General features: G+C 33.9%; 43 protein-coding genes (2 of these 43 running past the window's edge). 5 read left to right on the top strand and 38 right to left on the bottom strand.

The features are described 5' to 3' along the window. The 23 genes from QLS31_RS06160 to QLS31_RS06270 all read right to left on the bottom strand — a co-directional run. Window positions 1–318, bottom strand: the 5' end (the start) of a protein-coding gene (locus tag QLS31_RS06160) for an AAA family ATPase (RefSeq protein ID WP_282743126.1). Its footprint begins 1,935 nt before the window's first position; the window shows 318 of its 2,253 coding nt (coding positions 1–318); the start codon lies at window positions 316–318; its stop codon lies beyond the left edge, outside the window. An 87-nt stretch (window positions 319–405) separates the two neighbouring features. Next, on the bottom strand, window positions 406–2,118 hold the full coding sequence (locus QLS31_RS06165) for a hypothetical protein (RefSeq protein ID WP_282743127.1): 1,713 nt from the start codon (window positions 2,116–2,118) through the stop codon (window positions 406–408). 84 nt (window positions 2,119–2,202) lie between these two features. Then, window positions 2,203–2,493, bottom strand: coding sequence for a hypothetical protein (locus QLS31_RS06170; protein ID WP_282743128.1), 291 nt, complete (start codon window positions 2,491–2,493; stop codon window positions 2,203–2,205). 23 nt (window positions 2,494–2,516) lie between these two features. Beyond that, a complete protein-coding gene (locus QLS31_RS06175) occupies window positions 2,517–3,380 on the bottom strand; it encodes a hypothetical protein (protein WP_282743129.1) in 864 nt (287 codons plus the stop codon). 50 nt (window positions 3,381–3,430) lie between these two features. Further along, window positions 3,431–4,261: a hypothetical protein gene (locus tag QLS31_RS06180; RefSeq protein ID WP_282743130.1), complete on the bottom strand. Its 831-nt coding sequence runs from the start codon at window positions 4,259–4,261 to the stop codon at window positions 3,431–3,433. Between the two features lie 165 nt (window positions 4,262–4,426). Continuing rightward, entirely contained in the window at window positions 4,427–7,615 is a 3,189-nt protein-coding gene (locus QLS31_RS06185; RefSeq protein ID WP_282743131.1) for a type I restriction endonuclease subunit R, read from the bottom strand. 10 nt (window positions 7,616–7,625) lie between these two features. Beyond that, window positions 7,626–8,615 (bottom strand): nucleotidyl transferase AbiEii/AbiGii toxin family protein, encoded by a 990-nt coding sequence (locus QLS31_RS06190; RefSeq protein ID WP_282743132.1) that lies wholly within the window; start codon window positions 8,613–8,615, stop codon window positions 7,626–7,628. Then, window positions 8,612–9,337: a DUF6088 family protein gene (locus QLS31_RS06195; RefSeq protein ID WP_282743133.1), complete on the bottom strand. Its 726-nt coding sequence runs from the start codon at window positions 9,335–9,337 to the stop codon at window positions 8,612–8,614. The genes QLS31_RS06190 and QLS31_RS06195 overlap by 4 nt, the downstream gene beginning before the upstream one ends. Window positions 9,338–9,558: 221 nt before the next feature. After that, a complete protein-coding gene (locus QLS31_RS06200; RefSeq protein WP_282743134.1) occupies window positions 9,559–12,201 on the bottom strand; it encodes a DUF4062 domain-containing protein in 2,643 nt (880 codons plus the stop codon). Between the two features lie 20 nt (window positions 12,202–12,221). Beyond that, window positions 12,222–13,424 (bottom strand): restriction endonuclease subunit S, encoded by a 1,203-nt coding sequence (locus tag QLS31_RS06205; protein ID WP_282743135.1) that lies wholly within the window; start codon window positions 13,422–13,424, stop codon window positions 12,222–12,224. Next, window positions 13,408–14,991 (bottom strand): class I SAM-dependent DNA methyltransferase, encoded by a 1,584-nt coding sequence (locus tag QLS31_RS06210; RefSeq protein WP_282743136.1) that lies wholly within the window; start codon window positions 14,989–14,991, stop codon window positions 13,408–13,410. The genes QLS31_RS06205 and QLS31_RS06210 overlap by 17 nt, the downstream gene beginning before the upstream one ends. Window positions 14,992–15,690: 699 nt before the next feature. Continuing rightward, window positions 15,691–16,887 carry a primase-helicase family protein gene (locus tag QLS31_RS06215; RefSeq protein WP_282743137.1) on the bottom strand — a complete coding sequence of 399 codons (1,197 nt, stop codon included), beginning with the start codon at window positions 16,885–16,887 and terminating at the stop codon, window positions 15,691–15,693. Next, window positions 16,884–17,204 carry a hypothetical protein gene (locus QLS31_RS06220; RefSeq protein WP_282743138.1) on the bottom strand — a complete coding sequence of 107 codons (321 nt, stop codon included), beginning with the start codon at window positions 17,202–17,204 and terminating at the stop codon, window positions 16,884–16,886. Before QLS31_RS06220 ends, QLS31_RS06215 begins: the two co-directional genes overlap by 4 nt. Window positions 17,205–17,223: 19 nt before the next feature. Next, a complete protein-coding gene (locus QLS31_RS06225) occupies window positions 17,224–17,508 on the bottom strand; it encodes a helix-turn-helix domain-containing protein (RefSeq protein ID WP_282743139.1) in 285 nt (94 codons plus the stop codon). A gap of 57 nt (window positions 17,509–17,565) precedes the next feature. After that, window positions 17,566–18,561, bottom strand: coding sequence for a hypothetical protein (locus QLS31_RS06230; RefSeq protein ID WP_282743140.1), 996 nt, complete (start codon window positions 18,559–18,561; stop codon window positions 17,566–17,568). Then, entirely contained in the window at window positions 18,562–19,887 is a 1,326-nt protein-coding gene (locus QLS31_RS06235) for a phage integrase SAM-like domain-containing protein (RefSeq protein WP_282743141.1), read from the bottom strand. A 253-nt stretch (window positions 19,888–20,140) separates the two neighbouring features. Continuing rightward, window positions 20,141–21,904 (bottom strand): DUF885 domain-containing protein, encoded by a 1,764-nt coding sequence (locus tag QLS31_RS06240; RefSeq protein WP_282713205.1) that lies wholly within the window; start codon window positions 21,902–21,904, stop codon window positions 20,141–20,143. A gap of 208 nt (window positions 21,905–22,112) precedes the next feature. Beyond that, entirely contained in the window at window positions 22,113–22,475 is a 363-nt protein-coding gene (locus tag QLS31_RS06245) for a nuclear transport factor 2 family protein (protein ID WP_099713694.1), read from the bottom strand. Window positions 22,476–22,560: 85 nt separating this feature from the next. Further along, the gene (locus QLS31_RS06250) at window positions 22,561–23,469 is read right to left on the bottom strand and encodes a pseudouridine synthase (RefSeq protein ID WP_282713203.1); all 909 of its coding nucleotides are present in this window, start codon (window positions 23,467–23,469) and stop codon (window positions 22,561–22,563) included. Window positions 23,470–23,753: 284 nt separating this feature from the next. Then, entirely contained in the window at window positions 23,754–24,710 is a 957-nt protein-coding gene (locus QLS31_RS06255) for a geranylgeranylglycerol-phosphate geranylgeranyltransferase (RefSeq protein ID WP_282743142.1), read from the bottom strand. 48 nt (window positions 24,711–24,758) lie between these two features. Beyond that, window positions 24,759–25,697, bottom strand: a complete 939-nt coding sequence (locus QLS31_RS06260) for a mevalonate kinase (protein WP_099713688.1) — start codon at window positions 25,695–25,697, stop codon at window positions 24,759–24,761. Window positions 25,698–25,754: 57 nt separating this feature from the next. Further along, window positions 25,755–25,949, bottom strand: coding sequence for a hypothetical protein (locus QLS31_RS06265; protein ID WP_282743143.1), 195 nt, complete (start codon window positions 25,947–25,949; stop codon window positions 25,755–25,757). Window positions 25,950–25,990: 41 nt separating this feature from the next. Beyond that, a complete protein-coding gene (locus tag QLS31_RS06270) occupies window positions 25,991–27,073 on the bottom strand; it encodes a diphosphomevalonate decarboxylase (RefSeq protein WP_282743144.1) in 1,083 nt (360 codons plus the stop codon). Window positions 27,074–27,360: 287 nt separating this feature from the next. Here QLS31_RS06270 and QLS31_RS06275 point away from each other — a divergent pair, with 287 nt between their 5' ends. Continuing rightward, window positions 27,361–27,837: a TspO/MBR family protein gene (locus tag QLS31_RS06275; RefSeq protein ID WP_282713196.1), complete on the top strand. Its 477-nt coding sequence runs from the start codon at window positions 27,361–27,363 to the stop codon at window positions 27,835–27,837. An 8-nt stretch (window positions 27,838–27,845) separates the two neighbouring features. On the opposite strand, the gene QLS31_RS06280 is transcribed toward QLS31_RS06275, so the two are convergent. The 9 genes from QLS31_RS06280 to QLS31_RS06320 all read right to left on the bottom strand — a co-directional run bounded on the left by QLS31_RS06280 (window position 27,846) and on the right by QLS31_RS06320 (window position 40,299). After that, entirely contained in the window at window positions 27,846–28,583 is a 738-nt protein-coding gene (locus QLS31_RS06280; RefSeq protein WP_282743145.1) for a hypothetical protein, read from the bottom strand. 124 nt (window positions 28,584–28,707) lie between these two features. Next, entirely contained in the window at window positions 28,708–29,928 is a 1,221-nt protein-coding gene (locus QLS31_RS06285; protein WP_282743146.1) for an NAD(P)/FAD-dependent oxidoreductase, read from the bottom strand. Next, complete coding sequence (locus QLS31_RS06290; protein WP_282743147.1) at window positions 29,925–30,602, bottom strand: glycerophosphodiester phosphodiesterase family protein; 678 nt, start codon at window positions 30,600–30,602, stop codon at window positions 29,925–29,927. The genes QLS31_RS06285 and QLS31_RS06290 overlap by 4 nt, the downstream gene beginning before the upstream one ends. 80 nt (window positions 30,603–30,682) lie before the next feature. Further along, the gene (locus QLS31_RS06295; RefSeq protein ID WP_282743148.1) at window positions 30,683–32,341 is read right to left on the bottom strand and encodes an alpha-amylase family glycosyl hydrolase; all 1,659 of its coding nucleotides are present in this window, start codon (window positions 32,339–32,341) and stop codon (window positions 30,683–30,685) included. Between the two features lie 79 nt (window positions 32,342–32,420). Then, entirely contained in the window at window positions 32,421–34,226 is a 1,806-nt protein-coding gene (locus tag QLS31_RS06300) for a glycoside hydrolase family 13 protein (RefSeq protein WP_282743149.1), read from the bottom strand. A gap of 290 nt (window positions 34,227–34,516) precedes the next feature. Further along, window positions 34,517–36,820: a glycoside hydrolase family 65 protein gene (locus QLS31_RS06305; protein WP_282743150.1), complete on the bottom strand. Its 2,304-nt coding sequence runs from the start codon at window positions 36,818–36,820 to the stop codon at window positions 34,517–34,519. 93 nt (window positions 36,821–36,913) lie between these two features. After that, a complete protein-coding gene (pgmB, locus tag QLS31_RS06310) occupies window positions 36,914–37,573 on the bottom strand; it encodes a beta-phosphoglucomutase (protein ID WP_099713678.1) in 660 nt (219 codons plus the stop codon). Further along, window positions 37,566–39,086 (bottom strand): MFS transporter, encoded by a 1,521-nt coding sequence (locus tag QLS31_RS06315; protein WP_121340814.1) that lies wholly within the window; start codon window positions 39,084–39,086, stop codon window positions 37,566–37,568. The genes pgmB and QLS31_RS06315 overlap by 8 nt, the downstream gene beginning before the upstream one ends. Before the next feature lie 190 nt (window positions 39,087–39,276). Beyond that, window positions 39,277–40,299 carry a LacI family DNA-binding transcriptional regulator gene (locus QLS31_RS06320; RefSeq protein ID WP_099713676.1) on the bottom strand — a complete coding sequence of 341 codons (1,023 nt, stop codon included), beginning with the start codon at window positions 40,297–40,299 and terminating at the stop codon, window positions 39,277–39,279. A 235-nt stretch (window positions 40,300–40,534) separates the two neighbouring features. Between QLS31_RS06320 and QLS31_RS06325 the strand changes: the two genes are divergently transcribed. From QLS31_RS06325 to QLS31_RS06340, 4 genes are all read left to right on the top strand, one after another. After that, the gene (locus QLS31_RS06325; protein ID WP_282743151.1) at window positions 40,535–43,474 is read left to right on the top strand and encodes a TonB-dependent receptor; all 2,940 of its coding nucleotides are present in this window, start codon (window positions 40,535–40,537) and stop codon (window positions 43,472–43,474) included. Between the two features lie 17 nt (window positions 43,475–43,491). Further along, window positions 43,492–45,090: a RagB/SusD family nutrient uptake outer membrane protein gene (locus QLS31_RS06330; RefSeq protein ID WP_282743152.1), complete on the top strand. Its 1,599-nt coding sequence runs from the start codon at window positions 43,492–43,494 to the stop codon at window positions 45,088–45,090. A gap of 23 nt (window positions 45,091–45,113) precedes the next feature. After that, window positions 45,114–46,226, top strand: a complete 1,113-nt coding sequence (locus tag QLS31_RS06335) for a SusE domain-containing protein (protein WP_282743153.1) — start codon at window positions 45,114–45,116, stop codon at window positions 46,224–46,226. A gap of 74 nt (window positions 46,227–46,300) precedes the next feature. After that, entirely contained in the window at window positions 46,301–49,189 is a 2,889-nt protein-coding gene (locus tag QLS31_RS06340; protein ID WP_282743154.1) for an alpha-amylase family glycosyl hydrolase, read from the top strand. A 112-nt stretch (window positions 49,190–49,301) separates the two neighbouring features. On the opposite strand, the gene acs is transcribed toward QLS31_RS06340, so the two are convergent. The 6 genes from acs to QLS31_RS06375 all read right to left on the bottom strand — a co-directional run. After that, complete coding sequence (acs, locus tag QLS31_RS06345; RefSeq protein ID WP_282713183.1) at window positions 49,302–51,209, bottom strand: acetate--CoA ligase; 1,908 nt, start codon at window positions 51,207–51,209, stop codon at window positions 49,302–49,304. Between the two features lie 15 nt (window positions 51,210–51,224). After that, window positions 51,225–53,144, bottom strand: a complete 1,920-nt coding sequence (locus tag QLS31_RS06350; RefSeq protein ID WP_282743172.1) for an acetate--CoA ligase — start codon at window positions 53,142–53,144, stop codon at window positions 51,225–51,227. Beyond that, on the bottom strand, window positions 53,141–53,503 hold the full coding sequence (locus QLS31_RS06355) for a response regulator (protein ID WP_282743155.1): 363 nt from the start codon (window positions 53,501–53,503) through the stop codon (window positions 53,141–53,143). Before QLS31_RS06355 ends, QLS31_RS06350 begins: the two co-directional genes overlap by 4 nt. Before the next feature lie 2 nt (window positions 53,504–53,505). Further along, window positions 53,506–56,211 carry a sensor histidine kinase gene (locus QLS31_RS06360; protein WP_282743156.1) on the bottom strand — a complete coding sequence of 902 codons (2,706 nt, stop codon included), beginning with the start codon at window positions 56,209–56,211 and terminating at the stop codon, window positions 53,506–53,508. Between the two features lie 318 nt (window positions 56,212–56,529). Further along, complete coding sequence (locus QLS31_RS06370) at window positions 56,530–56,757, bottom strand: DUF6814 family protein (protein WP_282743158.1); 228 nt, start codon at window positions 56,755–56,757, stop codon at window positions 56,530–56,532. Between the two features lie 99 nt (window positions 56,758–56,856). Next, window positions 56,857–57,671, bottom strand: the 3' portion of a protein-coding gene (locus QLS31_RS06375) for an MFS transporter (protein WP_282743159.1). It continues 721 nt past the right edge of the window; 815 of the gene's 1,536 nt are visible here — the last part of the coding sequence; its start codon lies beyond the right edge, outside the window — the gene reads right to left on this strand; its stop codon occupies window positions 56,857–56,859.

Below are 57,671 nucleotides of genomic sequence, written 5' to 3' on the forward strand. Positions count from 1 at the left end.
TAGTAAATAGGTTTTTCCTTGTTTTTCCTTACATATTCTAGGATTAGATAAATCCATATTATATAATTGACCCTTTAAATTTAAAGATTCAATAACTATATAACTAGCTGCGTCTTCTTTCGGAATACTTCTAATTACAAAACTATAAGATTCATCATTTTTCACAAATAAAAAACCGTTCATTCCATTCCAGCCACCATTTGGACTACCATAAGTAATGTCTGTCTTTCCTCTGCATATCCAATCATTAATATTTTGGTCTTTTTGTAAGGTTGATATATAATTTAATAGTTCGTTGGCAAGTATAAGTTGGTTCATTTTTATTAATTGTTATTTGTATTTTGGAATTCTTTTTATAAATTTCAAGTTTGTAATTAGTTTTATAGAAGACTTCTCTCGGAAAAATTAATTAGAAACATACTTCCTAAATGCTTTTATTATTTGAAAAAACATTATTCCTAGAAATATTCTATGGATTAAATCTATAAAATAGATCCATCCGCTATCTACATTTTCTCCATAAGTTACTTTAACTTGTCTAATAGGATTAAATAGTTGCCAAAACAGTTTAGAATTATTAAAAACGCTATCCCAAGTATTAATTAAATCTGAACAATCTTTTGCTATTGTATATCCAATTGTATCCGAAATGGAAGGAAGTATAATTAAGTAGAAAATAAAAGTTCCTAAAAAGACAATGCCTACTGTTTTTTCCCAATTAAGTCCATAATCATTAGACTGACTTACTGACATAACAATTCTATCAGCAAATTTATATTTCTGGGAGTTTTTCAATTCATTTCTATAAGAAGACATTTCTCTTGCTTGAAAAGTTAAGCTATCAATTTGGTTTCCATTGCTTTTTAGAGCTTGTTTTATTTGACGATAGACTTCTCTTTTTCTTTTGAATTCATCTTGTTTTGATTGAGTCCCATCTCCAATTTCTAACGCTTCCTCTTTAAACCAATTACTACTTGTTGGTTTGATTTTATCTAATGTAGCATTGTTAATTCGGATTTTAATAAAAGAATCAAAAGCAAATTCATTAAATTTTGTTGAACCTAGATCACAATCAGATAAGTTTAAAGTACTATCATCATAACCATTACATTTATCGAAACTAATATCACTATAATTTGTAAAATCGTTAATCATAAAAAATCGAAATGACATACTTTTAAATAGTAGTTTCAAGTTTTGATTAATACCAGAAATATAAGTATGATCAACTTTCCATCCTACAAATTTTAAAACGCCTACAAATTCCGGCGTTATTGGGAGAGTTATTTTTTCAATTGATTTACCAAGGCCATTAAAATCAAATCCTTCCGTAAATTTCGCTTCAGTTATGTAAATTTGATGTAAATATGATTCTAAGCTATTTCCTGATAAATCCCTGTTTTCGAACTCTCCTTTTTTTTCAAAAACATCACCATGTATTGCTAGGTTTTTAATTCTTGATCCATCTACATTAAACTTATCTTTAAATGTGTTTTTATTTAAAGTAAAACTAAAATTACATTCAACATTCCAAAATTTTAACCATCCTGAAAATTCATTTGAAATTAATGTAACATTTCCATTTAGAGATTCTACCCTTAATGGCTTTAAAAAAGTTGACCTTGAGAAATTTATGTCAAATTCTGAATTTGAAATGTCAATATAATTAATAGTTGATTCTTTAATACTAAATCCTGCATTTACAATTTTAGTTAATTTTAAATCTATTTTTTCAAGTATTCTACAATTATTTTCGATAGTAATTTTTCTTGCAAAAAAACAATTAGTCTCAAATATTATTATTGAAGTTATACAATTAGAAAATAGTACACTACTGTTTTTAGAATTATATATACTACTATAATTTGTTGATGTTACTTTATGAAAAACAATACCATTTTTAAATTCACAATTGATAAAAAACAAACCGGAATTTATTTCAACATCTCTTATAACTACTCTTTCTCTGAAAATTATATCTTTTATTTCCCTGAAATGCCAATCGATTATAGAATTGTCAATAACAACTTCAAAATCGACAATAATATTTCTATCCCCTAGAGCATCTTGTTTTAAAGAATTATAGAAATCTTTTTTTTGTAGTATTATTTCTGACATTTTTTAAATATTATTAATTTCCCCCAAAACACTCCCAATTACTCAACCACTCTCATAGTCCATTTCATCAACATAAACTACAATTCAATCCCTCAATTCCCTCAAAATCTCTTTAATCTCCCATTCATCACCAACAACTCCATCCGTTATGGACTGTATATTACAACCCAAACCATCGAAAAAATAATTAAAAGCAATTTGACCGTTTACTTTCAAAACCCCATTTTGCGTATCTTCAATTAATTTTAAACGCCAAGTTCTGCGAAGTTCTGGTGAATTGAAAACTAAAAACCGCGGTAAGATTCCTGTTTCACTAAATTGAATCATTCCTCCAGATTGAATAGTCAAATTAATTTTCAGCTTTTTATTTTTCATAACTACTGTTTTTAAATAGTTTATTACAATTTCATTTTAACTAAATGCTTAGTACTATCTTTTATCCTATTATACATAAAAACATAATCATAAATTAATTTTTGATTATCCGTAACTTCTTGAGGAATGAAAATATATGATGAATAATATGTTTTATTCATTATTATCTTTCTCTCATATTGGTAATTATTGTTTTGAAAATCAATATTTTCTATAATTTCAACGATCTTATCAGAACCTTTTTGTTGAAAATTAAATCGAATTTCAAAACCTTGTCTTAGCATTAAGTCTCCAAAAGGAAAAAAATTAGCGCAATACACATAAGTAGCCTCATTATTTAGTCTTACCTGATCAGATCGTTCATTGAAAGTATTGTAGATTTTTTGCATATCAAATTCTTTGATTACTTCTGTAGTAGTATTTATGACTACCTCGTTTTTCTCAATAGAATTAATTTGCTCTCGAACCTCTTTCTTAAAAGGCTTTGATACTATTAAATACTGATTGATTAAGGTCAATAATTGATTTCTTTCTTCTTCAGTTTCGGTACTGTATCCAAAATCAATTGAATTTGAATCCGAATACTGAATCAAATTTTGTGAGGATGCAATGGCATAGCTTTCATTTAGATATATTTTGGCATGCAAGTCTTTAATTAAAATTAGATTCACATTAAAAGATCTAATAAGATCTAAATTTTGATCTGCATTTTCTCTTGCGTAAATGGTTATAATAACGCCTCTATCGACAGCTCTTTGCAAACATTTTTTAAACTTATCCCATTTGTCTATATTGATGTAAGGCGACACCAAAACCAAATTCGTTTTAGCATTGTCTATCAAAGTCATTATTCTAGTGGCAATCTCCATTGGAGGTATAAAAATCATAAAATGTATTCTGTTAAAATTATAAAATTTGTCTCTAATACTTTGTTAGCTTATTTCCCATAACGTACTTTCTCCTCCGCAACCATCCCTAACTCCTCCTCAACATTACACATAGTAACTTTTTCGATTGGTTCAATTTCCCAACCATTTCTCTTTACTTCATTTATATCGGCCAAACTTCCATCGAATAAAAAAATATCCATTAAATTATCTCCTTTTTTTATTTTTCGATTTATTAAAAATGGAGTTCCATTTTTATTTCGTTTTTCTTCAAGTGAGAGGATAATTATTTCTATAAAAGTTGTAGGATTATCAGTCCAATTATCTTTAAGCAAATGTGCATCAAAGGAACTAGAAAATTTATCAAAAATACTTTTTAGCGTTCCTTCATCTGTATTTTTTAGTAATAAAATAAATGCCCCATTCTCTTTCTCATACATCAATTTTAAAATATCTTTTGAAATACTTTTTTTTGAAGCGTTTTCGTTTTTAAATTCTATGTTTAAAAAACGATTGTACTTATTATCTGAATCTCTTTTAAAAACACACATATCTATTGATGCAGACCTTCCTGTAATATCAGGTTTAATATCTTCATTGGTTTTTCCAAACCTATATTTTTTTTCAGTTGGAGTTTCAACCGAGTAGAAAAACTCTTTGCCTGTAACTTTTATAAACTGTTCAACAAATAAAAAACGCAGTTCTTGCTCTGAAATTCTAGTATATTTTAGAAGTTCCTTTTCTGTAATTACTTTATTTTTTGCTTCTGATGGGAATTTATTTGGAAAAATTAGCCGCTCGCTTGAACTACCACCATTTCTTTCATAATCCATTTTGGTTAAACGAGTTAAAATATCTTTACTTATTTGTATAATGTCCATAACTATTCTTTTTTATATTTAAAATTCACCTCACCTTCGCAAACGCACTGAAAAAAGTTTCTATAATCCTCCTTTTGTATAAAAAATTGTCATCTTGAGATAACTTGGTAAATGATGTCATAAATATTTTTTTATTTAGAGTGTTTTTTAAAACTATTACCTTAATTACGCTCTATACTTCTTAAAATTCTCTGCCTGTTCAAAAATCTCTTTATAAACTTCATCTCGATCAACAGGAGGATAACCATTATCAGCTAACAATATAATCAAGCCTACTTTCAGTTCGGCTTTGATGTCGTCGCGTTTACTCCAATCGGTGTATTTAGCCTTGTCATCAACCACCTCTTTTACTTTTTGAGCAAGTATAATAAGTTTGTCTTCAGGATATACAAAATCATATTTTATTGCCAAGGCTTTTAAAATATCGTAAAAGGCTTTTTCTTCAATGTCAATTCCTAAATCTTTGAAGGAGTCTTTCTCTTTTTTTAAGGCAAAATACAAATCAATAATCTCATCGGTAAAATCTTCCAATACTATACTGTTTAATACATCGCTTTCTTTTCTTTCGTTGTATTTGTCAACAATAAATTGAAGTCGCTTTGTGAAATCGACCCCCATTATTTTATTGATTTTCTGTACGTCTTCAATCGCTTTGGCCAAGAGTTTTTGTAATAATTTTATTTTGGTGTTTGGGAGTTTAATCTTGTCCAATTTTGCTAAATAATCATCGGAAAATATGTCAACTTCTTTCTCACCTGTTTCTCCTAATTTAAAGATTTCTTCTATTCCTTCACTCTCAATAGCTTCCTGAATCATATTCCGAACCTTATTGTTCATTTGGGCAGTATCAGGAGCCACTCCTTTGGTTAGTTTGAATACAATGGATCTGACAGCGAGGAAGAAATGAATTTCATCTCTAACTGCGTGGGTAAAAGCTTCACTACCGGAACAAATGTCGTAAGCTGCTTTTAAACGCTTTAAGATGTACATGAAACGTTTCTCTATGTCTTGTGTTATTTGGGCAAATTCAGCGCCTTTATTTAAGGTGTTTAGTTGTTCCAGCGGTGTGCCGTTAAAATACTTACTGTTATCAAATTTATGAAAGAGTTTGTGTAATAAATCCAATTGATCTTTGACAACAATTATAGATTGCTCGATGTCTTCAAAAATGTCAGAATCCTTTTTGTTATAATGGGCTAAAGCTAAATTCATTTGCTTTTTGATACCAATATAATCCACAATCAACCCTTTGTTTTTTCCTTCGAATTTACGATTCACCCTTGAAATGGTTTGGATTAGATTGTGCCGCTGTATTGGTTTATCAATATACATCGTATCTAAAAACGGAACATCAAAACCAGTTAGCCACATATCGACAACAATAGCTATTTTGAAGTTGGATTTTTCATTTTTAAATTGGCGATCCATTTCTTTTCGGTCTTCTTTTGTGCCTAACAAATAATACATGTCTTCCGGATCATCTTTTCCCCGAGTCATGACCATTTTCATGCGCTCCATTGGTTTGATTTCCTTTCTCTCTTTATCCGTCAGGATTACACCATCATCAGCTACTTTTATTTCTCCCCATTCTGGTCTAATTTCCAAAACGTTTTTATATAATGCATAAGCAATAGGTCTGCTGCTGCAAACAAACATGGCTTTTCCTTTGATTGTAGCTCCTTCCGCTATTCGATTTTCATAATGGGTTACAAAATCCTCAGCCAAATCCTTTAATCGTTTTGGATCTCCGATGATCGCATTCATTTGCGCCATCACTTTTTTACTTTCTTCTATTTGATGCTCATTACTGCCTTCCTCTGCACAGCGATTGTAATACTCTTCGATTTCTTGAAGTTTACGGTTGTTCAATAAAACTTTGGCTGCACGTCCTTCATAAACGATGCGCACCGTGATTTCATCTGCAACAGATTCTGTCATGGTATAGGCATCAACAACTTCTCCAAATACATCAATAGTGGCATCAATGGGTGTCCCAGTGAAACCTACATAAGTTGCATTGGGTAGGGATTCATGTAAATATTTAGCAAAACCAAAAGTTTTAACCACTCCATTTTCGGTCACTTTTACTTTTTGATCTAAATTGGTTTGGCTTCGGTGCGCTTCATCCGAAATACAAATTACATTTGTTCTGTCCGTTAACAATTTTGTGTCTTCCGTAAATTTATGAATCGTTGTCAAAAAGACTCCGCCACTATTCCGGCCTTGCATTAATTCCCTCAAATTAGATCTGCTTTCAACACTGACGATAGTATCATCGCCTACAAATCCTTTAGCATTTGTAAATTGTCCGGACAATTGATCGTCCAGATCGGTTCTATCTGTAATTAGGAGAATGGTAGGACTTCCAAAATAAGTGCTTTTCATCAGCAAGCGACTTAAAAACAACATGGTGTAGCTTTTACCGCATCCCGTGGTGCCGAAATAAGTCCCCCCTTTACCATCGCCATTCGGACGTTGGTGTAATTTTATATTTTCGAAAAGTTTGGTAGCTGCATAATACTGGGGATAACGACAAACTATCTTTTCGTTTTTCTTGGAACTATCCGGTAAATAAATGAAGTTGTGAATAATGTCACGCAATCTTTTACGATTAAACATTCCTTGAATTAGGGTGTACATGGCATCAATACCATCGACTTCATTGACCATTCCTTCTATTTTACGCCAGGCATAAAAGAATTCATACGGACCAAAGAATGAACCTGCTTTGGTATTTACTCCGTCGCTAATGACACAAAACGCATTGTATTTAAACAGCTCGGGAATAGATCTTCTATAACGAACAGTTAATTGCTCATAAGCATTATATATAGTAGTAGTTTCTTGAATTGCAGTTTTAAATTCAAATACTACCAAAGGCAATCCGTTGATGTATAAGATTAAATCCGGAATGCGCATTTCAGATCCTTTGATAGCTAATTGATTGACAATTTTGTAAGTATTATTGTCTTCTTCTGAATAGTCAATAAGTTGTACATAAAAGTCTTTTTGGTTGCGGTCTTCTCTTTTTAATAAAAAACCATCAGAAACCATTTTCATGATCACTTTATTACTTTCATACAAATCTGATGAAGGCAAGCGTTCTAAATCTCTAACAATAGATTCAATTTCACTTTCCGAAATATTTACTGAAGCATAATTAGATCGCAAATAGTTTTTCAAGTCATCGGTAAGCAGTACTTTTTCACTTACTATATGGCCGTAGGTAGTTTGTGGTTCTGCCATTCCTTTGAACTCCACTTTACGGACTTCACTTCCTACAAGATAAGTCATTTCCTCTTCTTGCAATAAGCTTATAAAGGCTTGTTCTAATTGTGCTTCGGTAAATTTCATTGTATTTCGTTTATTCTTTTTTTGGAATTTCAAGATTCCATTTTATAACTTTTAATCGTTCTCTAATTTTTATAAGCGAACCTAATATTTCTTCACTTTCTGGCAACACACCATAAACAAGATTGCTAAATTCATTGGTATAGGCATTTTCTAAGAGTTTCCATGTTTCTTCCGTTTCACGAAATATTCTAGCTTCACTAGGATGATAGGCCAACCAGTCGTTGTTGTTTTTGAAACTTTCTACATCATCTTGTCCCACAAGGGAAAGCATTTCTTCGAATTCTGGACTTTCAAAAAATGCTAAGATGGCAGGGACTTTCAGTAGCTGGTGCAAATCATATGTGTGACGAATTTTATTTCGTAAATCGGTTATAGAATCATCAGTATGCGAAAAGCGAACTAGACTCATTATCTTTTCACAAATCGTTCTGTTTACATGCAATACTTGTACTTCAAAAGGCAATAGTCCATATTCTTCAGCAAGTTTTTGTTGACCTGTTGTTTCCATCATTGCAGCTACATAGGAAGAAATAATATGATTGTGATAAGGCTCATAACGTCCTAGCCAAGTTGCCTCTACAATGATATTTTCTCTTACTTGTCCATATTTTCCAGAAAAACTTTTTGGGTAACTGTAGGCAACTTTTCTAATCATCCCCACTTTATGAGTAATACCCTCTTCATCCACTTCGGTCAGTTTAGTACCAACCAGATTGGTTATTTTCTTTAATTTGCTTTTTAGTTGATTTCCTCCCTCTGCCTCTCGTCTCAAAACAACCAAATCAATGTCCTCTGAAAATCGTTCAATAAAACCAAAACATTTTGATAATGCGGTTCCTCCTTTGAATACAGTTTCTATTCCAATTGTATCATGAAAAATAAGATGAAGCACATACGTTACCCAATAATCTTTCTCCACATAAATAGGCAATATCTTCATCTGTTGCGCTGTAAAGGCAATGGACTGCCTAAAGAGGGTTTTGTTTTCGTGTAATCTCATACTAGATTCCAGTTTTGGGCAGTTTTTAAAACAGATTGTACTCCCGATAGTTTGTAATTGGTTATTGGATTCAGATTTTTCATTATTATTTCCTTGAATTGAGAAACTCCCGCTTCATCTAATAGCGCACCTAACAAAGCTCTTGTTGCAGGTGGGTATTTTTGAGCCAAGCGTACTACTGTTGCTATTTCTTTTTCCGACAAAGCTTTCAATAACGTTACAAAACGCAAACATGCTGCCGCAATACTGCTGTCAGGAATCTTCTTAATGTATTTAATGGCATCTAGCAATTGTAATAACGGAATATTCTCTTTGGTAATGGTATTCTTTTGTTTTACGAATTTGATACTATAACGATCTCTATTTAAGCTTGGGCGAATGTCATTTCTTCCAATTTGAATAGTATTGCTTATTTGAGTAGTCAATCCTAACTGGTTGTATATACTGTAGCCCGTAAGATAGCCAATTGTTTTGCCATCATCTTCCAATAAATCTTTTACCACTTGATATTGGTTGGGTTCTAAATTTCCAAAAGGAGTACTTTCAGGCTTGTAATACTTGCCCTTGGCTAGTTTTGCAATCTTGCCCGAAACTACCATACGATTCAATGCTTTTATGATCGCTTCTTTTTTATTCACGACTGTGGTAAAGTCAGCATAGGTGAAAACATATCCTTTTGGGAATCGATCGATGGTAAAAGCTATGTAATCAGTAGTTTTCATGTGATTCTATTTATTACAAATATATAAAAATGTCCAGTTTATTATATAAAAAACTGGACATTTTGTGTTTTAAATTATTTTGTCAAGTTTTTAGAGCAGGAAACTTAACATTAAAACCATTTTCCCGGCGCTAGGAAAATGGTTTTAACACCTGATTCAATTTAATATGATTTATAATATTCACTTATTTAAAGCTGTTTTATAAATTAATTTGTATAAAATCACTGTTTCTTTTCTAATTGCCTTAATCTATTAATCAAACCCATATCAGGATTATTGCTGTTTAAATAATGTTTAGCTCTGCATTTTTTCATTAATAAATCTATATTTCTTCTTTCCTCAATTTCAGTAGTCTTATAATCATATGTGAATTCAAGAGTAGTAAACAAATCTGATAAAAAATAAGAGTTTTTATCCAAGCTAACTATATAGTTGTCTATAATTTTAAACCAACCTTTAGGTCTATCCGCAACAATCAACAACATCAATTCGTGTTTTAAAAGACTATTCTTTTCATTTACTGCTTTATTACAAATTAGAGGAGCCATTTTATTTGAAAATAAATCGTCTTTAAAAATCCTAACAACATTTGTGGGTAAAGCAACTAAAACTGCTAACCTTTTTTCTACAGGATCCTTAATGTCAAACCACTCTTCATCTAAATAAAACTTTGTACCTTCGAAAGCAATTTCACCTTTATCCGCCAAAATGGGAGAAAGAACAATCAATAACTTATTAACTTCATTCCAAGCCAAGATAATCTTATCTAACATTTGCTTTTTTAATTCTGGATTTACAAAATCACTATTTCTCAATGCTCTAGAAGATGCTGAAATTTGTCGCATTAAAACCTGATAAGAAAAATCTCTTATTACAGAATTGATAACTTGATTATAAGGTCTTATTTGATCGTATTGCTTATCATCATATTTGTCTTTTACCTCATCAGGTAAACCTGAAGACATGACATTTTTACTTATTTTTTCTTCTTCTTTTTGTAAAACAGCAACATCAGGAGTCCACGAAATAGATTTAAATGGATTTATATTGTCATCTATTTTAACTTTTTCTCTAACTAATTTTATAGTCTCATCTATATCTGCTAAAAGAACCTGCAACGCATCTTCCTTATTCCTATCTATACCTGTGTAAAATTCAATTATTTCAGGAAAATCAATGTATCTTTTATTTTCATATACATTTTTAAGGAAATTTTTATCTATGTTCATCCGATGAGCCAAGAAATAAAATACCCAATACGAATTTTTGAAATAATAGTAATTCGCTCCCATTCTACTTATAATGGAATTATCGACTAAAACATTGAAAAGATAATTCAGATCTAATTCCATGTAATTTTTACCGCAAAAATCTCGGAGCGTAGATTTAAAAAACTCTTGCGTAAATTCAAAATCATTTCGAAGATTAAGAACTTCGCAAAAATATCCTAAAACAAACGTACAATCTTTAATATCTGGCTTTTTGTCTTTGTATGTAGGTATTTCATATTCTTCAAAAATGATACTTAAAATAGTATCTAATAATTTTGTCCTGTTAATTGGTGAATAATCTGTTCCTATTTTTAAAGAAGCTTTTAGAATTGAAATACAGTTCTTAGGCGTCCTATGCATATTTAAGGTTTCCAAATCTTTTGTGACTTTACTTAGCATTGACTCATCATCCTCTTCAATACATTTAAAAGTTGCATAAGACTTAACTAGTCTTCTAATTTCCGCTTGTGGTAAAGGCAATAGATATCGTGAAGTAAAAGTTCGCTTTATTTCAACTTTATCATCTTCATCCGATTTTAAAAAAAATTTATTTTCAATAGTATTGAAAATAATAAGCGGAATTTCTGTAAATGCATCACACACATTTTTAATCAACTGCATCACACCATTTTCTTCAAAACAGACAGAATCTAATAATATACAATCTACTTTCGATAAATCACTACTAAAATAATAATTAGTCAAAATGGCATGAATATCTTTTACTACCTTATGTTTTTTAGTGCTTTTGATATCAATGTATAAAAATAACTTACCCGATTTCCATGCTTGCAATTTCATGTAATGAGCAAGGCTAGTTAGTCCAAACTCAGAGGGTGCTTTAACAATATAATTATTAGGATTATTAATTATAGCATTTAAATTTACTCTAAATTCTTGATTTTTAGTAGGGTTCTTTGGTATTTCTCTCTTAGAGCTTATAATCGGTTCTATCCAAACAGGAATTGCCTCATTATAGGATTTTAAAGATCCATCTAAATCATCTTGCATTTTTTTTTTGATCAAATCAATTTCTTCGATTCTCTTTTCTGGTTGAGAAATCGTAGAATTTTCCTTAATGAACAATTCAATTTTTTTCTCTAGTAGATCTTCAAAATTTAAAACACCATCAAAATTCACATAAAGACCTTCATTACCAATTTTACTTTTAAAATCTTTTACTTGTTGATATTGTGTAGGATCAAAATTATCTGGATCTATAAGCTCTTTTCCGAAAAAAAATATTATTCTAGGTACAGAATTATTATCTATTAATTTTCTTTCCAATGCATCATTAAATTCATGTTCAGTTCCACTTCCTGCTTTTTTTGTGGCATGTCCAAATCTGTTTTTCATCACACCAATAAATATATCATATTTAGATTTTATAATATATTCGTCAATTATTTCTTGCCCATTTTTTCCCATATCTGGAAGTACATCATATTCCCACATAAAGGTTTCAAAATTAATACCTAAGTGTTTAGCTAAACCAATGTTTATTTTATCAATCACTTTTTGACATGCTTCTCTCTCAATTTGACAGTCTCCAGGAGATGAAATAAAACATTTATAAATTTTTCTTGTTTCCATATTAAATAATTTTACCTTTTTTAATTAACTTTTGTCATTTTCGCCAGTAACAACTCTTTTAATTCTTCTAATTTTTGGACCTGAAGTTCACAAATCTCAAGATGTTTGCTAATCCTAATTGATTTTTCAGAAAACTTTAATTGCAAACTGAAAGTTGGTAGGACAAATTTTAATGTATAAAATTGTTTATGTGTCAAATCTAATTGTGCAGAAGAACCAGAAGCTAATTCATTCATAATTAAATACATTTTTTTTGTCTTCAAAAACCAATATAAAACTTCTTTGTTTAAATTTTGAAAAGGATTTACTTTAAAGCAATTATTATAAACAACACCTATTTTATTTCTAAAAACCAAGCCAACTTGTCCCGTTCTTGAAACGATAATATCCTCTTTGACTGCAATAACATTTTTTTCAACTTTTTCACTAATAAATATTTCTGCTGTTTTATTAATTAAGTCTGTAATTCTTAGTAATGGAATTCCTTTTTCTACAACTAAATGATTATTTGCAGCATTCATTGCCAAACCTTGAGATAACTTTATGTACTCATTAATTAAATTTACACTCCACCCCTCCGGAATCTCTATTTCCAACTCGGCACTCCAAATCATTTTCCCTCCATTATTTTTATAAGGTTTCCCATTTTCATCAGGAAATTCAAAATCCACAAACCATTGTTTATAAATGGCTTGTGCGGTTTCTTCGAGTTTTGCAATAAGCTGGTTGTTTAAAGCGATACGGTTTTGAATAATGTTGTATTCTCTAACAATTTCCACTTGTTTTTCGATGGAAGGAATAGGTAATTCAGTATCACACATTTCGTCCCAACCAAAAATTTCTCTGGCACTTCCTTGTGATTTAAAACGTGAATAACGGTCAAATTCGGGTCGTCGGAACCACATCATTAAATATTCGGGCAACAATTTATTTTTATCAATTACTTCAAAAACGGTGTAGGCTTGTGATACAATTGCTTCATCGTAATCTTCCAATATAGCAACAGAAATTTTATCGCCATTTCTTGACGTTACTGGACCATAAGCAAACTGATTTTTTTTGATGATTTTATAGGTTGACATATCCGTTCCTATAATATTGGCGATCGAGGGTATTAGTACTTTGCGGATACTTACACCAAGTAATTTATCTACTGTTTTGTCAGTATCCCGTTTGTTTACAACTTGAATATAGTTCCCTAATTTTTTATAACTTGATTTCATAACCCAATTCTTTGAAAACGGTTAGTAAATCAGCTTTCGATTTTGATTCACTCTGTAATAATTCGCTAAACTCTGCTTGTAAAGTTTGCATCTTTTCATCAAAATCAATATTCTCGTCACGGTTAACGAACTCAACATATTTACTTGGCACCAGGGAAAAATCTTTGGCAGCTACCTCTTCTAAAGTTGCTGAACAACTAAATTCAGGAACATCGTGGTATTTAGATAAATCGGTTTGCCAATTGTGGTAGGCTTGAGTTATTTCAAGAATATTCTCTTCAGAAAACTGTTTGTATTTCTTTTCAAATGGAATGCCCTTTTCTCGTAGGTCTAAAAATAGAATTTCGTTTTGGCGGTCACGATAATTTCGGGTTTCATCAGGTAAATTAACCGTTCTTGCTTTTTTGTTTTTGTTTAAAATCCAAAGCGTAACACTAATATCAGTGGTATAAAACATACTTCTTGGCAAAATCACAATAGCTTCTACAATATCATTTTCTATCAGTTTTCTACGAATTTTATATTCTTCGCCACCGCCTGAGAGTGCCCCATTAGCCAAGATAAATCCTGCCACGCCATTTTCAGATAGTTTGCTAACCATGTTTAAAATCCAAGCATAGTTGGCATTGCTGGTAGGAGGGACATCATAGCCTCTCCAACGGGGATCATCTACCAATTCATCACTTGCTCTCCAGTCTTTTTGGTTGAACGGAGGGTTTGCCATAATATAATCGGCTTTCAAATCGGGGTGTTGGTCACGCCCAAAAGTATCTGCAGCCACATCGCCCAAGTTGGCGGCAATACCACGAATGGCGAGGTTCATTTTAGCCAGTTTATAAGTGGTAGCCGTATATTCCTGTCCATAAATAGATATTTCTTTTTTGTTTCCGTGGTGGTTTTCAATAAACTTAATACTTTGCACAAACATCCCACCGGAACCACAAGCAGGGTCATAGATCACGCCTTTGTAAGGTTCAATCATTTCGGCAATTAAGTTTACAATACTTTTTGGAGTGTAGAATTCGCCTTTTCCTTTACCTTCTGCCAACGCAAACTTGCTCAAAAAGTATTCATATACACGCCCAACAATGTCGGTTTGCTTGTCCTTGATGGTGTCAATGTTATTGATGGTATCCAACAAAGCAGCCAACTTGCTCACATCCATATTTAAACGAGAGAAGTAGTTGTCAGGTAAAGCGCCTTTCAGAGCTGGATTGTTTTTTTCAATGGTGTGTAAAGCAGTATCGATTTTTAAGGCAATGTCGTTTTGCTTAGAGTTTTCTATAACAAATGACCAACGGGATTCTTCGGGTAAAAAGAAAATATTCGACATATTGTAGAATTCCTTCATTTCCAGGTATTTCTCTTTTTCATCAGCAATTAGTTCCTTGCGACGTTCCTCGAACTTGTCACTGGCAAATTTCAGGAATATCAATCCTAAAACTACGTGCTTGTATTCGGATGATTCTACTGTTCCACGTAGTTTATTAGCTGAATCCCAAAGGGTTTCTTCAATGCTTTTTTCTTTTTTGGGCTTCGTTTGTTTTGGGGTAACTTGTTTGGCCATTATATTTGATGCTGTTTCTGTAAAAATTATATTGATTGCTAAGGTATTAAAAAATACTACTTAGAAAATGTGGGAAACCATAAAGGGGATACATATTTAGATTAATCATCTACCGCCTGATTTGTTTTTGATTGAATTAATGTAAATAAACAATGTTTTATGATATTTTACCATACCCACTTTTAGTGATATTGATTTAGATCATTTTAACGCATCACGTCCACGCATCACGTTAACGTGATTTTTTTGCCCCGTTAACGGTGTTTAACGTGATAACGGTGTGGTATTCTTACAAAAAAATACAATTTAAGTTTGCAAACAGAAATCACGTTAACGGGAATTTTTCTACCGTTAACGTGATTTTTGAAATAATACGCAACATCATGATTGCAAAAATTATACAAACAGTGTTAAAAATAGGGATGCAAAGTGTTTACCAAAAGAGACGGATACTTTTACTCAATCTTTTAATTACTAATTTTTTTGTTTAGCGTATACTAATTGCTTAATAATCGTTGATCTGTTGAAAAACGTTGCAAAGCCTTTCTATTATCAGGTTGACTTTGCAACATTTTTTCAACAAGGTTTCAACAATTAATTTATGATTTTTTGCCAATTAGATTTCGTTGAACGATTGTTGATTTATAGTTGATGTGTGATGTGTTAGTAGTGTGAGGTTTACGTTCAATTGTAAACAATTCAACAGTTAATTATAAAATTTTCTTTCTTAAAGGTATAAAATCGACCAACTTTGGTTTCAAAATAAACGGTGAAGTTTTCATTCAAAGAATTGCTATAATCCATTTTGTAAAGTTTATAACTGCTATTTTTAGATTCAAGTTTGAAATGCTCTTTTAGAATTTTAGAAATATAGCTATTATTAGCTCTGTTGTTTCTTTTATTGAGTTGCTCAACTAAATCTGAGATGGAATAATATAGTTCATCTTTTCCTAGCATACTGAACTCATCAATTAAAAATTCTTCGATTTCTTTTTCAATTGAAGTGCGGTTGCCTCTAACTAATATTTCAAGCGCTTCAGTGTAGATTTGTTCTTTTGCAAACCACATGCGACTAACTCTTTTTGAAATGATAGCTCTATCAGTCAAATAGTTTGCAAAATATGGAATTTCTTTTCTCATTTGTTCCAAAAGATCTGGATTTTCACCTGAAAAACAACTTACTTTAATAACCCAATACCGAATTTCTAAATCATCTACTTTAATAAAATTTTCTTCATTGTTAGAGCATAAAATAAACTTACCAAAAAATTCTATTTCCACTTTGTCCACTCCCTTTCCTTCACTTTTGTAATGATTAGAAGTCGACAGGTTTTTAATGCGTTCGCTATCTTCTTTTTTATCTAAAAGTACTTCATCAACAGCAACTATTAGTTTGCTAGCCCAATCGGAATTAAATCGACTTCTAAAATCCTCGTTTTTATTGATCGTCATGTTCCCTTCAAAAATTAATTTAAGTAATTTTAAAAAGGTACTCTTGCCTGTATTTCTTTCTGTACTTACAAAACAAAGAATCGGTAATATTTGCGTTGGATGTTTCCAAAGGATTGTTAGGTAATCTAAACCGATGTCATATTGTTCTCCAAACATGTGATGTAAAAACATCTCGATATTTTTCCACTCTCCTTTTTCTTGAAATTGGTAAGACAAAGGTTCATATTTATTGTAAAAATTGTTAATTTCTCTTTTGTATTCAAAATGGGATGGAAAGGTGCAAAACGTTTCGTATTTTTTTATTTTCTTTAACGAATCTTTTCCAAAATCATCAATTATGGTTTGTTTGTTCCATTTTATTAATGATTTTGAAGAATCACCACTCATCAGTGGGAAATCTACTAGCTTAAAGTATTCAGTCCCAACACGGATATACTCTTTCATGCTGGAAATTTTATGTGATTCAATTTGCCTCTATCGTAATTTTCACCAAATCGTTTCTTAATAATGAATACTAATACACCATGAGAGTTAGGGTCAGCAAAGGAATTATTTATCATATTACACAAAAGTCTGAAGTTGTAACTATCATAACTTTGAACGATAAGTTGTATGAGTTCGCAGTCTTTAAGCAAATTATCAATATGGTTCACTATTGCCCGGTCTCTATTATATGCTAATTTTAGTTTGGTTAAATTAAATTTCAAATTGTCAAGATGATAGAAGGCATCCTGCAATAAATCTTGGTTATACGGCTCCATATAAATCAGTTTTGAAGGATTAAAATTGATTTTTTTGAGTTAAAGCGTTTAATACATCACTCTTCTTGTAGCGTACTTTATTTCCAATTCTAAAGGCAGGAATTTTGTCTTTACGGGTGAGATCCCATAATGTGACTAGCGAAATGGAGAGCAGTTTTGCAGCTTCTTCTCTGGAGAGAATAATTTCACTGTTATTTTTAGAATGTTCTTCAAAATGTTTTAGTGCAGTAATTACACCATTGATGATTTCGTTTTTGAAATCATCGGCGTTGGTTGTCTCAATTTGAATTAAATTTGTCTTCATAATTACATGTTTTTAAATATTTATGAAGCAAATTTGATTCAATTGAGTTAAGTAAGTTTACTCTTCCTTACTCATAATTTGCTCAAATTTTAGTGAGTACATTTCTTGAAACAAATTCATCATTGAATTATGTTTTTTGTTTTTTAAAGATCTTGATTTTTGCATTCTACCATATTCTTTCAAAAAACCTTTTTGGATAACATAATTGGTATAAGTATTACTATGTTCATCTGCGAGTTTAAGTTTTTTAAGATTGTCTTTTAAAAAGTAATATAAGTAATTATAAAAGGCTTGTTTTTTTTCTTCTTGGTACCCAAAAACTATATAATTAAAAATTTCTTCACCGTTATCTTTAAAAATTAAAGCTGAGAGAGTATTATTACTAGGTTTGTTGATTGAGTAATTACCGGGGATATTCAGCTCTTCTGTTTTTGTATTACATGTTTCTATACAATTTTGTAAAGAGTAAGTTTTGCATAGTAGTTTAAATATGTTTGTTTTTTCAATGTTTTTGTTTAAAATATAAGTCTTTAAAAGTAATATATCTTGTTCTATCTCTGATAAGATAAATTCTTTTGTAGATTCATAACCGTATTCGCTTGGGTTTTTTAAACAGTCTATGAATTCATTGTTTTTAGATATTAATGTTGAATATTCTTCTAGATAACTATCCTTTTTATTTTTGATTAAGATCAGAGCCTCTTGGTTGTCGGAAATTAATAAAACTAGATGGTCTATCTGCTTTGAAAGTTCATCCGCAATTCGACTGGCATGCCCCAATACGCTCCAATACAGTTTAAGATACAACGTGTATATGACAGGTTGGTCAATCTCATATAGTTTGCCATCTAATTCAAATTCATATCCAATCATAAATTTCCGTGATACACAAATATGTCGAAAGGTATGCGACTTTGTGATGAATGGAAATATTTGTTGCTCCTTTGATAAAACATAAATTCCTAGTTCTACTAATTCAGCCTGTTGCTCTATTTCTGAAAGTGAATTAAAAAGATACTCATTTTCAATATATTTAAAGACTTCTTTTTCCATTTATTTGGTATGGTTAGATGCTATTAAGTTTTGTGTTTTCCAATATTCTTTTAATTTTTCCGCATTTTCTCTGGGAGTGATTTTTATATATTTCAAGAACTGAGCTTCGGTTTTATGACCGGTAATTGCCATAATGGTTGCATTAGGCAATTTACCATATAAATTAGATGCAAATGAACGCCTGCAGGTGTGTGAAGTGATAAGTTCGTGTTTGGGGTATGTGCCAAATACTTTGCGGCTTTTGTTTTTTGAAATAAGTGATATGTCGGGGAAAAATTCATCATCTGCAGTTTTGACAATCATTTTAGCACCATCAATCATTTCTTCTAATTTAACTTCTTGACAAACATCTTTTACATACTCATTAAATTTGGCATCTGATATTTGCTTAGGTAGTTCACCATTTCTTTTTGCCAAGATCTCTTTTAATTGTTGATGCATTGGTATAACAACAGGATGAGCTGTTTTCTTGGTTACGATTTCTATATAATCGCCCACAAAATTGTATTTTTCTAAGCTCATAAAGTCAGAAATTCGTAATCCTGTGCGTAATCCAAAAATGAAATTATCTCTCGTGTTATCTAAGCGTTCGGAATCACTAAAGTCATGATTATACACTTTGTTGATTTCTTCCTCCGTCAGATAAACATCTTTGGTTTCGTTAGATATTGTAGCAAATTCAGAATGTCTGTATTGTTGATTGATGGGAAAGCCTTCAATGTCTAAAATTTTACACCACTTTTTGAAATTAGTAATATATCCTCCAATCGTGTTGTTGTTTATTTTTTCTATTTTTTGACAATAGAATAAAAAATTTCTATAAAACTCAAGGTTAATATCTTGGAACCTCAGTTTAGTTTTATAAAAACTTTCATAGCCATCCAGTTTGTATTTTGTAGTTTGATAGTGCTGAATCGTTCTCTTTTTAACGGGTTCACCTTTGTAAAGCCGGGTAGGGGATTCGTCAATGTATTTTTGTATCCATTCTGTAAAATAGATTTTATGCAATTCAGTTTTATCAGCCTTGCCAAAGAAGTCTTTTATTTTGTCTTTAAGCCAGTTTTTATTGATGTATTGCTGATTAATATAATCGGTATTATACTGTTCAACGAGATAATTTTCAATTTTCCGTATGGTACTATTGATTAAATCTTTTTCAGGAGAAATATCTATACTTTTTACTTGCTCTTTGGTCGGACTCCAGTTGCTGAATTTCACCATCAATCCAGTTTTGGTTTTCTGGTCAATTCTATTACTGTCCCAAAAACGGACATGAATGCTGGTCAAATCAGTTTTCGATTTTATAACGAAGAAGCGTACTTTCATAGTTGATTTAATAGGAAATCAAATATAATATTTTTGCCGAAATATTGCCGAAAATATCTTAATTATTTTGAATTAGCCTGAATTTGGGTTAATTTACTTGTAGGAATAAAAAAATTAAAATCTTTAAAAGCCTTGTTTTTACTGGGTTTTTAAAGGTTCTAAAGATTCTTACAAATTAAGAAGTTGTAGAACTATTATCCGCACAAAAAAAGCTTCTCAATCGAGAAGCTTTTTTTATATCTATACCTGAAAATTATTTGTTTTCTATCCAAGCATTAATTTTCATCTCTAATAATGCTAATGGCATTACTCCGGATTCCAATACCTTTTCATGGAATTTTTTAATGTCAAATTTTGCACCCATTTTAGTTTCGGCTTTTTTGCGTAGCTCCATAATCTTCAGCTGGCCAATTTTATAAGACAAAGCTTGTCCTGGAATCGCCATATAACGCTCTATTTCAGGAATAATGCTCGCTTCACTTTCGGCTTCGTTTGCTAACGAATATTTAATGGCTTGTTCTCTGGTCCAGCCTTTGGAGTGTAATCCGGTGTCAACAACTAATCGAACTGCTCGATGCATTTCATTACCCAGCATTCCGAAATATTGATACGGATCTTGATACAGTCCCAGTTCTTTTCCTAAACTTTCCGTGTACAAAGCCCAACCTTCGCCGTAGGCGCCAAACCAATTGAATTTTCTGAAGTCAGGAAGACTTTGGTTTTCTTGTTGTAAGGATATTTGAAAGTGATGTCCCGGAATCGCTTCATGCAAAAACAAATCTTCATCACCATACATATTATAATTCGCTACATCAGGAATTGGAACATAAAAAATACCGGGACGCTTGCCGTCAGCAGTTCCTTGATTGTACTCAGCACTGGCGGTTTTTTCTCTAAAGGCTTCCGTTCTTCTGATTTCAAATTTTGTTTTGGGTTGCAATGCGAATAATTTGTCTACATTGGGTTTGATTCGGGTATAGATACTTTGAAAATTAGCAATCACTTCTTCAGGGTTTTTGAAAGGTTTTAATTCCTTTTTATTTCGAACCTCTTCAAAGAATGCTAATAAAGTGCCCTTGAAACCTACTTGAGTTTTTACCTTTTCCATTTCGGCATTCAATCGGGCTACTTCTTTTAATCCCAATTCATGAATTTGCTCCGGAGTCATTTCGGTTGTAGTCCATTGTTTTACATAGGTAGCGTACAAATCCTTTCCAAAAGGGAAACTTCCTATTCCACTGGTTGCTCTTGATGCAGGTAGGTATTCTTTGGTTAGGAAATCAGCCATTTTTTTATATTGCGGAATCAATTTATCATTGATAGTGGCCGTATATTTTGTGGTTAAGTCTTTTTTTATAGCTTCAGAAAAAGTAGGAGGCATCAATTTTATCGACGAGTAAAATAAATTATCTTCGATTTTTGGCGTGGCCATTTCAGCAAATTGTGGAATTAATTTTGTTGTTAATGATTTTGGCAACACAATCCCTTTTGCCATTCCTTTTTTCATATACACCATAGCCGAATCTATCCAAACAGCATATTTGTCCATCCTTTTCAGGAAATTAGTATAGTCTTTTTCTGTTTTAAAAGGCTGTGCTCCGGTTCCGCCAGCAAATTGTCCCATCGTTAGGTGTGTTCCCCAAAATTGATGTACTGGAAGTAGGTTAGTAGGTTGTTTTAATAAGTCTTTCCCAATCTCAACTTCCCATTTGATGATTTCGTAACTGTTTTTTTCTTCTTCAGATAAGCTTTCTTTATCAATAGTTTTTAAGGCAGTTTGGTATTTGTCAAAGAAAGCTTCTTGCGACTTTCTATAACTGTCCGTCATTTCAAACTGCAGCTGATCATTATACTCGTTTTGACCATTTTGCGTTGCATCCAATGGGCTCATCGCATTTTTATCGTCAAAATAATTTTCTGTCAGACTACCAAAGTCTTCTTTTTTGTCTTCAGGTTTACAGTTGACTAGCAATATAGAGGTTGTCAATGTGATGAAAAGTGCGGTTATTTTTCTCATAATGGATGATAGTTAAATAATTGTAGCTAATTTATTCAAAAAAAATTAATTATTTCCCAAATATGTTTCTATTTGTAATGCTTTAACATGGACTTTTTCTGTTTTTAGTTCTTATTCGCAAAAAAAATCCCATCCGCTTTAAAACGAATGGGATTTTAGGTTTCTATTTTTCTATATCCTTAAAAAAAGATTTGAAAAAAATCTTTTTTTATCCGTGATACACTCTGGAAGCAATTATTTTATCTTCTCTGATATCTAATACTTCCGCCACCAGTAAATCCTCTTCACCGGTAACTGTTCTTATGTATTCCATGAAAACGCGATCTCCATTTGCAGTTAGCGATTTCACCTTATAATTCAAGCTGGGCAAACGCTCAAAAGCATCTTTCCACCATTCTCTTAATGCTTCTTTTCCGGTAACAAAACCGTCGCTTTCCGGTTTGTACATTTTTAGTTTTGGACTAAAATGCACAGCATCTTCATCGTATAAAGACAATAATTTTTCTAATTCTTTATTGTTGAAAGTTTCAAACCATTTAAAAGCAATTGATTGTAGTTTTTCTGGTGTCATACTAATTTAGGATTGAATTTTTAATTAAAAAAATCCCATTCCGTGTAAACGGAAGGGATTTCATTTTTATAATTTCAAAGAAATATTAAACGTTCTTCAAATTGATAATTTCTTGTTCAGTAAGCAATCTCCAGTTTCCTCTTGGCAAATTCTTTTTGGTTAAACCAGCAAAAGAAACTCTGTCAATACGCAATACATCATAACTAAAGTGTTCAAAAATAGAACGCACCACTTTTACGTTAGCAGATCTTAGTTGCAAACCAATTTCACTTTTAGCTTCTCCGTCAATGTAACTTACATCTTCCACAAAAACGCGGTGTCCGTCAAGAGTCAAACCTTTGTTTATTTTTTCTAAATCCTCAAATTTCAAGTTTTTGTCTAATGAAACTTGGTAAATTTTAGATGATTTTTGACTTGGTAACGTAAACTTACGAATCATGTCCGTGTCATTTGTGAACAATAACAATCCAGTTGTATTTTTATCCATTCTTCCAACTGCACCAATTTTTGCAGTCGTAGAACCTTTTACCAGTTCCAATACATTACGATACTCCTGACCTTCGTCCATGGCAGTCGTAAAGTTTTTAGGTTTGTTCAGTAAAATGTATACTTTTTTCTCCGGTGTCAAAGTAGCACCATCAAAATTCACAACATCTCCAGGTTTTACCATATATCCCATTTCGGTAACAGGAATTCCGTTTACTTTCACAGTCCCGGATTGAATATAAATATCCGCATCACGACGCGAACATGCACCAGAATTAGCAATGTATTTATTCAAACGAATTTCGTCTTTTACTTTCGGTCTCTTTGGTGCTTGATTTGGTTTTTTCTCTACTTTATCAGTAGCGATATCGGCAACTTTAGTATTTACTTTAACTTTTTTCGGCCCTTGAGCGCGCTTCTGCATGGCAGGTTTTGGCTTATTCGAACTTGGTCTTGAGCTAGCTGCTCTTGGACCACTTTTCTTATTATTGCCTTCCTTGTTATTCATAATATTCCAATAATTTGTGCAAAGATACTATTTATATACTTGACAATCAATAATAGCCAATTATAAAAACGCTAACTATCTAGTTTATAAGCTAATTAATACGTTTTAGTTTCATTTTTTGGAGCTATTCCCGCTATTCATTACAATCTTTTATTTTTTTGACAGTAAAAAATATAAGGATTTCTCCCGAAGCTTCGGGACTATCGGGTCTAACCAAATAGAGGAATTTGGGGATTTTTGAGAAATGGTTTTTAACCTTTTATAATCCCGAAGCAGAAAATGTTTTAAACCGTCATCAACAATTTTTTTCCGTGCCATAAAACGCTTGGATTGATAAGCACTATGCAAAATACTCCAGCCACAATGAGGAATTTTAAAGTGTTGTGAAGCAATAAAAAATGTGCTTTTGTGTTTGATTTCCACAAGTAAGCCAAGAAAAAAATTAGTACAATCAGACAAGAATAAAAATAAACATCCATGTAACCCACATCGTAAATATCGATTAAAGCGTACACTGGAAGGATAGTCAGAATTGTCAAAACAGTAATAATTTTTTTAGCTATTTCTTCGCCGTAAACAATAGGAATCGTTTTGTAATCATTTGCCATGTCTCCTTTTAGGTTTTCTAAGTCTTTAATCATTTCCCGAATCAACAGCAATAAAAACAAAAAAGAGGCATGAGAAAAAATAACGCCAAGCTGTCTTTTATAATTTTCAATCTCTTCATATGGAATCCGAGTATAAAAATACAACAGTATGGCAAAAAAAGGTAAAACGGCAAGCAAAGCAGCAGTCAAGTTTCCTATTATTGCATATTTTTTTATTTTGTGAGAATAAAACCAGATGAAAAATATGTACCCAGAAAAAAATAAAAACACGCGCCACGAAACAAACATAGCCATTAAAGCCACTATAAAATTGAGTGTAAAATAGACGTTCAGTTTTGTTTTTTGACTCACTAATCGATCTAGCATCGACTTATTAGGACGATTGATTAAATCTTTTCGACTGTCGTAAAAATTATTGATGATATATCCGGAAGCAATTGTAAGCGAAGAAGCAAAAACAAGTATAAACAAATTGAAGTCGAGCAGAATATCCAACGCTCTTTTTTCGGGAGCCAAAATAAATATAGACGAAAGGTATTGTGCCAAAATTATTACCGGAATGTTATAGCCTCTAACCACAGAGAACAAACTTGCAATTTTCATTATGAGAAGTTTGTGCTGCCTGCTTAACATTATAAGATTTTGATTTATTTTTTTAAATTGCCCTTTAGGGATTAGGGGCTAAAACTGATAGACCACCTCTAGTTTGTAATCTTTTAAAGAAGCTTTAGCTTTTTCTAAATCTTCAGTGAAACCTAAAATGTAACCGCCACCACCAGAACCACATAATTTTAAGTAGTAATCATTGCTATCAATTCCTTGCTGCCAAATTCCGTGAAATTGTTCCGGAATCATTGGTTTGAAGTTATTCAAAACTACTTTTGATAATTTCTTGGTATTCATGAACAATGATTTCATGTCTCCGCCAAGGAAATTTTCCACACAAGCATCCGTATATTTTACAAATTGATTTTTCAACATCGCACGGAAACCTTTGTCCTTCAGGCTTTCCATGAAAATATTTACCATCGGAGCGGTTTCGCCCACAATTCCTGAATCTAATAAAAACACAGCGCCTTTTCCGTCAAAACTTTGTGTAGGAATTCCGGTTGCTTCAATATTGTCTTTAGAATTAATCAGAATCGGGATACTCAAATAACTGTTTAAAGGATCTAAACCAGAACTTTTTCCGTGGAAAAAACTCTCCATTTGAGAAAATATATTTTTTAACTGCAATAATTTTTCACGGGTCAAATTCTCCAGAACCGTGATTTTATTTTGTGCATATTTATCATAAATCGCTGCTACAAGTGCACCGCTGCTGCCTACGCCATATCCTTGTGGGATACTGGAATCAAAATACATTCCTGTCTCCACATCGTTTTTCAACGTAGTCAGGTCAAAAGTAACTAAGTCAGATTGTTCGTTTTGTAAAGTTTCTAAATACGTTACAAAACGTCTTAAGTGACCATTTGATTTGATGGCTTCTTCAGTTGGATTTTCATCTCTCTTAAGTGCACCATTGTAAAAATTATATGGGATTGAAAGCCCTTTTGAGTCACGAATAATTCCGTATTCTCCAAAGAGTAATATTTTTGAGTAAAATAAAGGTCCTTTCATATTAGATTGTAAATTGACAATTTGGGCTTGGTAATTATATTGTAACAAATGAATTTCTTATAAATCAACTTGATCTCCGCGATTAGCCTCTAGAATTTCAAGATCAATTTCTTCTTGTTGTTCAGGAGATAATTCTTTCCAGACATCTTTTTTTTGTGCTTTGAAAATGTTTTTTAAAGCCTCGATTATCGTTTTGTCATCAGTTTCTAATAACATTTTTATCAATTCTAATTTCTCTGATTGAATATCCATGATTTCAGCTCTTTAAAAAATAAAGATAGGAAAAAAACAGATTAAATCAACGAAGCTCCATTTCCAATTTCGTCACAAATGTACTGACCATTTTGACAATAGCCAACTAATTCGTTATTAATAAATTGTAAAACTGTTTCGGCCACATTTTCAGGATATAAAACATGCACATTTGCACCGGCATCCAGCGTGAAACAAACCGAAATTTTAGTCTCATTTCTAAATCTCCAAATCGCATTTATAATCTCCAAAGTGTTTGGTTTCATTAGTATAAAATAAGGCATTGAGGTCATCATCATAGCATGTAAAGTCAAGGCTTCGCTTTCTACAATTTTGATAAATTCCTCTAAATTCCCACTTTCAAAAATTGAAATAAGTTGGTCTAAGTTTTCATGTGCTTGTGCAAATCGCCTTTCGGCAAAAGGATGATTGTGCATTAAATCATGACCAATGGTACTCGAAACCTGTTTTTCACCTTTGTCAACCAGTAAAATAGTATCTTGAAAATTCTTAAAATTTGCATGAATCGCATTAGGAAATTCTACCCCAAATAAATCAGAACTTCCGGAGATATTTGCATGATTTCCCCAAACTACAACTTGTCCTTTTACACTTCTGCAAGCACTTCCGGAACCTAAACGCGCTAATAAGGACGCTTTTTGATAGAAATATTCCTCAGTCATTTCAGGATGTAACGCTTTTTCTAAACTCATCAAGTTCATCGCCAAAGCGGCCATTCCAGATGCTGACGAAGCAATTCCGGAACTGTGCGGAAAGGTATTCTCTGTGTCAATCGTAAAATGGAAGTCTTTTAAAAACGGCAAATAAATTTCTATTCGCTCCAGGAATTTTTGAATTTTTGGCTTGAAATCTTCTTTTGGTTTCCCTTCAAAAAGTAAATCAAAGGAAAATGTACCGTCGTTTTCTTTTTTGGAGAAAGCCAATTTAGTAATTGTTTTACAATTATTCAAGGTAAAACTCACCGAAGGATTCGCAGGAATTTGATTGTCCTTTTTTCCCCAATATTTTACAAGAGCAATGTTACTGGGCGCGCTCCATTGAAAATTTCCGCTTTCAATCGAATGTGTATATTTTGATGGAATAAAATCGTTTGCTGAAATCATGAATGTATAAATTTACGCAAAGATACTTTTTTTGGGTTATTTGTTTATTCGTTTAGTTGGTTAATCGTTACAAAGATTTAAGTAAATTTGGACAATAAAAATAATCATATAAGTCCATCAAGGATTTTTTAACCATTAAGGAATTAAGCTTCATTAAGTATTGGGCTTAATTTTTCTTAATTCCTTAATGGTTGGAAATATAAAGTTTACGAGATAATCAGTACACTTATTGTTTCTTAAATAGCTCATATGTTTCAAGAAAATAGTACATTTTAAAAAATATAAAAATGAATAAAATTACCCGAATATTAGCTGTTGTTGTTACGTGCCTTGCGATTGGTTATTTCTCTGGAATTGTCACCCGTTCTGCTATCACTACTTGGTATCCAACTTTAGTAAAACCAAGTTTTAATCCGCCTAATTGGGTTTTTGCACCGGTTTGGAGTATGTTGTATGTGATGATGGGTGTTGCCGCAGGATTAGTTTGGGATAGAATTGAATCAGAAAAAGAAGTTGTAAAAAAAGCGTTGGTTTTCTTTGCAATACAATTGGCACTAAATGCTTTGTGGTCGTATTTATTCTTTGGTTTACACAATCCAATGTTAGCCGGATTAGAAATTATTGTATTGTGGTTGATGATTTTTGAAACGTACGTTCAATTTGCCAAAATCAATAAAATTGCGGGCTATTTATTGCTTCCGTATTTGGCTTGGGTAAGTTTTGCCGCCGTTTTAAATGGAAGTATTTGGTGGTTGAATAGATAAGATTCTGTTTATAGTTTTTTAAATTCAATATTTTTGGCAAGCAAAAAATCCATTACACTTAATACATTGTTGCTTTCGGCTACTGTTTTTGATTTTGAGTCCGCATCACAAAATTCCAAGAACAGCTCTATTTGGTCTGGTTTTAATTTTAAAGTTTCGATATAAAACTTTTGATCACAGCTGCTTTTTGCCAATTGTTTGAATTCAATTTTCGGTTTATTTTTCAGAGCTTTCTCTTTTTCCTTTATGAACAACTTTAAAATCATGTCGGCCACCCGGAAGAAATCCACTCCGTTTTCTATGGTTCCATTGTAAACGCCCGTTTTTAAGCTTCTTGCAGACTTTTCTACGGCTAGTTTGTCAAGTTTTCCTTGTTCGTATGCTTTATCTGAACTTAATTTTATAGCTGGGATTTTCGTAATTACTACTTCTTCTAATTGTTCCGCTTTTAGGATTAGCAAAATGATGAGGTTGTTTTTGCTGATGGTTTTTTCATCCAAAACCAATTTTTTGATATCATGGTTTTTCGAAATAAAAATGAGTTCGTCACCCGCTTTTGCCAAAATAGAAAATTCCCCCGATGCATTAGTAACGGTGATTTTTTTAGAACTAAAATTAGCAACTTCAACTTTTTCCACTGGAAATTGTTCGTGTAAAACTTTTCCGTGAATTAATTTTTCGGTTTGTGAGAAACCAGATTGAAGTATAAAAAACAGTAAGAAAACAAAAAAGTAGTTTTTAATCATTCGTAATATTTTGATTACAAACATATTCAAATCATTCGGTGAAAATGAAAACAGAATAATAAATTCATGTTAATCAAAAACTAAAGTTCTCTTAATTAAAGTTTTGTAGTACAATGACTTTTGTCTAAACGGCATTAGCCACAATAAATCCGCTCGTCCATGCATTCTGAAAATTGAATCCGCCTGTAATGGCATCAATATTCACGATTTCACCAGCAAAATAAAGGTTTTCATGTAATTTGCTTTCCATTGTTTTGAAGTTAATTTCTTTTAAATCAATTCCTCCGGCAGTTACAAATTCTTCCTTAAACGTGCTTTTTCCGTTGACCTGAAAAGTCCCGTTCGTCAATTGATTGGCTAGATTTTGCAATTGTATTTTAGATAAATCGGCCCATTTTGTCTCTACTTCAATTCCGGAAGCGAGCACTAAACTTTCCCATAATCTATTAGTTAATTCGAAAGGAGATTTTTTTGAAACTGATTTTTTAGCGTGTTCTTGTTTTAAGTCTTTTAGCTTTTTCTCGACATCGGCAGTATCTTCATCATTCAACCAATTCACGAAAATGGTGAACTGATAATTTTTGTCATGCAAGATGCGGGCACCCCAAGCCGAGAGTTTTAATATTGCGGGTCCGCTCATTCCCCAATGGGTAATTAACAACGGTCCTGTTGAAGTAAGTTTAGTGTCTTTTACTTTTACGGTAACTTGTGCCGCAACTCCGGGCAATTCTTTTATTCTGGAATTTTTGATGTTGAAAGTGAATAGGGAAGGAACTGGGCTGACAACTGCGTGACCAAAATTCTGTAACATTTCCCAGACTTTAGGATTGCTCCCTGTGGCTAAAATTAGCTTTTCGGCAAGATAATTTTCAGTTTGGGTTTCAATTTTCCAAAAATTTTCTCCCGAAACTTCGGGATTGAAAATAGATTGCACACTTTGTCCCGTAAGCACTGCAATTCCTAGTTTTTGTGTTGCTTTCAGGAAACAATCAATAATCGTTTGTGAAGAATTTGAAACGGGAAACATGCGTCCGTCCGCTTCAATTTTGAGTTCTACGCCATGCTTCTCGAACCATTCAATCGTATCTCCAGAACAAAACTGATGAAAAGGACCGCGTAATTCTTTTTCGCCACGCGGATAAAACTTTACCAATTCATTCGGTTCAAAACAAGCGTGCGTTACGTTGCATCTTCCGCCACCGGAAATTCTAACTTTTTGCAATACTTCAGCTCCGCGTTCCAAAATTGCAACTTTCAGTTTTGGATTTTTCTCCACAATATTAATCGCTGTAAAAAAACCTGCTGCGCCGCCGCCTACTATTATTATATCGAAATTCTGGTTCATATTCTATTTGGGAGATCAGTGATGATTCCGTTTACGTTGAATGTTTTTATTTTTTGAATGTCTTCTAATTCATTGATGGTCCATGGGAAAACCTGTAATCCTTTTTCCTGCATTTTTGCCGTGTTTTCTTTTGTCAACAAATGAAAATGCGGATGAATGGATTTTGCCTGAATGAATTTGGCGAAAGCCAAAGCCAAGTCTAAATCGGTTTCCGTTAAAACGCCAATTGGAATTTTATCATTTAAAAACGCCACTTGTTGCAGCGCATTCCAATCAAAACTGGAAATTAAAAATCGGTCGTATTTCCATCCTTTTTTAGTGACGTATTTTTCAATAAGCGAAACTACTTTATCGGTTGCCTCATAACTTTTGAGCTCAATATTGATAAAACAATCTTGGTTTACCAAATCAAAAACCTCCTTCAGCGTTGGGATTTGCTGCTCTCCATTTATTCTAAAGGTTTTCAATTCGCGCAAAGATAATGCATTTACTAATCCTTTTCCATTGGTCGTTCGGTCAATAGATTCGTCGTGAATAACCATTATTTCGCCATCAGCACTCAAATGCACGTCGAGTTCAATGCCGTCCACCTGCATGTCTAATGCTTTTTGGAACGAAACAAAGGTGTTCTCTGGTTCATGTCCTTTTGCGCCACGATGTCCAATTTTGAGCATTGTCTTTTATTTTTTGGTAAAGGTAAACATAAAAAAAACGCCTTCATTTCTAAAGGCGTTTCTATGAAATTATTTTCGAATTATTTTTTCAATTCCAATAAAACAATATCAAATTCAGTATTGATTGTCACTTTTCCATTGGAAACGATTGCTTCTTTTCCGGAATAGGCATCTTTTAATGATGTGCCGTCTGCGAAAGTTGAATCTACAGCAAGTTCTTTTGTACCAATTACCAAATCCAATCCAACAACTACTTTATCTGTAAAATCTCCTTTAGAGAAAGTTCTGCTAAAAACATACGGTTGACCCGTAATTTGTTTGTGAATTCCTGCTCCAATCGAAGGATGATTTCTTCTAAATTGACCTAATTTTTGCCAATGCAAGAGTGTTTTTTGAGTTTCAGGATTTGATTTGATAGCTTCCCAATTCATAAACGAACGCAAGGTAGCATCACCTTTTGTTCCTTCGATCACTAAAGAACGAGCGCTTTCATCACCATAATATACTTGAGAAAGTCCAGGACTCAGTAATAATTTTGTTCCGCTTTCTATAGTTTTGGTACGATTTGCATCAAATGGTCCGCCGTCATCATGCGAAGACAAATAGTTCAAAACACTATATCCTTTTAAGTCATTGTTTAGCTTGTCAGAATATTTGGAGAATATAAATTCATAGTCTTTTTGTGCATCCCATTTGAACTCAAAATTGATCATATTGTTGAAACCATTTTTAAAATAGTTTATTTTTTTATCTCCAAAATCAAAATCTTGTCCGCCGCTGATACCATAATTGTACACTTCAGCAATGGTGTAAAAAGGATTGTTGTCTAAAACTTTTGTTGGATTATTTTTCTTCCAAGTTGCAAAAGCATAATCACATTGGGTCTTGAAATCAGCCCAAACCGTTTCATCGGTATGTTTTACCGTGTCGCCACGATAACCGTCAATTCCGTAATCCGCAATATAATCCGTCAGCCATTTGATGATGTAATATTTTGGGGCTCTTGGGTATCCCGTGCGAGCAAAAAACGCATCAAGTTCTTTCATTTCTTGTTCGTAACGCCCTTCTTTTTTCCATTTTTCGATTAAAAAAGGAGGTAACGCTACCGCTTGATTGTTTTCTGTTTTTATATCCGGAAGATTAGAAACCAGCGTACACGCAGTTGTATTTTCAAACGATTTGTAATCACAATTAGGTCCTGTTCGCACCCAGTCATTTGGCCAAACCGTATCTTCAGCAGTTACGGGTCCGGTATGATTGATTACGCCATCAAGAATGATTCGGATTCCGTGTGCGTGTGCTTTTTGAACTAATGCAGCCAAATCTTCTTTTGTTCCAAAGTTAGGATCTAAGTTCGTCCAGTCTCTCGCCCAATAGCCATGAAAGCCATAACTCAAACCAGTTCCTTCGTCAACACCATCGTGAATTTGCTCCACTATTGGTGTAAACCAAATGGCATTAATTCCTAATTTATCAAAATAACCTTCGTCAATTTTTTGAGAAATTCCTTTGATATCACCACCTTCAAAACCACGAAGTTTTCCCGTTGTTTTGGTTCTGTTGAAGTTTATATCATTTGAAGTGTCGCCATTATTAAAACGGTCTGTCATTAAGAAATAAACATTCGCTCCTTCCCAAACGAAAGGTGTTTTGTTACTCTCAGCAACTGTTTGTGTACTGGAGCAACTACTTATTATTGTCATGGTTAATAGTAAAAGTGGGATTGAATATTTTTTCATTTTTATAGCATTAAATGATTATTTTTTTTGAAACATATAAGGAATTATCAAATCGCTTAAATGCTTTACAAGGTTCAAATTACTTAAGTTCTAAAATCAAAACTGACTTAGGTTCTATTATAATTTCGTTTGTAACGTCAAAAGTAAGTTCAGAAATTACATCTTTTCCTGTTTTAAAGTCTTTGATGTTTTCTTTGAAACGATGTGTATTGACAGTTTTGGTCTCATTACTATTGTTCATTAAAACCATCACCGTTTCATCTTTGTTGTATCTAAAATAAACGTAGATGTTATTGTCCGGAATGTAATGTGTCATTTTTCCAAAATGAACCGCCGCTTTTGTTTTTCTCCAATTGAATAATTTAGAAGTAAAATTAAAATAATCGCTTTGTCCCGGAGTTCTTCCTTCTTTGATGAAAGCATTGTTCTGATCGCCTTCCCAACCGCCAGGAAAATCTTGACGAATATCAGCATCGCCTTTATTTTTATCACCGGCCATACCTATTTCACTTCCATAATACAATTGAGGAATTCCACGAACGGTAGCCATCAAAGTCATTGCCATCTTGTATTTTCTGATGTCGTTTCCGTAGGTTTGATTGAAACGATTCGTGTCGTGATTTTCGACAAAAATCAACATATTATTGATGTTTGGATACAGGAAATCATTTGTAAAATTGTCATACATTTTTACCACTCCTTTGTCCCAAGTTCCTTCGTCTTCACTGAACGCTTTGCTGGTTGCCTCATACAATGTAAAGTCCATTACACTTGGTAAATACGAGTTGTAATTTTGTATTTCAGCAATTTTACTGTCTTTTTGCCAATACGCCATTTGCGCTTGACTTTGCATCCAAACTTCCCCTACTATATTAAAATTTGGGTATTCATCGGTGATGGATTTTGTCCATTTTGCAATTCCTTTTGGGTCGGAATAATTATAAGTATCTACTCTAAACCCATCCAAATCTGCATATTCAATCCACCAAATCGCATTTTGAATCAGGTATTTTAAAGTCAAAGGATTCGTCAAATTTAAATCGGGCATCGATGGAACAAACCAACCGTCTATCGCGATTTTTTTATCAAATTTTGAAGCATTAGTGTCGTGGATAACCGTTCTTTTGTGATTGGTTTGCGTGTAGGTTTCAAATTGATTGATCCATTCTTTTGTAGGTAAGTCTTTCATCATCCAGTGTTCAATTCCCCAGTGATTCGTCACATAATCCATTACCAGTTTCATGTCTCTTTTGTGCATTTCGGCTGCTAATCGAACATAATCAGCATTGCTGCCGTAACGGGGGTCTATTTTATACACATCGGATTGACCATACGTGTGATACGAAAACTTAGCGTCGTTATCCTCACAAAGAGGCGTACTCCAAATGGTCGTTGCGCCCAGTTCTGCTATGTAATCCAAGTTTTTTATGATTCCTTCAATATCGCCACCGTGTCTTCCTCCAGGTAATTCTCTATTGTATTTTTCTTGGGTAGCATTTTCACTGTCGTTGTTTCTGTTTCCGTTGGCAAAGCGATCCGGCATCAATAAATACATCATATCCGAAGAATCAAAGCTTTTGCGTTGTGCTGAATTTTCTCTTCTTTGGCGCAAGCTGTATTTTTGTGTAAATGTTTCTTTGATGTTGTTTTTAAAAGTAAAAACAAAATCAGATGCAGCTACTTTTTTGGTGTCAATGGTAACAAAAATGTAGTTGGAGTTTTCCGTTCTTTTAACGTTAGTTATTTTTATACCATTAGAAACCGTGACTTGGTATTGAGAAATGTCTTTGCCATAAAAAAGAATTTGCAGTTCTGGATTTTGCATTCCTGCGTACCAAAAAGGCGGTTCCATTTTGTCGATTTGAGCGTTTAAAGTTAAAGACATAAAAAAAAGGAATAAGGTTATTTTTTTTAGAAAGCTCCTATTTATGAACGGAAACGAACCTGTTTTATGCATTGTGAAATATATTTTATTGACATTTAGATTTTTCGCTCACTTAAAATAAAGTCTTTTACTTTAAAATAGTCAGCCGATTTTATAAAAATTGGAATCCTCAAATAAGAATTAAGAACAGTTATCAATTAAACAATCCCAATGTTATTGGGATTGTTAGTAAGCCTAGCGAGGCTTGGGATCAAGTGATAGAATTAACTACAAGTTCTAGCAATTGTTTATTATACCGTAACTAAATTCTCAGACTTAACGACTACAGACTGACCATTTACTATGATTTTCAATTCTTTGTCGCCATCAATTGAAAAAGTTGTTTCCTTATGGTTGATTGCTACTTTCAAAATTTGATTTCTGAAATTAATTTTAAACGAGTAACCTTCCCATTCTTTTGGAATTTTTGGAGAAAAATGAAGCGTATCTTCTTTAATTCTCATTCCGCCAAAACCTTCTACGATACTCATCCAAGTTCCTGCCATCGATGTAATATGACAGCCTTCTTCCACTTCTTTATTGTAATCGTCTAAATCCAGACGTGAAGTTCTCAAATAGAACGTGTATGCCATGTCCATTTTGTCCAATAAAGCTGCTTGAATCGAATGCACGCAAGGCGAAAGTGAACTTTCATGAACGGTAAATGATTCGTAAAATTCAAAATTGTTTTTCAGTTCTTCTTTCGAAAAATGATCTTCAAAGAAATAGAAGCACTGCAAAACATCGGCTTGTTTGATGTACGGCGAACGTAAAATTCGGTCCCAAGACCATTTTTGATTGATTGGTCTTTGGCTTTTGTCCAAATCAGCTACACGAACTAATTCTTTGTCCAAGAAACCGTCTTGTTGCAAATACACGTTATGTTCTTCCGAAAAAGGGAAGTACATATTATCCGAAACTTTTTTCCAAGATTGTAATTCGGAATCCGAGATTTTTACTTTTTCTGTAATTCTTTTGTGATCTGAAGGATATTCCAGAGATACCTTTTGAATTTGTTCGTAGGTATATTCCAGACACCATTTTGCAATATAATTGGTGTAGAAATTATTGTTTACGTTGTTCTCATATTCATTTGGACCCGTAACTCCAAGAATTACATATTGGTTTAAATGAGTCGAAAAGTTGGCTCTTTGATGCCAAAAACGGGCAATCCCTATTAATACTTCCAGTCCTTTTTCAGGGATGTAACTGTAGTCGCCAGTGTATCTGTAAAAGTTATAAATGGCAAATGCAATGGCTCCGTTTCTATGAATTTCTTCAAAAGTAATTTCCCATTCGTTATGACATTCTTCACCGTTCATAGTTACCATCGGATACAAAGCAGCACCATTAGTAAATCCTAATTTAGCAGCGTTTTCAATGGCTTTATCCAATTGATTGTAGCGGTAGGTCAATAAATTTCGAGCCACTTCTTGATCTTTGGTCGCCATGTAAAACGGAATGCAATACGCTTCGGTATCCCAATAAGTCGATCCGCCGTATTTTTCTCCCGTGAAACCTTTTGGTCCAATGTTCAAACGAGAATCCTTTCCTAAATAGGTTTGGTTCAACTGGAAAATATTGAAACGAATTCCTTGTTGTGCTTTTACATCGCCATCAATTGTAATATCTGACATCTCCCAAATTTTTGCCCAAGCATCAATCTGGTCCTGCAACATTTTCTCATATCCTAACGCTAATGCGGATTGAATCACTTTCTCCGCAGCAGTAACGGTGTTTTCGTGGTTTAAAGAAACCGTGTAACCACCAATTTTTTGGATAGATGATTTTTGGCCTTGAGCCACAATTACATCGTAACTAAATTGAATTTTATCGGAAGTTGCATCAATATTAGAAGGTGAAATAGCCGTTTTTTCACCATTAGACAAAATGCTATTTTGCATGAAAGTGGTTACTTTGAAATGTGTTTTGAACGTTTGTGCCGTTACAAAAGCTTCATTTACAGATTTTTTCACCTCAAGTGGTTCCCAGAACTTTTCTTCCCAGTTGGCATCTTCATTGGTTACACCAGCATCAATATATGGTTTGTACACTATTTTTGAATCTTTGTTCAAAGGTGTGATTTCGTAATTAATAACCCCAACTTCATCCAGAACGATAGAAAGAAAACGACGAATAGTAACTGCTATTTGAGTTCCGTTTTTCAATGTAGCTTCAAAAGAGCGATTGTACCAACCTTCTTTCATGTTCAACTCACGACGAAAATTTTTGATTTCGGTACAGGTATTCAAATCCAGTTTTTCTCCGTTGATTTCGATGTCGATTCCAATCCAATTGGGAGCATTTAAAACTTTGGCAAAATATTCCGGATAACCGTTTTTCCACCAGCCCACTTTAGTTTTGTCCGGGTAATATATTCCTGCGATGTAACTTCCCTGGAATGTTTCTCCAGTATAATTTTCTTCAAAATTAGCACGTTGTCCCATTGCACCGTTCCCAATGCTGAACAAACTTTCAGATGATTTTACGCTCTCTACATCAAATCCTTCTTCTATGATTGACCAATTATCTGGTTTTATATAATCTTGATTCATTCTTTCCTTGTTGTTTAAAGTTTGAAAAATGTATGGTTTAAAGGTTCGATTTTATGGTTTTACCACAGTTTATGGAACCTCTTGTTTTCTATTCTATCTTTTTATTAAGTCTTCTATGAAGTTAGTATCAATTGCCGTGAAATCTTTAAAGATGTATTTTGCTTCATGTAATATACCAGCTTCACCGATTCCTATACTGGTCATGTTTCCAATATTGGCCGCTTGAACTCCCGCCACTGAATCTTCAAAAACAAAAGCATCTTCCGGTTTTGTTTCTAATAATTTAGCGGCAATCAGGAAAACTTCAGGATCAGGCTTTGCATTGGTTACATCATTTCCATCTACAATAACATCAAAATAAGATAGTATTCCTGTTTTCTCCAGAATGGGTCTGGCATTTTTACTTGCAGAACCCAATGCTATCGGTTGATTTTTTTCTTTTAGAAATTTTAAAATTGGATATACTCCTGGAAGAATCTCGCTTTCGTCCATGTCAACTAAATAGGATAAATACTCTTCATTTTTTTGAAGTAACCATCGGTCTTTATCTTCTTGCGAAGCTTCCACTTTTCCTAATTCTAATATAATATCCAAAGAGCGCACACGGCTTACTCCTTTTAATAATTCATTATGTTCCAGTGTAAATTCAATATTTAACTCATTTGCGATTTTTTGCCACGCTAAATAATGGTATTTTGCTGTGTCAACAATTACTCCGTCCAGGTCAAATATGAATGCTTTTCTATTATTCATGAATTTCAATTTTTGTTCTGTTGTTTACTCTAAGGGTAAGTAAACCGGCAAATATCATCGATACTCCGCCAATTAATAATGCGTAAATAGGTTCGTTTTGAAAAAATTGTTTGACAATAAAACCTAAGATTGTTGCGGCAACAATTTGAGGAATAACTACGAAAAAGTTGAAAACTCCCATGTAATAACCCATTTTTGCTGCTGGTAAAGCGCCTGATAACATCGCATAAGGCATTGATAAAATACTGGCCCATGCAATACCAACGCCTAACATTGGAATTAATAATAAATATTTGTCTCCAATAAAATAAATAGAAAGTAATCCTACACCACCAGAGCACAATGCCAGTAAATGTGTGGATCGAACCCCTACTTTTTTTGCTATTACAGGCAATAAAAAAGCAACTGCAGCGGCTACTCCATTGTAAACTGTGAAAAGAACTGATACCCAGTCAGCAGCATCATTGTATACTTTTGAAGTTGTATCCGTTGTTCCAAAAATATGTTGTGTAACGGCTTGAGTAGTGTAAATCCACATGGAAAAAAGTGCAAACCAAGAAAAGAATTGAACCCAAGCCAATTTTTTCATTGTGGTGGGCATGTTCAATAAATCGGTCATGATGATCGTGAAACCATTTTTTATTTGGACAACCCTAAGTCTGGAGGTTACCATGAATAAGATTCCAATCACAATTAAGCCGATAAATAAAATGTAGAGTTCTTTAGTAAGTTGGTTTTCGTAAATGATAAACGAAATGATGCTTCCTAACAAAGTCATTACAAGTCCTAGATTGAATTGCCTTTTGATATTCGCTTTGCTTTCAAACTCAGTTTCAATTGGAGCTATTTCTTTAGTGTCTTTGTCTTTTTGTTCAAAAGCTTCTAATTCTTCAGGAGAATATTCAGTAGATTTAAAAACGGTCCACAAAACCGCTAACAGAAAAACAACTCCTCCTATATAGAAGGACCATTTTACAGAATCTGGGATGATTCCTTCAGCTGCTGTATTGCTTACGCCAAAAACATTTGTGAAAATGTAAGGCAGTAAGGAACCGACAACGGCACCCAATCCAATGAAAAAACTTTGCATCGCAAAACCTAAAGTTCGTTGCTTTTCGGGTAGATTATCCCCAACAAAGGCGCGGAAAGGTTCCATCGAAATGTTGATTGAGGCATCCATCATCCATAAAGTTCCAGCGGCAATCCACAACGAAGGTGAATTGGGCATTATAAACAAGGCTATTGATGATAAAATAGCACCTATCAGAAAATAAGGTCTGCGTCGGCCTAATCTGGTCCAAGTTCTATCGCTAAAATAACCAATTATAGGTTGGATAATTAAACCGGTAACAGGAGCAGCAATCCATAAAATAGGGATTTCATCAACCTTTGCACCTAATGTTTCAAAAATTCTTGAAGTGTTTGCGTTTTGCAGTGCAAAACCAAATTGTATTCCTAGAAAACCGAAACTCATGTTCCAAATTTGCCAGAAACTTAATTTACGCTTTTCCATTATCGTAATTTAAAAAATTAATACGATAAGCGCTATGCTTATCAAAACTTATCTTATTTTCGAAGTAAAAGTTGAAGCTTTGAATGGGTAAATATAAAAATATATTTCAAACATTTGTTTCTCATAAAAAAATTAAAGGAAACATTTTCAACTACAAGGTTGTAGTAATGAATAAACTAACAAATAAAAATTAATTAGTTGATTCTCTTTCTATCAAATGGGTTTCAATTACTTCAGTTTTATAGTTTTCGTCCTCTTCGTCTTCTTCAGATTCGAGTCTTTCAATTAGCATTTTTGCGGCTTTATTTCCCATTTTTATTCCACTCTGACTTACGGTAGTAATAGTAGGTGTAGAATATTTGGAAATTATACCATCTGTAAAAGCAATAACCGCTAAATCATTCGGCACATTCAGTCCTATTTTATTAGCTGTTTTGATTATTGTAACTGCAAAAAGTTCATTTACAGCAAAAACGGCATCAATAGCTTTATCTTCCAATAGTTTTCCAATGGTGATTTCGCAGGTATCAATGTCTTCAATTTTGATGATTAGGTCTTCATTAAAAGGTATTCCGTTATCCAGAAGTGCTTTCGTGTACCCATCAGTCCTTAGTTTTCCTACGCTTACATAATCAACGGTGGTAACCAGAGCGATTTTTTTTCGTCCTTTATCAATTAAGCTTTGAACGGCTTCATAAGCCGCATATTTATCGTCTATAATTACTTTGTCGCAAAGGATATCATTGGTAACTCTGTCAAACATCACAACGGGCATTCCTTGATTGATGACTTCGGTAATATGATGAAAATCACCTCTGAATTGGGTTTCTTTTGAAAGCGACATGATAAAACCATCAATGCTGCCATTAGCCAGCATTTCCATATTTAAGACTTCTTTGTCAAAGGAATCGTCTGACAGACAGATGATAACGCTATATCCATTTTCATTTGCAACCTGTTCGATTCCGTTAATAACTGTTGAAAAGAAATGGTGGACTATTTCTGGAATAATGATTCCAATGGTTTTGGTTTTTCTGTTTTTTAAACTAAGTGCAATATTGTTTGGCTTGTAGTGGTAAAATTTAGCAAATGCTTGAACTTTTAGTCTGGTTTCTTCACCTATTTCGAGGCTATTTCTTAAAGATTTTGAAACGGTAGAAATGGATACATCTAATTCTTTTGCAATTTGTTTAAGCGTTATTTTCCTTTTCATGGTGAAGATATGGTAAAAAATTATTTCTTAATAAAGATAAAATTAAATTTTATAAATGGTAATTAAACTGATAAAAATTTATGTAAATCAGAAAGTTTTCAACACTATTACGTTTTCGTAAGTCAAATAAAAAAGGGCCTTGTCGAGCGTGACTAAATTTACATAAATTTAACATTCGAAGTAATAGTTAAGGTTGAAAACTCAACAAAAAATTAAATTAATTTAAACAAAAAGTATGAAAACAATTTATAAAAAGTTGTTAATTTTATTACTGCTACTCCCTTTTAGTATTCTGGCTCAGAATACTGTTGGCGGAACTGTTCTTGATAAAGTGTCAGGACAGCCAATTCCGGGGGTAAATGTAAATGTACAAGGTGCCGCTAATGGTGTTTCTACTGATTTTGATGGTAAATATCAGTTATCTAATGTTAAGAAAGGTGATAAAGTAGTATTTTCTTATATCGGATATAAAAATACTGTAGTGGATTATGTTGCCCAAAAATCATTAAACGTTTCTTTAGAAGAAGATGCAAATCAATTAAAAGAAGTTGTGATCCAAGTAGGATACGGAACAGTTAAGAAGAAAGATGCTACAGGAGCTGTAACGGTATTGACAACTAAAGATTTTAATAAAGGACCTGTAACTTCTGCGGATCAAATGATTCAAGGTAAAGTTGCTGGTTTGCAAATTATCAATGGAGGAGGTTCTCCAGGCGAGGGTGCTACAATTAGAATTAGAAGTGGGTCTTCTTTATCTGCAAATAACGATCCTTTATATGTAATTGACGGTGTGCCAGTTGCTGCTGGTGGAGTAGAGGGAAGTCGAAATCCATTGTCTACAATCAACCAAAATAACATCGAATCTATTTCGGTTTTGAAAGATGCTTCGGCGACTGCAATTTACGGTTCTCGTGCTTCTAATGGGGTAATTATCATTACTACCAAAAAAGGAAAAGCAGGGGATTTACAAATAAATTATAACGGAAATTTTCAAGTATCTGAAATCACAAATAAAGTGGATGCTTTGTCAAGTACTCAATTTAGAGATTTCGTAACGGCTAATGGTAATGCTGCACAAATAGCTTTGATGGGTGCTGCAGATACAGATTGGCAAGATGAGATTTACAGAACGGCTATCGGTACAGATCATAATATTTCATTAAGTGGTGGTTCTGATAATATAGTATACAGAGCTTCTGTAGGGTATGCTAATTTAAATGGTATTTTGAAAAGAGATAACATGGAGAGAACAACATTAGGTGTTGGTGTAACAGGTAATTTCTTGGACAATCATTTAAAAATCGAATTGAACAATAACACTTCTATTATAAACAGTAATTATAGTGACCGAGGTGCTATTGGATCCGCTATTCGTTTTGACCCAACTCAGGTTGTAAGAAATCCTGATGATACCTTTTTTCAATGGTATACTTCTGCTACTGAAATCAATCAATTGGCTGGAAGAAATCCATTGTCTTTGATTGAACAACAAAACAATTATGGTACTTCATACAGAAGTATTGGAAACATCCAAACGGAATATAAAATGCATTTTTTACCAGAGTTGAAAGCGGTTGCTAACTTTGGTTATGATGAATTAAGTGGTAGATCTTTCGGTAATACCGACGCTAATTACCTAAATGGTTTGTCAGGTTCTGGATATAACAATAGCTATGAAAGAACACAATCTCGTTCGAATAAGTTGATGGATTTATTTTTAAATTACAATAAAAAAGTAGAAGCTATTAATACTGTTTTTGATGTGACTGGAGGATATTCGTATCAAGATTTTAGAGAGTTTTATAATTCTTCAAATTTTGAATTTCAGACTAAAAACACAACTTCACCACCATCTTTTCCATCACGTATTAACTTGCAATCTTTCTTTGCAAGAACAAATATTACTATCGCTGACAAGTATTTATTGACATTGTCTTACAGACGTGATGGAACTTCAAGATTTACAGAAACTAATCGTTGGGCAAATTTCCCTGCTGTTGCTTTAGCTTGGAAATTGAATGAAGAAAACTTTTTGAAAGATGTGTCTGCTATATCTACATTAAAAATCCGTGGAGGTTGGGGTATTACCGGACAACAGGATATTGGAGTTAGTTACCCATCTATTCCATTGTATTTAGCATCTAATACAGCTGCTCAATACCAGTTTGGAAGTGATTTTTATACTACATACAGACCACAACCGTATAACAGCAACTTGAAATGGGAACAAACTACTACTGTAAATGCAGGTTTAGATTTTGGATTTGTGAATAATAGAATTACAGGTAGTGTTGATTTATACGAAAGAACTACTGAAGATTTATTATTGTACACTCAAAATCCATCATTCTTTGGATTCTCTAATTATGATAATTACAACGTAGGTACAATCGAAAATAAGGGAATTGAAATTGCTGCAGAAGTTATTCCTGTTCGTAATGACGATTTTGAATGGAGAATTGGTGGAAACATAACATTCCAAGATTCTAAAATTACTAAGTTGACGACTACACAACCTAATACTCCGGGTATTAATATTGGAGGGTATGAAGGTGCTACAGGAAACACGATTCAAAATCACCAAGTAGGATATGCGCCAAGTTCATTTTATGTATATGAGCAAGCGTATGGCGTTGATGGAAAACCTTTAGACGGTGTGTATATCGACAGAAATAAAGACGGATTGATTACACAACAAGATAAATACCGTTTTCACAAACCTGCAGCTGATGTTTTTTACGGTTTCAATACAAGTGTAACCTACAAAAACTTTGATATGGGAATGAACTGGAGAGGATCTTGGGGTAACTATAATTACAACAACGTAGATTCAAGCAAAGGTTCTTTCAATAATATTTTGATCAGAAATACAGATTTATCAAACGGTGTTGAAAACCTTTTGGAAACAGGATTTAGATCAAATGACACAAAACGTTTCGAATCTGATTACTACATCCAAGATGCTTCTTTTATTAGATTGGATAACGTAAGTGTTGGATATACTTTCAATCAAAAAGAGAATTCTACTTCATTAGTTAAATTGACATTATCAGCTCAAAATGTTTTGGTAATTACTAAATATGAAGGATTAGATCCAGAAATTTCTGGAGGTATTGATGGAAATTTATACCCACGACCAATTACTTTCACGTTAGGTTTAAACGTTAATTTCTAATACAAATAACAAGAAAAATGAAAAAGACACAAATAAAATTATTGGGTATTTCTTTGTTACTGTTGGTGATGTTATTCCCATCGTGTACAGATGATTTGAACCAAGTCCCGGATAGCGCAAATGCAATTCCAGGTGAAGAATTTTTTAGCACGCCAGAGTCGTACAAACAATATTTGGCTAAGTTATACGCAGGATTTGCTACTTCAGGTCAAACTGCAGCTGGTTCTCCTGATATCTCTGGAATTGATGAAGGAGAAAGTCAATATATCAGAGGGTATTGGTTAATGCAGGAATTAACTACAGACGAGGCTGTTATTGGTTGGAATGACGGAACAATAAAAGATCTTCACAATCAGACTTGGACTTCTTTAGACCGCTTTATCACGGCTACATTTGCTCGTTTCTCTTTTCAAATTGTAAATTGCAATGAGTTTTTAAGACAAACTACAGATGAGAAATTAGCGTCTAGAGGTCTTGATGCTGCTTTAATAGCAGAAATTAAAACCTACAGAGCAGAAGCACGTTTCTTAAGAGCATTGACATATTGGCACTTAATCGATATGTTTGGTGGTGGATCTTTAGTGACTGAAAATTCTCCAAGTACATTCTTTTACCCAGAGTATGCTACAAGAGCTGAATTGTACAAGTTTGTTGATGAGGAATTAACAGCAATTACACCTGAATTGAAAGCTGCAAAAACCAATGAAGCGTATCGTGTAGACCAAGCAGCAGCTTGGATGTTACAAGCTAAATTGTATATGAATGCTAAAGTATATATTGGTACTGATAACTACGCAGGAGCATTGCCATTAATTACTAAAGTGATAGGGTCAGGTTATGCTTTGCATACTAATTACAACCAATTATTTTTTGCTGACAATGATAGAAATGGAGCTCAAAACGAATTCATTTTTACAATTGCTTTTGATGGTCTTAAAACTCAAACTTATGGTGGAACTACTTTCTTGACGCATGCACCAGTTGGTGGTACTATGAAAGCTTCTGAGTTTGGAATCAATGGTGGTTGGGCTGGAGTCAGAACAACATCGGCATTTGTAGATAAGTTTAGTGGTAATACTACTGACACAAGAGGGCAATTCTATACGGATGGACAAACGAAAGAAATCGTTGATATTAGTTCATTTACTGATGGGTATGCTATTCAAAAATTTAGAAACGTAGATGTTAATGGTGTTTCTGGTTCAGATAAGGCAGGTAATTTTTCTGATTCCGATTTTCCAATGTTTCGTTTAGCAGATGCTTATTTAATGTATGCTGAATGTGCGGTAGTTGGTAAAGTAGGTGATCTTGGAACAGCAAGAGGCTATGTAAATGCTTTGAGAACTAGAGCAAATGCTTCAACTATAGCTACTCTTACTGCTGATGCTACAGGTGCAAACTTAATTCTTGACGAAAGAGCAAAAGAACTACACTGGGAAGGTCACAGAAGAACGGATTTAATTCGTTTTGGTAAATTTTCAGGCGGTAGTTATATATGGCCTTGGAAAGGAAATGTAGCTGGTGGAGCGCCAACACAAGCGTTTAGAAATTTATTTCCTATTCCTGCTACTGCATTATCATCAAACAGTAAATTACAACAAAACCCTGGATATTAATAATATTTAAAATAAATAGAAAAATGAAAAATATAACTAAATCAGTAATTGCTTTATTCGCGATACTTGCCTTGTCTTGTAGCGTTGAAGATGTAGAGGATAGACCAGTAATTCAAGGAGTTGATACTCCGGAATTAGTTGCGCCTGAAAACGATAAATCATATGTATTACTTGAAGAAAATGCTGATGATGTTGCAGAGCGTTTTGTTTGGACCAAAGCAACTTATGGTGGCGATGTTGAGATAGGATACAAACTTTTGATGGATGTTAAAGGTGGCGATTTTACAAAAGCAATTGAATTAGGAGGAACTTCTGGTGCAACTCAAATCGAAGTTACTGTAAAAACTTTAAATCAAGCAGTAATTGAATTAGGCGGTATACCTGATCAATTAGGGTCTTTTGATATAAAAGTAATGTCAAGTCTTGCAGGAGTTGAAAAAATGATGTCTGAAACTCCATTAACTATTTTAGTTAATGCTTACACAGGATTAATTCCTTATGGGTTTACAGATTGGTATTTTGTAGGTGATGCAACTGCTTCAGGATGGAACAATAACAATAAAAACCAACCATTATTCAGAAGCGGAACAAATCCAAATTTATATAAATTCACTGGATTCTTTAAAGCGGGTGCATTTAAATTGATTTCTACACCTGGACAATGGGCTCCAATGTATGGTAAAGGTGATGGAGATGCTATTGTGGCTAGACCAACAGAAGCTGATCCAGATCCAGCATCTTTTACAATTGCAACTGATGGATACTATTCTTTCACGATGAATACTGAAACATTAAAGTACACTTTAGTAGCTTATGATGCATCTGCTGCTGCAACTTTCTCTACAGTTGGTATCATTGGAGATAGTACTCCATTAGGATGGGATGCTTCTACAGCATTGACTCAATCAGCATTTAATTCACATGTTTGGTCATTGGATTTATTACCATTAAATGATGGAAAAGCTAAATTCAGAGCAAATAACGCCTGGGATGTAAATTGGGGAGGTAATACTGCTTTCTCTGGATTTCCAAATAATGGAGCAAGCGGAGGTGATTTGCCAGTTACAAAATCAAAATATAAAGTCTATTTCAATGATTTAGATGGTAGTTATTTAATGATTCCTAATCAAGAATAATTTATTTCTATAAAAAAAAGGGCTATCTATGGGATGGCCCTTTTTTTGTTTTCTAATTTAATTAACAATAAACCATGAAAAAAACTATACTTTTTTTATTGTTTTTCCTTTCAATTGTTGCTACAGCTCAGCAACAAGCAATCGCTTATACCATAAGCCCAGCTACTTTTGAAGAAACGACATCTGTTACCATTACCATCAATGGGAATAATGTAAATGAAGCAACTTGGGGAGTTACCGGAAACGCATTATACATGTGGACTTGGTCTTTTGACATCAATGATGCAAACAGTTTAGATTGTCCTACTAACGGTACATGGACTTCATCCAACGAAGCGAATAGATTTGCTTACAACTCCGTTACGAATACTTATACTAAAACTTTTACTCCAAATACCTTTTACAACAGAAATGGAATAGGAAAAATAGGTTTTCTTATTAAAGCTAAGGATGGAACGGGAGATAAAAAATCGCAAGATAATTATGTTGAAGTTGGTGCCTACCAAGTTACACTAACTGCTCCGGCTGAAAATAGTTCCACAATTATTGCTTCAGGCGGAAGTTTGACTATTTCAGCTACTAATACTGGTGGAAATGCAAGTTATGTATTGAAAGCAAATGGTGCAAATTTAAATACAAATGCTGCCACTTCCAGTTATTCCTATAATCATACGAATATTACAGGGAACCAAAATTACGAGCTGCAGGTTACTCAAGGAACAACAGTAATCACTAAAAAGTTCGGTGCTGTAGTCAATCCGGGTACGGTTAGTGAGTCAATGCCGACAGGTTTATTAGATGGAATTAATTATAATGCTGCTGATGCCACAAAAGTAACTTTGGTTTTAGACGCTCCGTTCAAAGATTTTGTTTATGTAGCAGGAAGTTTCAACAGCTGGCAGCCTACGGCTTCTTATGCGATGAAAAAAGATCCTGTTTCTGGTAAGTTTTGGTTAGAATTAACCGGATTAGTTTCAGGAACAAATTATACGTATCAGTATTGGGTCGTTGATGCTACACCTATTGCAGGCACTCCTTCTTTAGTGAAAACTGCCGATCCGTATTCGACTCTAGTTTTGTCTCCTAATGATGATCCTTTTATTCCAGCTTCTACTTATCCAAATCTTCCGGTTTATCCAGTAGGTCAAGACAGAGAAGTAACGGTATTACAAACAGGAAAAACTCCTTACGCTTGGAGTAGCGCTACCACTAATTTTGTTAAACCAGAAAAAGAAAAACTGGTTGTTTATGAATTGTTGGTTCGTGATTTTGATGCCAATAGAAGCTATCAAGACTTGATTAATAAAATCGATTATTTCAAAAATTTGAAAATAAATGCGATTGAATTAATGCCTGTAATGGAATTTGAAGGCAATGAAAGTTGGGGTTATAATACCTCTTTTCACATGGCTTTGGATAAATTCTACGGAACTTCTGATAAGTTGAAAGAGTTTGTGGACTTATGCCATCAAAACGGAATTGCGGTAATTCTTGATGTGGCATTGAATCATGCTTTTGGAAGAAATCCAATGCTTCGTATGTGGATGAATGATCCTGACGGAGATGGTTGGGGTTCTCCTTCAACTGAAAATCCTTATTTTAATACAACGGCAATGCACAGTTATAGTGTGGGTGAGGATTTTAACCATCAACAGCCAAGAACACAAAACTATGTACAGCGTGTCATTAAACAATGGGTGGAAGAATATAAAATTGACGGATTTCGTTGGGATTTAACCAAAGGATTTACTCAGAACTGTCCCGCTAATGTTGCTGGTGGTCAAGAAGCTTGTACCGGGGTTAAGCAACAAGATAGAGTAGATGTATTGCGAAAATATGCGGATTATTCTTGGAGTTTAGACCCAACACATTATACTATTTTTGAGCACTTGGGTAATGATGATGAAGAGCAACTTTGGGCAAATTATAGGATTAACGAAACGCCAAGTAAAGGAATTATGATGTGGGGAATAATGACCGGTCCATACAATGAATTGTCTATGGGATATTCTGGAAATATTTCTCGTATGAACAGTACGAGCAGAGGTTTCACCGCAAATAGATTGATGGGTTATGCCGAAAGCCATGATGAAGAACGATTAATGTATAAAAATTTACAATTCGGGAATAGTACCAATGCTGCCCATAATGTAAAAACATTAAATGTAGCTTTGTCTAGAATGTCAGCAATTGGAGCCGTTTCTTTATTGGTTCCTGGACCAAAGATGATTTGGCATTTTGGTGAACTAGGTTGGGAAAATTCTATTTTCGCCTGTAACAATGGAACGGTAAATACTTCGTCCGATGCTACATCTGGGGATTGTAAATTAGATACCAAACAACAGCCACAATGGGTTAATAATTGGCTTGGAGATACCAATAGAAGTAAAATTTATAACGATTGGTCCAAAATGATTACGATGAAAACTGTAGAGCCTGTTTTTTCAGGAACTGCAACCATATCGAATACCAGTTCCTTGTATCCAAATATCAAAATTACCAATAGCGCTTTGGCTTCAAGCCAACTTAAAGATGTTTTGATCTTGGCTAATTTTAATGTAACCACACAAAATGTAGCAACTGGATTTCCTTACACAGGACAGTGGTACAATTTGATGGACAATACAACAATCACGGTCACTAATGTAAATGACCCAGTAACAATTCCAGCTGGTGAATACCGAATCTATGGAAACAAAACGGCCTCTTTGGCAATAGTTGATTATGAAAAAACACCAACTGTTTTGTTGTATCCAAATCCGGCTTCGAGTTATTTTACTTTAAATGCTGCAACTTCCAAAGTTCAAATTTTTTCTATAACGGGACAATTGGTAAAATCGTTTGATGCAAATCAAGCCGAAGGACATCAATATATTATTAGTGATTTGAATCAAGGTTTTTATATAGTAAAAGCTTATGATGAGAATAATGGAGTTCAGGTATTGAAGTTCATTAAGGAATAGTACGGTTTGTTTGTTTTAATTATTTGGGTGCAGTCTAGTAAAGACAGCCTTTTTTATATAAAAAAACTGCTTCGTTTAGGAAGCAGTTTTTAACAACAATTAAAACTAAAATCTAAATTTTTCCATCTTTGATTTCTTCCACAATTTCAGGATTCAATAACGTTGAAATATCTCCAAAATTAGAGTAGTCTCCTTCGGCAATCTTACGCAAAATTCTGCGCATAATTTTTCCGGAACGGGTTTTGGGTAAACCGGAAACAAACTGAATTTTATCCAGTTTTGCAATCGGTCCAATATGGTCTGATATGTGTTGATTAATCTCTTTACTAAGATTTTCTCTGTCGCGATATTCTCCCGTTTCTTTTAGAATTACAAAACCATACAAAGCATTCCCTTTGATGTCGTGAGGGAAACCTACAATGGCTGATTCCGCAACAGCCGGATGTTCGTTGATGGCATCTTCAATAGGTGCTGTGCCCAGATTATGTCCGGAAACGATAACCACATCGTCTACACGGCCAGTGATTCTGTAGTACCCAACTTCGTCACGCAAAGCGCCGTCTCCAGTGAAATATTTACCTGGAAAGGTAGAAAAATACGTGTCTTTATAACGCTGGTGATCGCCCCAAATGGTTCTGGCAATTCCCGGCCAAGGGAATTTAATGCATAAACTTCCAGTAACCTGATTGCCTTCGATTTCGTTGCGTTTTTCGTCCATCAAAACAGGTTGAATTCCCGGTAATGGTAACGAAGCATACGTAGGTTTTGTTGGGGTTACAAAAGCAATTGGCGAAATCATAATTCCTCCGGTTTCTGTTTGCCACCATGTATCTACCACAGGACATTTTTTATCTCCTACGTGGTTGTTGTACCAGTGCCAAGCTTCCTCGTTGATAGGTTCTCCTACAGATCCAATAACTTTCAAAGAAGTCAATTGATAGCGTTGTACGTATTCGATGCTTTCTTTTGCCAAAGCTCTAATGGCTGTTGGAGCAGTATAGAACTGAGTGACTTTATGCTTTTCGATGGTTTGCCAAAAACGACTGAAATCGGGATAAGATGGAACGCCTTCGAAAATTACCGTCGTAGCTCCGTTCAATAATGGTCCGTAAAGAATATAAGAATGTCCGGTAATCCATCCAATATCAGCAGTACACCAGAAAATATCATTGTCTTCATAATTAAAAACGTTCTTAAACGTATAGGCTGAATACACCATATAACCCGCTGTAGTGTGTACCATTCCTTTTGGTTTTCCTGTTGAACCGGAAGTATAAAGAATGAACAAAGGATCTTCGGCATCCATGATTTCGGCTACATTATTGTCAGAAGCTTTGTCTAAAAGTGGTTGCAACCATTGGTCGCGACCTTCTTTCATATTGATAGTTGAGTTGATTCTTTTGGCAACCAAAACGTTCTCCACACAAGGACAATTCAATAAGGCTTCATCAACAATACTTTTTAAATCGATGGTTTTGTTCCCGCGATAGCCACCATCTGAAGTGATGACCATTTTACATTCACTGTCATTTATTCTTGCAGCTACTGCCGAAGCAGAAAATCCTGCAAAAACAACCGAGTGAATGGCTCCAATTCTGGCACACGCCAAAGTGGTAATCGCTAATTCAGGAATCATAGGTAAGTAAATACAAACACGATCTCCTTTTTGTATGCCTTGTTCCTTTAAGACATTCGCCATTTTGCAAACACGTTCGTACAATTCATTATACGAAATATGTAATGCTTCTTCATTTGGATCATTTGGTTCAAAAATAATGGCTGTTTTATCTCCTTTTTTGGCCAGATGCCTGTCGATGCAATTTTTTACAATGTTTACTTTCGCATTGGTAAACCATTTAATATCGGCTTCAGCCATATTAAAATCGACTACTTTATCCCATTCTTGGTACCAAGTAAAATTTTCAGACGCGACTTTGTCCCAGAATTTTTTGGGTTCACGAACTGATTTTTTGTAATGTTTAAAGTATTCTTCTAAATTATTAATTTTATAGTAACTCATGATTATTGATAAATTTTATAAATTATAAACGCCTATTTTATATTTTTTTAATGTGGTAACGATTTCCTCCACAATGGATTCGTCATCAATGGTGGACGGAATTTGGAATTCATCGCCATCGGTAATGCTGCGCATCAGTTTTCGCAGGATTTTCCCCGAACGTGTTTTGGGTAAACGTTGTACAATAACAACATTTCTCAATGAAGCTACAGCCCCAATTTGCTGGCGAACCAGTTTGATGATTTCCTGTTCCAATTGATAATGTTCGATTTCATCTCCTGATTTGGTTACCACCAAAGCCAAAGGAATTTGTCCTTTCAACTCATCTTGAATTCCAATAACGGCGCATTCAGCCACGGAATGATGGGAAGCAACAACTTCTTCCATTTCAGCCGTTGACAATCGATGTCCCGCTACATTTATTACGTCATCCGTTCTTCCGGTGATGAAAATATAACCGTCTTCATCCTTGTAACCACCGTCGCCAGAGAGATAATATCCGTCAAATTTACTGAAATAACCGGATTTGAAACGTGCTTCATTTTCCCAAATTCCTAGCATATTTCCCGGAGGTAATGGCAGTTTTACAACAACCAAGCCTTCTTCATTGGCGCTTAATTCGTCGCCGTTTTCATTAAAAATCCGAATGTCATACCCACAAACTGCTTTTGTGGCAGAACCGGATTTCACCGGCATTTTTTCAATCCCAAGAGAATTGGCAATCATTGGCCAGCCGGATTCTGTTTGCCACCAATGGTCAATTACAGGAATTGGAATGTGTTGTTGGTACCATTCTAGTGTAGCATTATCACAACGTTCTCCCGCAAGAAATTGATTTTTAAGATGGCTTAAATCATATTGTTTGATGAATTCTCCATCAGGATCTTCTTTTTTGATGGCTCGAATGGCGGTTGGAGCGGTAAACATGGTGCCCACTTTATGCTCTGAAATTATTCTCCAAAACGTACTTGCATCTGGAGTTTTTATCGGTTTGCCTTCGAAAATTATGGTGGTATTTCGGTTTAATAGCGGTCCGTAAAGAATGTAGCTGTGCCCAACTGCCCAGCCCATATCCGAAGCCGCCCAAAAAGTTTCGTCTTGATTTACATTATAGATGTATTTCATGGAAAATTTCAATGCCACTGCATAGCCACCGGTATCTCTTACGATTCCTTTGGGTTTTCCTGTAGTGCCGGAAGTGTATAAAATATACAGCGGATGATTGGAATGTAAAGGAAGACAAGGCGTTTCTTCGGAGCCGTAAACCAAGGCGTCGTAATCCACATCATATTTCTTAAACGGAATTCTCGCACCTAATTTCCTGTTGAAAACAATCACTTTTTTTGGTCGGTGAGAAGCAAGTTCAATAGCCTCATCTACTAAAGGTTTGTACGCAATTAATCGGTCTACTTCAATTCCTGAAGATGCCGTTATGATAGCTCTGGGTTTGCAATCATCGATTCTAATCGCCAATTCATGCGGTGCAAAACCTCCAAATACAACCGAATGAATCACTCCAATTCTCGCGCAAGCCAACATAGCAAATGCAGTTTGAGGAATCATTGGCATGTAAATTATGGCAGTATCTCCTTTTTTTAATCCCAGTGATTGCATGCCTCCTGCGAGTTTTGCCACTTCTGTTTTTACTTCTGAATAGGTATATTTTTTTACTGTTTGTGTTACCGGAGAATCATAAATAAAGGCGATTTGGTCGCCATATCCGTCTTGAATATGCTTGTCTAATGCCAGATAGCAAATGTTCAACTCGCCATCTTTGTACCAAAGCGGATAGCCGTTTTTATCTTTCGACAAAATCGTTTCCGGTTTACTGTACCACTCAATTTCATCTGCCTGCGCTGCCCAGAATGCTTCCGGTTGCTCTATGCTTCGGGCATAAATTTCTTCGTATTTCATGGTGTTGAATTTGTTTCTTATTGAATTAAATCCTGTACTTGTTCTATTAATTTTTTGACTGAGAAAGGTTTGACCACATATAAATTGGCACCTAATGAAAGTCCTTTTTTAATATCTTTTTCTTTGTTTTTTGCCGAAAGGAAAATGACTTTACAATGCCGTAATCGCTCGTCTTTTTTTATTTGTTCCAATGTGGCAAAACCATCAACCATAGGCATCATCACATCCAGAATAATCACATCGGGAAGTTGTACTTCTAAAATATCCAAAGCCTCTTGTCCGTCACGTGCTATAAAAACTTCAAAATTGTTCTTCTTGAAAGTGTATTCCAGTGCCATTACAATGTTTGGCTCGTCATCTACAATTAAAATCTTTTTCATTTTTAACTATTTTCTGTTGTGTTATAATTGGGTAACGTAAAGATAAAAGTGGCTCCGTCAGTTACATTATTTTCACTCCAAATACTTCCTTTATGGTGTTCTATAATTTGTTTGCAAATGGCTAAACCTAAGCCGCTTCCTATTGGTTTTTTAATATTCTGGTTTCGCGATTGATAGAATTTATCAAAAATGGCTTCAGCATCTTCTTCTTTAATTATTTTCCCGTTATTGTGAATTTTGACTTCTATATTGGTTTCGTTTTCAAGAATCGAAAGCGCTATTTTTCCGTCTGTTTCCGAACAAAATTTTATGGCATTCGATAATAAATTATGAATCACCTGAACAATTCGTTCTTCGTCATAAAAAGCTCTTATTTCTTTGTTGGAATCCTTGAATTCAACAATAATGTTTTTATTTTTAATTAATTGATTCAAGGAATATAAAGTTTTTTTAATCGTTTTTGTGATGTTGTTTTTAGACAAATAAATCTTTTGTTTCCCAGTTTCAAATTTTTCTAAATCCAGAATTTTATCAATCAAACGATTCAAACGATCGGACTCCGAAATGATGTTTTGTAAAAACTGTTTTCTCAATTCTTCCGGTATGTCATCATCGTCATGAAGAATCTCGCTTGCGGCACGAATCGCTGTTATTGGCGTTCTCAATTCATGGGTAACCGTATCTAGAAATTCATCTTTTTGAATGTCTTTGTTGACCAGTTCCTGATTGGCATTTTTTAATTGTTCTGATATTTTTTTTAATTCATTTGAGGTGTCCGTCAACTTTTTATTGATAATGATGTTTTCTTTGGATTCCTCCAAAATTCGCAACACCTCGGGCAAACTGATTTTGTCTTCCTTAACGACGCTCGATATTAATATTTTGGCGGAAGCCGTACCAATGTGTCCCGTCAATAAATTCTCGGCAAACTTTATAAATCGCGCATCGGCAGTCGTGATGTTTTTATCGATGCTGTATTTTAAATTGAAAATAGTCAAAGCTCGTTTTGTTCGGTCTTCACCAAGAAATCGCTGCAACACTTTTTGAATATCTGAAATGTACGCAGTTCCTTTCCATACAAAAGCGTTTTCGTGATTGGTAATGTATTTGTCAATATCCACAAACATTTCGGCATAATTGCGTTCTCGGTAATTGCCTTTGAAACTTACGGAAACGGCCAAGTAACTCATCAAATTGATTAATAAACTCCAAAAAACAGCATGTGGAATAGGTTCTAAATAATCCAATCCAAAAAGCTGAAAAGGTTTTAAAAGTTCAATTCCCCAGGGCCCTTCTTGAATGAATAGGCTTGTTGATGCTGTAATTCCGATGGCATAAGGAATTAAAAGCGTATAAAAACAGGTTAAAAAACCAAGAATAATTCCGGTTACAGCACCGTTTTTTGAACCTCTTCTCCAGAATATGGCACCAAAAAATGAAGGAGCCAATTGCGCTATGACGACAAATGCAACTAATCCTATAGAAACTAGAGAATAATCCAAAATGAAAATTCTATAGATGGCATACGCCAAAATGATAAGAGAAAAAATTCCTATTTTTCGACTGTTTACAATACGTTTGCTGTTCTTTTCCTGCGAAGAATTTTCCAGTGAACCAATGAAACCATATGGAATCAACAAGTTGTTACTCAGCATGGTGGCAAGGGCAATGGAAGATACAATAATCATCGAAATGGCTGCCGAAAACCCACCCAGAAATACTAAAACAGTTAGTACGTTATTATCAAAAAGCTGAGGTATCAGCAAGGAATAGGTGTCTGAATTATGACCTTTGCCTTCAAAAAGGATGTTGCCCCCCCAAGCAATTGGAAATACAAAAAGGTTAAAAAGTAACAGGTATAACGGAAAAAGCCAAATCGCTGTTCGAATGTGTGTTTCTTTATTGTTTTCGACAATAGCAGTATGGAATTGTCTTGGCAATAGGAATATAGCAAACATGGATAGAACACATAGAAAAAACCAGTTGATTCCGTTTGTAATTCCGCCGATTGTATTTTTTTTGTCAAAATCTTTAAGAACCGAAGCTTTTTGATAAATGTCATCAAATCCATCAAAAACAAAATAGGTAACATAAATACCCACGATCAAAAAGAATACTAACTTCAGGATGGATTCCATGGCTACGGCGGTTACTATTCCGCGTCTTTTCTCGGAGGCATCCACATATTTTGTTCCGTAATAGGAAGCAAATAAAGCCAGTGCTATGCAAACATAAGTGGTTGTATCCGTAAAAATATTGGAACTAGCCTGCGTTTTTGTGACAATATGAAAGGTGTCTGAAATTGATTTTAGCTGTAAGGAAATGTATGGTAAGATTCCAAAAATACAAATTATGGTTACCAGTGCTCCCAGAAATCTACTGTTTCCGTATCGTAAAGAAATAAAATCCGCAATACTGGAAATCTTATTTACTCTCGAAATTCGGATAATTCTCTTGAGGATAATCATCCATGTGGGGATAATTAATATGGGACCTAAATAAATGGGTAAATAACTTAAACCGGATTCTGCAGCAACGCCAATACTACCGTAATAGGTCCAGGCTGTACAATATACGGCTAATGAAAAGGAATAGATGTAAGGATTATTTGCCCATTTAGAATGGCTTCTTTTTTCGGACCAATAGGCAATGTAAAAAAGAATCGACAAATAAAGCACTAATATTAATAAGAGTCCAATGCTATTCATAATATCTTTTTATGATTATGTACGATATGGCGATTGAAAACAGCCACGCCGAGAAGATATAAATGTAGATGATTGGGAATCCAAAAAGTGGTTGTGAACTGTCAAATAACAGCAAGAGTGGCACGTTCAAAGCTAATAGCATTAGCATTGAAAGAATAACTAACTTTTGTTCGTGTCTCTTTTTCATAAGAAGATGCAGTATGCTTTGCAGCGGGATATGCTTTTTTTTAAAAGATTCTATTTTTGAATCTGGGTTTTTAATTTAAAAATAAACAATCTCTGCAAATACATGCAGAGACTGTCTATTGTGGAATTCAGTTAGTTATTTTTTTCATCATAATCACCCATTAAGGAGTAATACCCAAAGGTTCCTAATCCTAAAACAATTAATGGTGTGAGTATAAAAAGGATGATAATTCCAAATACTAAATCTTCTTGTTTGCCTGACATAAATTTTGGCAATCCAAAAGTAAAGATGCAAAAATACGCTGCAGCAGCAGCTAACGCAATCCAAACTAATCCTAAAACTCTTTTTATCTGATTCATATGTTGCTATTTTTTTATTTATCGGTCATATGTAATTCGCATATAATCATTGGAGTTTGCAACCCAATTACAATAATGCTCATTTCATAGCTGTGTTTTTTATACGTGAGCGTTTTTGTCTTTATTTTTAATATAAACCATTCCAACAACAAAGCTGACTGCAGCTATAACAATTGGATACCAAAGGCCTTCAAGGTAAAACTCCGGATGACCTAAGTCTTTTGCATTGGTCACAAAATAGGTTGAAATAGCGGGAAGTAACCCTCCAAAAATTCCATTTCCTACGTGATATGGCAATGACATTGATGTGTATCTAATTTTTACCGGGAACATTTCAACTAAGAACGCAGCAATAGGACCATAAACCATAGTTACAAATAGTACTTGCACAAATACTAAAAATATCAAAGCCCATCTGTCGCTGGAGTTAATTTTAATAGTTGTCTTGGTTTCTATTTTTGGTTTTCCGTCTACAACTTTAGCTGAACCGTTTTCTAAAGATACCGTTTTTACTTCTAATAATGACGTTCCATCTGAATACTCTTTGTTAGTCGTATAGATAGAATCCATAGTTTGTTTCTTGTTCTCCTTTAATTCAGCAACAATTTTAGTGTTTGCTACAATTTCGGTTTTATTTTTTACAGATGTGGTTTCGAACATTTGCTTGTAGATAGGTCTGTACAAGACAATAGCCAGTAACATTCCGCCCATCATAATGTATTTTCTACCTACTTTATCACTTAACCAACCAAAGAAGATGAAAAATGGTGTGCCAAGGATTAATGCAATCCCAAGCAAAGTGTCTACTTGAGAGGAGTCGATAGACATTACCGTTTTCATGAAACTCATTGCATAAAATTGTCCAGTGTACCAAACAACTCCTTGTCCCATTGTTGCTCCAAATAAAGCCAACA

The sequence above is a fragment of the Flavobacterium sp. XS2P24 genome (assembly GCF_030010285.1).
Classification (GTDB): domain Bacteria; phylum Bacteroidota; class Bacteroidia; order Flavobacteriales; family Flavobacteriaceae; genus Flavobacterium; species Flavobacterium algoritolerans.

Coding starts and splice junctions, on each gene's coding strand:
- QLS31_RS06165 (WP_282743127.1), bottom strand. CDS start 2,118: ATGTCAGAAATAATACTACAAAAAAAAGATTTCTATAATTCTTTAAAA.
- QLS31_RS06170 (WP_282743128.1), bottom strand. CDS start 2,493: ATGAAAAATAAAAAGCTGAAAATTAATTTGACTATTCAATCTGGAGGA.
- QLS31_RS06175 (WP_282743129.1), bottom strand. CDS start 3,380: ATGATTTTTATACCTCCAATGGAGATTGCCACTAGAATAATGACTTTG.
- QLS31_RS06180 (WP_282743130.1), bottom strand. CDS start 4,261: ATGGACATTATACAAATAAGTAAAGATATTTTAACTCGTTTAACCAAA.
- QLS31_RS06185 (WP_282743131.1), bottom strand. CDS start 7,615: ATGAAATTTACCGAAGCACAATTAGAACAAGCCTTTATAAGCTTATTG.
- QLS31_RS06190 (WP_282743132.1), bottom strand. CDS start 8,615: ATGAGATTACACGAAAACAAAACCCTCTTTAGGCAGTCCATTGCCTTT.
- QLS31_RS06195 (WP_282743133.1), bottom strand. CDS start 9,337: ATGAAAACTACTGATTACATAGCTTTTACCATCGATCGATTCCCAAAA.
- QLS31_RS06200 (WP_282743134.1), bottom strand. CDS start 12,201: ATGGAAACAAGAAAAATTTATAAATGTTTTATTTCATCTCCTGGAGAC.
- QLS31_RS06205 (WP_282743135.1), bottom strand. CDS start 13,424: ATGAAATCAAGTTATAAAAAATTAGGGAACTATATTCAAGTTGTAAAC.
- QLS31_RS06210 (WP_282743136.1), bottom strand. CDS start 14,991: ATGGCCAAACAAGTTACCCCAAAACAAACGAAGCCCAAAAAAGAAAAA.
- QLS31_RS06215 (WP_282743137.1), bottom strand. CDS start 16,887: ATGAAAGAGTATATCCGTGTTGGGACTGAATACTTTAAGCTAGTAGAT.
- QLS31_RS06220 (WP_282743138.1), bottom strand. CDS start 17,204: ATGGAGCCGTATAACCAAGATTTATTGCAGGATGCCTTCTATCATCTT.
- QLS31_RS06225 (WP_282743139.1), bottom strand. CDS start 17,508: ATGAAGACAAATTTAATTCAAATTGAGACAACCAACGCCGATGATTTC.
- QLS31_RS06230 (WP_282743140.1), bottom strand. CDS start 18,561: ATGGAAAAAGAAGTCTTTAAATATATTGAAAATGAGTATCTTTTTAAT.
- QLS31_RS06235 (WP_282743141.1), bottom strand. CDS start 19,887: ATGAAAGTACGCTTCTTCGTTATAAAATCGAAAACTGATTTGACCAGC.
- QLS31_RS06240 (WP_282713205.1), bottom strand. CDS start 21,904: ATGAGAAAAATAACCGCACTTTTCATCACATTGACAACCTCTATATTG.
- QLS31_RS06245 (WP_099713694.1), bottom strand. CDS start 22,475: ATGACACCAGAAAAACTACAATCAATTGCTTTTAAATGGTTTGAAACT.
- QLS31_RS06250 (WP_282713203.1), bottom strand. CDS start 23,469: ATGAATAACAAGGAAGGCAATAATAAGAAAAGTGGTCCAAGAGCAGCT.
- QLS31_RS06255 (WP_282743142.1), bottom strand. CDS start 24,710: ATGTTAAGCAGGCAGCACAAACTTCTCATAATGAAAATTGCAAGTTTG.
- QLS31_RS06260 (WP_099713688.1), bottom strand. CDS start 25,697: ATGAAAGGACCTTTATTTTACTCAAAAATATTACTCTTTGGAGAATAC.
- QLS31_RS06265 (WP_282743143.1), bottom strand. CDS start 25,949: ATGGATATTCAATCAGAGAAATTAGAATTGATAAAAATGTTATTAGAA.
- QLS31_RS06270 (WP_282743144.1), bottom strand. CDS start 27,073: ATGATTTCAGCAAACGATTTTATTCCATCAAAATATACACATTCGATT.
- QLS31_RS06275 (WP_282713196.1), top strand. CDS start 27,361: ATGAATAAAATTACCCGAATATTAGCTGTTGTTGTTACGTGCCTTGCG.
- QLS31_RS06280 (WP_282743145.1), bottom strand. CDS start 28,583: ATGATTAAAAACTACTTTTTTGTTTTCTTACTGTTTTTTATACTTCAA.
- QLS31_RS06285 (WP_282743146.1), bottom strand. CDS start 29,928: ATGAACCAGAATTTCGATATAATAATAGTAGGCGGCGGCGCAGCAGGT.
- QLS31_RS06290 (WP_282743147.1), bottom strand. CDS start 30,602: ATGCTCAAAATTGGACATCGTGGCGCAAAAGGACATGAACCAGAGAAC.
- QLS31_RS06295 (WP_282743148.1), bottom strand. CDS start 32,341: ATGAAAAAATATTCAATCCCACTTTTACTATTAACCATGACAATAATA.
- QLS31_RS06300 (WP_282743149.1), bottom strand. CDS start 34,226: ATGTCTTTAACTTTAAACGCTCAAATCGACAAAATGGAACCGCCTTTT.
- QLS31_RS06305 (WP_282743150.1), bottom strand. CDS start 36,820: ATGAATCAAGATTATATAAAACCAGATAATTGGTCAATCATAGAAGAA.
- pgmB (WP_099713678.1), bottom strand. CDS start 37,573: ATGAATAATAGAAAAGCATTCATATTTGACCTGGACGGAGTAATTGTT.
- QLS31_RS06315 (WP_121340814.1), bottom strand. CDS start 39,086: ATGGAAAAGCGTAAATTAAGTTTCTGGCAAATTTGGAACATGAGTTTC.
- QLS31_RS06320 (WP_099713676.1), bottom strand. CDS start 40,299: ATGAAAAGGAAAATAACGCTTAAACAAATTGCAAAAGAATTAGATGTA.
- QLS31_RS06325 (WP_282743151.1), top strand. CDS start 40,535: ATGAAAACAATTTATAAAAAGTTGTTAATTTTATTACTGCTACTCCCT.
- QLS31_RS06330 (WP_282743152.1), top strand. CDS start 43,492: ATGAAAAAGACACAAATAAAATTATTGGGTATTTCTTTGTTACTGTTG.
- QLS31_RS06335 (WP_282743153.1), top strand. CDS start 45,114: ATGAAAAATATAACTAAATCAGTAATTGCTTTATTCGCGATACTTGCC.
- QLS31_RS06340 (WP_282743154.1), top strand. CDS start 46,301: ATGAAAAAAACTATACTTTTTTTATTGTTTTTCCTTTCAATTGTTGCT.
- acs (WP_282713183.1), bottom strand. CDS start 51,209: ATGAGTTACTATAAAATTAATAATTTAGAAGAATACTTTAAACATTAC.
- QLS31_RS06355 (WP_282743155.1), bottom strand. CDS start 53,503: ATGAAAAAGATTTTAATTGTAGATGACGAGCCAAACATTGTAATGGCA.
- QLS31_RS06360 (WP_282743156.1), bottom strand. CDS start 56,211: ATGAATAGCATTGGACTCTTATTAATATTAGTGCTTTATTTGTCGATT.
- QLS31_RS06370 (WP_282743158.1), bottom strand. CDS start 56,757: ATGAATCAGATAAAAAGAGTTTTAGGATTAGTTTGGATTGCGTTAGCT.